Annotated in this window: 60 protein-coding genes and 1 pseudogene (2 of these 61 only partly in view); 33 read left to right on the forward strand and 28 right to left on the reverse strand. The window is 48.6% G+C overall.

Features of this window, described 5'->3' with window-relative positions; all coding sequences use genetic code 11:
• The 11 genes from VP504_RS20220 to torT form a co-directional block, all read right to left on the reverse strand.
• Positions 1-473 carry the start of an FG-GAP repeat protein gene (locus VP504_RS20220; protein ID WP_325895179.1) on the reverse strand. The gene continues 1,351 nt to the left of window position 1, outside the view, so only the first 473 of its 1,824 coding nucleotides appear in the window; it begins with the start codon at positions 471-473; its stop codon lies off the left edge, out of view.
• Positions 474-1,171: 698 nt separating this feature from the next.
• Positions 1,172-2,440 carry a 4-aminobutyrate--2-oxoglutarate transaminase gene (gene gabT / locus VP504_RS20225; RefSeq protein WP_325895180.1) on the reverse strand — a complete coding sequence of 423 codons (1,269 nt, stop codon included), beginning with the start codon at positions 2,438-2,440 and terminating at the stop codon, positions 1,172-1,174.
• A gap of 16 nt (positions 2,441-2,456) precedes the next feature.
• On the reverse strand, positions 2,457-3,899 hold the full coding sequence (locus VP504_RS20230; protein ID WP_325895181.1) for an NAD-dependent succinate-semialdehyde dehydrogenase: 1,443 nt from the start codon (positions 3,897-3,899) through the stop codon (positions 2,457-2,459).
• The gene (locus VP504_RS20235; protein WP_325895182.1) at positions 3,899-4,879 is read right to left on the reverse strand and encodes a biotin-dependent carboxyltransferase family protein; all 981 of its coding nucleotides are present in this window, start codon (positions 4,877-4,879) and stop codon (positions 3,899-3,901) included. The genes VP504_RS20230 and VP504_RS20235 overlap by 1 nt, the downstream gene beginning before the upstream one ends.
• On the reverse strand, positions 4,869-5,744 hold the full coding sequence (locus VP504_RS20240; RefSeq protein ID WP_325895183.1) for a 5-oxoprolinase subunit B family protein: 876 nt from the start codon (positions 5,742-5,744) through the stop codon (positions 4,869-4,871). Before VP504_RS20240 ends, VP504_RS20235 begins: the two co-directional genes overlap by 11 nt.
• 9 nt (positions 5,745-5,753) lie before the next feature.
• Entirely contained in the window at positions 5,754-7,166 is a 1,413-nt protein-coding gene (locus VP504_RS20245) for an acetyl-CoA carboxylase biotin carboxylase subunit (RefSeq protein ID WP_325895184.1), read from the reverse strand.
• A gap of 28 nt (positions 7,167-7,194) precedes the next feature.
• Entirely contained in the window at positions 7,195-7,434 is a 240-nt protein-coding gene (locus tag VP504_RS20250) for an acetyl-CoA carboxylase (RefSeq protein WP_062713147.1), read from the reverse strand.
• Between the two features lie 19 nt (positions 7,435-7,453).
• Positions 7,454-8,209, reverse strand: coding sequence for a 5-oxoprolinase subunit PxpA (gene pxpA / locus VP504_RS20255; protein ID WP_062713173.1), 756 nt, complete (start codon positions 8,207-8,209; stop codon positions 7,454-7,456).
• Between the two features lie 40 nt (positions 8,210-8,249).
• Entirely contained in the window at positions 8,250-9,302 is a 1,053-nt protein-coding gene (locus VP504_RS20260) for an ABC transporter permease (RefSeq protein WP_325895185.1), read from the reverse strand.
• Positions 9,292-10,812, reverse strand: coding sequence for a sugar ABC transporter ATP-binding protein (locus VP504_RS20265; RefSeq protein ID WP_325895186.1), 1,521 nt, complete (start codon positions 10,810-10,812; stop codon positions 9,292-9,294). Before VP504_RS20265 ends, VP504_RS20260 begins: the two co-directional genes overlap by 11 nt.
• Positions 10,812-11,900, reverse strand: coding sequence for a TMAO reductase system periplasmic protein TorT (gene torT / locus VP504_RS20270; RefSeq protein WP_325895187.1), 1,089 nt, complete (start codon positions 11,898-11,900; stop codon positions 10,812-10,814). Before torT ends, VP504_RS20265 begins: the two co-directional genes overlap by 1 nt.
• Before the next feature lie 299 nt (positions 11,901-12,199).
• On the opposite strand from torT, the gene VP504_RS20275 reads away from it, so the two are divergent.
• From VP504_RS20275 to VP504_RS20360, 18 genes are all read left to right on the forward strand, one after another.
• On the forward strand, positions 12,200-13,123 hold the full coding sequence (locus VP504_RS20275) for a LysR substrate-binding domain-containing protein (RefSeq protein WP_002540649.1): 924 nt from the start codon (positions 12,200-12,202) through the stop codon (positions 13,121-13,123).
• Positions 13,124-13,326: 203 nt separating this feature from the next.
• On the forward strand, positions 13,327-13,845 hold the full coding sequence (locus tag VP504_RS20280) for an Hcp family type VI secretion system effector (RefSeq protein WP_002540653.1): 519 nt from the start codon (positions 13,327-13,329) through the stop codon (positions 13,843-13,845).
• 86 nt (positions 13,846-13,931) lie between these two features.
• A complete protein-coding gene (gene tssI, locus VP504_RS20285; protein ID WP_002540654.1) occupies positions 13,932-15,938 on the forward strand; it encodes a type VI secretion system Vgr family protein in 2,007 nt (668 codons plus the stop codon).
• Positions 15,938-16,927: a DUF4123 domain-containing protein gene (locus VP504_RS20290; RefSeq protein ID WP_325895188.1), complete on the forward strand. Its 990-nt coding sequence runs from the start codon at positions 15,938-15,940 to the stop codon at positions 16,925-16,927. Before tssI ends, VP504_RS20290 begins: the two co-directional genes overlap by 1 nt.
• Positions 16,924-17,775 (forward strand): HNH endonuclease, encoded by an 852-nt coding sequence (locus tag VP504_RS20295; RefSeq protein WP_002540656.1) that lies wholly within the window; start codon positions 16,924-16,926, stop codon positions 17,773-17,775. Before VP504_RS20290 ends, VP504_RS20295 begins: the two co-directional genes overlap by 4 nt.
• 22 nt (positions 17,776-17,797) lie before the next feature.
• Complete coding sequence (locus VP504_RS20300) at positions 17,798-18,322, forward strand: SMI1/KNR4 family protein (protein ID WP_062713138.1); 525 nt, start codon at positions 17,798-17,800, stop codon at positions 18,320-18,322.
• A 38-nt stretch (positions 18,323-18,360) separates the two neighbouring features.
• Positions 18,361-18,939, forward strand: coding sequence for an SMI1/KNR4 family protein (locus VP504_RS20305; RefSeq protein ID WP_062713136.1), 579 nt, complete (start codon positions 18,361-18,363; stop codon positions 18,937-18,939).
• Positions 18,932-19,489: an SMI1/KNR4 family protein gene (locus VP504_RS20310; protein WP_232314488.1), complete on the forward strand. Its 558-nt coding sequence runs from the start codon at positions 18,932-18,934 to the stop codon at positions 19,487-19,489. The genes VP504_RS20305 and VP504_RS20310 overlap by 8 nt, the downstream gene beginning before the upstream one ends.
• Complete coding sequence (locus VP504_RS20315) at positions 19,486-20,160, forward strand: hypothetical protein (protein ID WP_325895189.1); 675 nt, start codon at positions 19,486-19,488, stop codon at positions 20,158-20,160. Before VP504_RS20310 ends, VP504_RS20315 begins: the two co-directional genes overlap by 4 nt.
• Before the next feature lie 9 nt (positions 20,161-20,169).
• Positions 20,170-20,469 (forward strand): PAAR domain-containing protein, encoded by a 300-nt coding sequence (locus tag VP504_RS20320; RefSeq protein ID WP_002540662.1) that lies wholly within the window; start codon positions 20,170-20,172, stop codon positions 20,467-20,469.
• 180 nt (positions 20,470-20,649) lie between these two features.
• Entirely contained in the window at positions 20,650-21,438 is a 789-nt protein-coding gene (locus VP504_RS20325) for an ABC transporter ATP-binding protein (protein ID WP_157515686.1), read from the forward strand.
• 26 nt (positions 21,439-21,464) lie between these two features.
• Positions 21,465-22,424, forward strand: coding sequence for an ABC transporter substrate-binding protein (locus VP504_RS20330; RefSeq protein ID WP_325895190.1), 960 nt, complete (start codon positions 21,465-21,467; stop codon positions 22,422-22,424).
• A 71-nt stretch (positions 22,425-22,495) separates the two neighbouring features.
• The gene (locus VP504_RS20335; RefSeq protein ID WP_325895455.1) at positions 22,496-23,452 is read left to right on the forward strand and encodes a FecCD family ABC transporter permease; all 957 of its coding nucleotides are present in this window, start codon (positions 22,496-22,498) and stop codon (positions 23,450-23,452) included.
• A gap of 195 nt (positions 23,453-23,647) precedes the next feature.
• Positions 23,648-24,352: a HupE/UreJ family protein gene (locus tag VP504_RS20340; RefSeq protein WP_442788931.1), complete on the forward strand. Its 705-nt coding sequence runs from the start codon at positions 23,648-23,650 to the stop codon at positions 24,350-24,352.
• A gap of 15 nt (positions 24,353-24,367) precedes the next feature.
• The gene (locus VP504_RS20345) at positions 24,368-24,982 is read left to right on the forward strand and encodes a hypothetical protein (RefSeq protein ID WP_062713127.1); all 615 of its coding nucleotides are present in this window, start codon (positions 24,368-24,370) and stop codon (positions 24,980-24,982) included.
• A gap of 96 nt (positions 24,983-25,078) precedes the next feature.
• Entirely contained in the window at positions 25,079-25,438 is a 360-nt protein-coding gene (locus VP504_RS20350; RefSeq protein ID WP_002540669.1) for a YciI family protein, read from the forward strand.
• Between the two features lie 3 nt (positions 25,439-25,441).
• Complete coding sequence (locus VP504_RS20355; protein ID WP_325895191.1) at positions 25,442-26,686, forward strand: RNA polymerase sigma factor; 1,245 nt, start codon at positions 25,442-25,444, stop codon at positions 26,684-26,686.
• Between the two features lie 106 nt (positions 26,687-26,792).
• Complete coding sequence (locus VP504_RS20360; RefSeq protein WP_325895192.1) at positions 26,793-27,176, forward strand: DUF2541 family protein; 384 nt, start codon at positions 26,793-26,795, stop codon at positions 27,174-27,176.
• Positions 27,177-27,247: 71 nt separating this feature from the next.
• Here VP504_RS20360 and VP504_RS20365 read toward each other — a convergent pair whose 3' ends face one another.
• The 4 genes from VP504_RS20365 to VP504_RS20380 all read right to left on the reverse strand — a co-directional run bounded on the left by VP504_RS20365 (position 27,248) and on the right by VP504_RS20380 (position 31,228).
• The gene (locus tag VP504_RS20365; RefSeq protein WP_062713115.1) at positions 27,248-28,111 is read right to left on the reverse strand and encodes an ABC transporter permease; all 864 of its coding nucleotides are present in this window, start codon (positions 28,109-28,111) and stop codon (positions 27,248-27,250) included.
• Positions 28,112-28,114: 3 nt separating this feature from the next.
• Entirely contained in the window at positions 28,115-28,975 is an 861-nt protein-coding gene (locus VP504_RS20370) for an ABC transporter permease (protein WP_325895193.1), read from the reverse strand.
• A gap of 8 nt (positions 28,976-28,983) precedes the next feature.
• Positions 28,984-30,090, reverse strand: a complete 1,107-nt coding sequence (locus VP504_RS20375) for an ABC transporter ATP-binding protein (protein WP_325895194.1) — start codon at positions 30,088-30,090, stop codon at positions 28,984-28,986.
• A 76-nt stretch (positions 30,091-30,166) separates the two neighbouring features.
• Positions 30,167-31,228: an extracellular solute-binding protein gene (locus VP504_RS20380; RefSeq protein WP_325895195.1), complete on the reverse strand. Its 1,062-nt coding sequence runs from the start codon at positions 31,226-31,228 to the stop codon at positions 30,167-30,169.
• 561 nt (positions 31,229-31,789) lie between these two features.
• On the opposite strand from VP504_RS20380, the gene VP504_RS20385 reads away from it, so the two are divergent.
• Positions 31,790-32,005, forward strand: a complete 216-nt coding sequence (locus tag VP504_RS20385; RefSeq protein ID WP_062713107.1) for a hypothetical protein — start codon at positions 31,790-31,792, stop codon at positions 32,003-32,005.
• 38 nt (positions 32,006-32,043) lie between these two features.
• On the opposite strand, the gene VP504_RS20390 is transcribed toward VP504_RS20385, so the two are convergent.
• Positions 32,044-33,366: an IS4 family transposase gene (locus VP504_RS20390; RefSeq protein ID WP_325895196.1), complete on the reverse strand. Its 1,323-nt coding sequence runs from the start codon at positions 33,364-33,366 to the stop codon at positions 32,044-32,046.
• Between the two features lie 172 nt (positions 33,367-33,538).
• Between VP504_RS20390 and VP504_RS20395 the strand changes: the two genes are divergently transcribed.
• The 6 genes from VP504_RS20395 to VP504_RS20420 all read left to right on the forward strand — a co-directional run bounded on the left by VP504_RS20395 (position 33,539) and on the right by VP504_RS20420 (position 36,884).
• On the forward strand, positions 33,539-33,709 hold the full coding sequence (locus VP504_RS20395; protein ID WP_325895197.1) for a hypothetical protein: 171 nt from the start codon (positions 33,539-33,541) through the stop codon (positions 33,707-33,709).
• Between the two features lie 250 nt (positions 33,710-33,959).
• The gene (locus VP504_RS20400) at positions 33,960-34,316 is read left to right on the forward strand and encodes a hypothetical protein (RefSeq protein ID WP_062713105.1); all 357 of its coding nucleotides are present in this window, start codon (positions 33,960-33,962) and stop codon (positions 34,314-34,316) included.
• A 26-nt stretch (positions 34,317-34,342) separates the two neighbouring features.
• Complete coding sequence (locus tag VP504_RS20405; protein ID WP_325895198.1) at positions 34,343-34,765, forward strand: GNAT family N-acetyltransferase; 423 nt, start codon at positions 34,343-34,345, stop codon at positions 34,763-34,765.
• A gap of 3 nt (positions 34,766-34,768) precedes the next feature.
• On the forward strand, positions 34,769-35,167 hold the full coding sequence (fos, locus tag VP504_RS20410) for a fosfomycin resistance glutathione transferase (RefSeq protein ID WP_325895199.1): 399 nt from the start codon (positions 34,769-34,771) through the stop codon (positions 35,165-35,167).
• A 343-nt stretch (positions 35,168-35,510) separates the two neighbouring features.
• Positions 35,511-36,029 (forward strand): transcription termination/antitermination NusG family protein, encoded by a 519-nt coding sequence (locus VP504_RS20415; RefSeq protein ID WP_325895200.1) that lies wholly within the window; start codon positions 35,511-35,513, stop codon positions 36,027-36,029.
• 381 nt (positions 36,030-36,410) lie between these two features.
• Positions 36,411-36,884, forward strand: coding sequence for a 2TM domain-containing protein (locus VP504_RS20420; RefSeq protein ID WP_325895201.1), 474 nt, complete (start codon positions 36,411-36,413; stop codon positions 36,882-36,884).
• A gap of 84 nt (positions 36,885-36,968) precedes the next feature.
• Here VP504_RS20420 and VP504_RS20425 read toward each other — a convergent pair whose 3' ends face one another.
• From VP504_RS20425 to murQ, 9 genes are all read right to left on the reverse strand, one after another.
• Complete coding sequence (locus VP504_RS20425; RefSeq protein ID WP_325895202.1) at positions 36,969-37,739, reverse strand: hypothetical protein; 771 nt, start codon at positions 37,737-37,739, stop codon at positions 36,969-36,971.
• Positions 37,727-38,263 (reverse strand): RNA polymerase sigma factor, encoded by a 537-nt coding sequence (locus VP504_RS20430; protein WP_325895203.1) that lies wholly within the window; start codon positions 38,261-38,263, stop codon positions 37,727-37,729. Before VP504_RS20430 ends, VP504_RS20425 begins: the two co-directional genes overlap by 13 nt.
• A gap of 8 nt (positions 38,264-38,271) precedes the next feature.
• Positions 38,272-38,976 (reverse strand): hypothetical protein, encoded by a 705-nt coding sequence (locus VP504_RS20435; protein WP_325895204.1) that lies wholly within the window; start codon positions 38,974-38,976, stop codon positions 38,272-38,274.
• Between the two features lie 83 nt (positions 38,977-39,059).
• A complete protein-coding gene (locus VP504_RS20440; protein WP_325895205.1) occupies positions 39,060-39,605 on the reverse strand; it encodes a nucleotidyltransferase family protein in 546 nt (181 codons plus the stop codon).
• Positions 39,606-39,721: 116 nt separating this feature from the next.
• Positions 39,722-40,795: an SGNH/GDSL hydrolase family protein gene (locus tag VP504_RS20445; protein ID WP_325895206.1), complete on the reverse strand. Its 1,074-nt coding sequence runs from the start codon at positions 40,793-40,795 to the stop codon at positions 39,722-39,724.
• Positions 40,796-41,165: 370 nt separating this feature from the next.
• Positions 41,166-41,396, reverse strand: a complete 231-nt coding sequence (locus VP504_RS20450; RefSeq protein ID WP_325895207.1) for a hypothetical protein — start codon at positions 41,394-41,396, stop codon at positions 41,166-41,168.
• Positions 41,397-41,927: 531 nt separating this feature from the next.
• A complete protein-coding gene (locus VP504_RS20455) occupies positions 41,928-43,136 on the reverse strand; it encodes an ammonium transporter (RefSeq protein ID WP_325895208.1) in 1,209 nt (402 codons plus the stop codon).
• Positions 43,137-43,540: 404 nt separating this feature from the next.
• A complete protein-coding gene (locus tag VP504_RS20460) occupies positions 43,541-43,777 on the reverse strand; it encodes a hypothetical protein (protein WP_002540711.1) in 237 nt (78 codons plus the stop codon).
• A gap of 241 nt (positions 43,778-44,018) precedes the next feature.
• Positions 44,019-44,918: an N-acetylmuramic acid 6-phosphate etherase gene (murQ, locus tag VP504_RS20465; protein WP_325895209.1), complete on the reverse strand. Its 900-nt coding sequence runs from the start codon at positions 44,916-44,918 to the stop codon at positions 44,019-44,021.
• A 178-nt stretch (positions 44,919-45,096) separates the two neighbouring features.
• Here murQ and VP504_RS20470 point away from each other — a divergent pair.
• The 6 genes and pseudogenes from VP504_RS20470 (at position 45,097) to VP504_RS20495 (ending at position 52,106) form a co-directional block, all read left to right on the forward strand.
• A pseudogene (locus VP504_RS20470) lies at positions 45,097-46,041 on the forward strand (methyltransferase domain-containing protein).
• A 403-nt stretch (positions 46,042-46,444) separates the two neighbouring features.
• Entirely contained in the window at positions 46,445-48,304 is a 1,860-nt protein-coding gene (locus VP504_RS20475) for a S8 family serine peptidase (protein WP_325895210.1), read from the forward strand.
• A 14-nt stretch (positions 48,305-48,318) separates the two neighbouring features.
• The gene (locus VP504_RS20480; protein ID WP_325895211.1) at positions 48,319-48,771 is read left to right on the forward strand and encodes a hypothetical protein; all 453 of its coding nucleotides are present in this window, start codon (positions 48,319-48,321) and stop codon (positions 48,769-48,771) included.
• 157 nt (positions 48,772-48,928) lie between these two features.
• Positions 48,929-49,918, forward strand: coding sequence for a glutathione S-transferase family protein (locus VP504_RS20485; RefSeq protein ID WP_325895212.1), 990 nt, complete (start codon positions 48,929-48,931; stop codon positions 49,916-49,918).
• 11 nt (positions 49,919-49,929) lie between these two features.
• Positions 49,930-50,907, forward strand: coding sequence for a glutathione S-transferase family protein (locus VP504_RS20490; RefSeq protein ID WP_325895213.1), 978 nt, complete (start codon positions 49,930-49,932; stop codon positions 50,905-50,907).
• A gap of 32 nt (positions 50,908-50,939) precedes the next feature.
• The gene (locus VP504_RS20495) at positions 50,940-52,106 is read left to right on the forward strand and encodes a questin oxidase family protein (RefSeq protein WP_325895214.1); all 1,167 of its coding nucleotides are present in this window, start codon (positions 50,940-50,942) and stop codon (positions 52,104-52,106) included.
• Between the two features lie 94 nt (positions 52,107-52,200).
• On the opposite strand, the gene VP504_RS20500 is transcribed toward VP504_RS20495, so the two are convergent.
• Both VP504_RS20500 and VP504_RS20505 read right to left on the reverse strand, forming a co-directional pair.
• Complete coding sequence (locus VP504_RS20500) at positions 52,201-52,596, reverse strand: DUF2750 domain-containing protein (protein WP_325895215.1); 396 nt, start codon at positions 52,594-52,596, stop codon at positions 52,201-52,203.
• A gap of 81 nt (positions 52,597-52,677) precedes the next feature.
• Positions 52,678-54,051, reverse strand: coding sequence for a PAS domain S-box protein (locus VP504_RS20505; protein WP_198159545.1), 1,374 nt, complete (start codon positions 54,049-54,051; stop codon positions 52,678-52,680).
• Between the two features lie 203 nt (positions 54,052-54,254).
• Between VP504_RS20505 and VP504_RS20510 the strand changes: the two genes are divergently transcribed.
• Together VP504_RS20510 and VP504_RS20515 are read left to right on the forward strand one after the other, a co-directional pair.
• The gene (locus VP504_RS20510) at positions 54,255-54,683 is read left to right on the forward strand and encodes a cupin domain-containing protein (protein WP_325895216.1); all 429 of its coding nucleotides are present in this window, start codon (positions 54,255-54,257) and stop codon (positions 54,681-54,683) included.
• Positions 54,684-54,731: 48 nt separating this feature from the next.
• Positions 54,732-56,252, forward strand: a complete 1,521-nt coding sequence (locus tag VP504_RS20515; RefSeq protein WP_325895217.1) for a hypothetical protein — start codon at positions 54,732-54,734, stop codon at positions 56,250-56,252.
• Between the two features lie 52 nt (positions 56,253-56,304).
• Here VP504_RS20515 and VP504_RS20520 read toward each other — a convergent pair whose 3' ends face one another.
• On the reverse strand, positions 56,305-56,940 hold the 3' portion of the coding sequence (locus VP504_RS20520) for an ABC transporter ATP-binding protein (protein WP_325895218.1). Its footprint extends 114 nt past the window's final position; only the last 636 of its 750 coding nucleotides appear in the window; its start codon lies beyond the right edge, outside the window; it ends in the stop codon at positions 56,305-56,307.

Genomic DNA, 56,940 nt, shown 5'->3' on the forward strand with positions numbered 1-56,940 from the left:
TAGTCACCTGCCCCGGTATTCGAGGCCTTGACATAGCTTATCATGGTGGCCAGATCTTGTGGCGTTAAGGCTTTCTCATTAGACGCCGTTGAGCCTCCACTGTTAGTGGCTAACACAAAAAAATCAGCCAGATGTTTTTTTAGTGGACCGCCCAAATTCAGAGTAAGAGACGCGCCAGACGTATTGCCCAGTGATTCGCAACTATTGGGGCGTGTTTCATCTTTTCTACACAAGGTATAGCCTGTCGCATCTTCGGAGCTATCCCAACTGAAGGTAACGGGATAATGACCGTTTTTGAGCTTACCCAAACTGGGTTGCGCTAAGTTCAGTGGCCCTGGTGGGGTAGTAGCTGAATTATTCGCATCCCTTTTTACAGAAGCGCCTGTCGTATTAGCATCCTCCTCCCCACATGCGGTGAGTCCGAGCGACAACACGGGCACCATCCAGATGGCTTTCTTAAATAAGTACATCATGTGTCCTCAAAAAACGACTTCAAATTACCTTGAGGTGTGTTGAATCCTTGAACTCAATCAACATGGTATGAAACCGGGCCAGCCCAAAAATTTCGTATCGAAAAATAAGTTAGTAGGGATAGAGGAAAATTCAATGACGAAAAATGTGATTCATTAATAAGACTGAGACGCTAGGGAAATCAAATTAATATTTAAAGCAGACAGTTGCCGAAATTTATCTAGCTAATGGAAAAGAAAGTTTCACATGTGAAACACACTTCTCATTCAAAGAATGCGGCACACTTCAAAATAATTCCCTTCGCTTTATTAATAATCCTATCAGCGCCATCAAGTACTGCCTTTTAAAAAAACGGTGCGGGCGAGTAGGGTGGTCATAGCAGACATTGAATAAAACCTGCATTTCGTAAGCTGATAAAGCAATCGATTTAGTGGGAGTTACCCACAGATTTTGTGTATAAAAAATGTGCAAAGCGCGAAGCGCCGTAACGCTAAAGCGTACGCACCGCATTTGAAACGTCACATAGGCCTTGCGGTAAAGTGTTGTTGATATGATTACGTGTGTTATCCCGGATTTGCTTTTCCTGTCAGGTTGACAAGGTCCAGAAAGCTCAACAGACAAAAGAGCGTGCACTTCAGGAGGGCCAATTGGGTGCTATTGAATCAGAAAGCCACCCCGCGGAGTGGCTCTCTGTTTTCCGTTAACGCAAAGAGAGTAGCGCCTTTCTCATGATGTCTATCGCTTCTTCAACGATGTGATTTTCCACGGTTAGCGGCGGCAGTAATCTAATCGCGTTGCCGAATTGCCCACAAGGCAGCAAGATAAGCCCTTTGTTACGACAGGCTTTCACAAAAGGTTGCACATGGCTGGGATCCGGCTTTCCGTCACAGACAAAGTCAAACGCGATCATGGCACCTTTGTGGCGGATGTGATCGATAGGTAGCGCTGGATTCAGCGCTTTCATCTCGGAAAAAGCTTGATGTAGACGGCTTCCTAAGGACTCGGCCCGGTCATTAAGGCATTTGGATTCCAATTCATCCAGCACAGCTAAAGCGGCAGCGCATCCTACTGGGCTGCCGCCATAGGTACCGCCAAGGCCGCCCGGCGTTGGGCTATCCATGATCTCGCGTTTGCCGATAATACCAGAAAGTGGATAGCCACCTGCCAGCGCTTTTGCCACTGTGATCAAATCTGGCTGCACATCGAAATGCTCGCTCGCGAGCGTTTTTCCTGTGCGGCCGAAGCCGGTCTGCACTTCATCGAAAATCAGCACGATGCCGTGTTCATCGCAAAGGGCACGAAGGTGCTCCATCAGCTCATTTGGCGCGGCATAAAAACCACCTTCACCCTGAACTGGTTCCAGCACAATGGCCGCAACGGAAGAGGGAGCAATGTCTGTTTTGAACAGTTTCTCCAGTTGTTGCAGCGAATAAGTGGTATCTATGCCCTGATAAGGCACGGGGAAAGGAATATGGTAGATGTCATTAGGGAACGGACCGAAGCCTTCTTTGTAAGGGGCAATTTTTCCAGTCATGCCCATGGTTAAAAGCGTGCGGCCGTGAAACCCACCGTGAAAGCCGATAACCCCACTTCGTTTGGTGTAATGACGGGCGATTTTCACCGCGTTTTCTAATGCCTCAGCACCTGTGGTCATTAAGATGGTTTTGGCATCTTCAATTGGGGCAATGGCGTTTAGCCTCTCAGCAAGTTCGATATAATTCTCATAGCCAGCAACCTGAAAGGCGGTATGGCTAAAATTCTTGATTTGCTCGGTGACTGCCTGTGTGACTGCGCGGTTATTGTGACCGGTATTGACCACTGCAATTCCTGCTGCGAAGTCGATATACCGCTTGTCTTCCACATCCCAAAATTCTGCATTTTTGGCGCGTTTTACAAACAGAGGGGTAGCCGAAGCCACGCCTCTGGGAACCGCCGTATTGCGGCGTTCCATCAGTGACTGGTTGTTCATTTTGAACCCTTATTTGTTAGGAGAGTCCGCCAAAGCAGACGTATTTGGTTTCGAGGTATTCTTCGATGCCTTGTCGCGATCCTTCCCGGCCTAAACCAGAGGCTTTCACACCGCCGAAAGGTGCGACTTCATTGGAAATCACGCCTTCGTTCACGCCGACCATGCCGTATTCCAACGCTTCACTGACACGCAGACAGCGCTGGATGTCCCGCGAATAGAAATAGGCAGCGAGGCCATATTCAGTGTCGTTGGCCATCGCAACGGCTTCCGCTTCATCTTCAAAACGGAAAAGGGGAGCGACGGGGCCAAAGGTCTCTTCAGAAGCAATCCGCATGGCTGGGGTAACGTCGGCCAATACGGTAGGTTGATAAAAGAGGCCACCCAGCGAATGGCTGGTTCCGCCGGTTAGCCGCCGTGCTCCCGAAACCAGTGCATCACGTATATGTGATTCGATTTTATCGAGCGCAGAGCGGTTGATGAGTGGGCCAATTTGGTTTCTTGGCTCAAGACCTGCGCCGACTTTAAGGTTGCTGACGGCATTGGCAAACTTTTCTGCAAAGGCGTCGTAGATGCCGGACTGCACCAAGATCCGATTTGCGCATACGCAGGTTTGTCCGGCATTTCGGAACTTGGAGGCCAAGGCACCTTCGACGGCAGCATCGATATCTGCATCATCGAAGACGATAAATGGTGCATTGCCACCGAGCTCCATCGACACACGCTTGACGGTATCGGCACATTGCTTGATCAGCGTTTTGCCAACTGCCGTTGATCCTGTAAAGGAAAGCTTGCGAACATCTGGACTGGCGCAGAGCACCTTACCCACCTCGGCGCCGTGGGAAGCAGTGACCACATTGATGACACCATCCGGTATACCAGCTTCCTGCGCCAATGATGCCAGTGCCAGCGCGGAAAGCGGTGTCGCTTCTGCCGGTTTAATAACGATGGTGCATCCCGCTGCAAGGGCGGGGGCGACTTTTCGTGTGATCATCGCAATGGGGAAATTCCATGGCGTGATAGCAGCACAGACACCAACTGGTTGCTTGATGGTTTGCAAACGTCTGTCGATCGCGGTTGTCGGGATAACATCACCATAAGTCCGTTTCCCCTCTTCCGCGAACCATTGGATGAATGACGCGCCATAGCCGACTTCACCAATAGACTCAGCCAATGGCTTTCCCGACTCCTGCGTAATGAGCGCTGCCAAATCGGATTGGTTATCCATGATGAGGTTAAACCAATCCATCAGCTTTTCTGACCGCTGCTTAGCCGTGGTTTTCCGCCAGGTACCAAAAGCCTTGTTGGCGGCATCAATCGCGGTTTGGGTTTCGTTTTCACCCATCTCTGGCACATGGGCGATGATGCTCGTGTAAGCAGGGTCGAAAATGGGATAGGTTTTCCCATTTTCACTGTCTACCCATTGGCCGCCAATGAGGGCTTTATCTCGAATCAAAGTCATCACGCGGCTCCGCTCTTTTCTATGTGCTGTTTGGCATGTTGCAACATCGCGTCATATTCCTTGCGGGCTTTCAGCGCATCTTCCAGCGAGACCTGCACAAACTGGGTTTGTGAATTGGGCTGCATCTGGCCGATAAGATCCATGTCTACCGACACCACAGTGCCAATCATGAAGTAGCCACCGCCTGAAACAGCATCTCGGTGCAGCACGATGGGTTCTTTCCCTGCTGGGACTTGAATCGAGCCATAGGGATAACAGCCGTCGACAATGTTTGAAGGGTCGGAGCCGGCGCCAAATGGCTGCTCGCGCTCGACAAACTCCAGTGGTGTGCCGTTCTTGAATCTATAGCCAATGCGGTCTGCCTCGGGTGCTACCTGCCAGGTGTCTTCGAAAAACTGTTTGCCGGATGCTTTGGTGATCCGGTGCCAGTAAAGGCCGGGAACCACCCTCAATTGGTTCACTCTCGGTCTGCGCAATACATCGAGCAAATGGCGTTCTGCAAAGGGGGTTGCATGATTGCCGATAGGCAGTTCATCCCCGGCTTGCAGCAATCGGCCCTCAAACCCGCCCAGCGCACCGAGCGTATAGGTCGAACGGCTTCCCAATACCTCAGGTACATCAATACCTCCAGCGATGGCGATATAAATTCGTGCGCCGGCTGTTAAGTGTGAGAAAGAAAGGGTCTGACCTGCTTTCACCGCAAAACTAGTCCAGCTTTCCTGCTCTTCCCCATCAACGATGGGTGTCATGTCCGCACCGGTGACGGCAACGGTGGTGTTTTGTTTGAACGTCAGTTTGGGCCCCATAAACACCGCTTCCAACACTGCCGCGTTTTCGTCGTTGCCAACCAGCCAGTTAGCACAGCGACACGCGAATCTGTCCATCGCGCCGGAGACCGGAATGCCCAGATGAAAATACCCTTTGCGACCCAAATCCTGCACCGAGGTGGCGAGCCCGGGGTGGATAACATTAATGCTCATACAGCGCCTCCTGCATTGCTGCGTTATATCCCGCCATGTCCTTTTCAAACTCAGACAGTGAGAATCGAACCGACTTAGTGCGAGGTTGATAAGTACCTTCTTCGACCTGTTTGACGATTTCGTGATACTCACTTTCTGAGATGGGCTTGAACTTCACGATGTCGCCCGGTTTGAAGAACACCAGAAAATCTTTCAGGTGTGCCGCGCTCTGCGCTGGGTCGTAAATAGGTACTGGGGTAACACCAAACATCTGATAGCCACCAGCACCCCGCACGGAGTAAATACAGGAGAAACAGCCGCCGTAGCCGACCGTCAACTTGGGTGTGTCGGTTCTGGGCCTGACGTATTTCGGTACTTGTATCTGTTTGTCGCGTTCAACCATTTGGAACATAAACGGTAGACCGGAAACGAACCCCACCATGGTGACAAACCAGGGGGCGTCGGAATGCGCCTGAATAAAGGCGTCAACAGAGTCATAGCCATTGATTCTGGCCGCGTAAGAGAGATCGGTGCCGTCTGGATCCTGATGGCGGTCACGAAACCGCATCAGGGTTTCATGGGTCCAGGGGTCTTGGTAGAAAACCGGCACCTCAACGATGCGGGTATCGATCTCTGCTTTTCCTGCGGCTTGCGCTTTTTCGATGTCCTGAATGGCGGCGAGCATGGTTTCGGGCGAACAAATGTCTGGGTTGTATTTCACCTGAAACGAGGCGTTTGCCGGGCAGATTTCTTCTACGCCGGGCAGGTTCGCATCACGGATGGCCTGGGTAATCGACAGGCTTTTGAAAAAGGCAGCGAGCGACATTTCTTCGCTGACTTCGACGAAAATATGCTCGTCGCCGCCGTATGAGTAGCGTGTTTTCATTGTCCTTCCTTAGCTTGCTTGTGGTAGCGAGCAATCCTTTTTGTTGTCGAGTTGGGCTTGTTCAGGCTTTGGGGTGTCGAGTGTCTCCAGCCATTGTTCAAGCCATGCCGTATGGAAATTACCGTTAATTACGTCAGGCGCTTCACACAGCTTTTGAAATAGCGGTTGTGTGGTTTTCACCCCTTCAATCGACAGTTCGTCCAGTGCCCTTGCCATGCGGTGAATCGCGCTTTCCCTATCCTCGTCCCAGACAATCAGCTTGCCGAGTAAGGAATCGTAATAAGGGGGAATGGCAAAGCCGGAGTAGATGAGCCCGTCAAAGCGCACACCGCTGCCCAATGGCGGGGTGAATGATGTGATGACGCCTGGGAAAGGGAGGAAACCGTTGAATGGGTCTTCTGCATTCAGGCGGATTTCAATGGCATGGCCGCGACGGCGAATGTCCTCCTGTGCGAAAGATAGGTGCTGACCCGACGCGATCTGAATCATTTCTCGAATCAGGTCAACACCCGTGATGGCTTCGGTGATCGGGTGTTCTACCTGAATACGGGTGTTCATCTCGATGAAATAGAAAGACTCAGATTCATCATCGTAGAGAAACTCAATGGTGCCCGCGCCCTTATAGTTGACGCTTTTTGCCAGAGACACCGCTGATTGACACATGGCTTCACGCACCAAATCCGGCAAAACGGCGCAGGGCGCTTCTTCCCAGACTTTCTGGCGGCGGCGTTGCAGCGAGCACTCGCGCTCAAACAGGTGAACCGCATTGAGGCCATCCGCAAGGATTTGTACTTCCACGTGTCGGGATTGGCGAATGAATTTTTCGAGATAAAGCGTACCATCACCAAACGCAGACTGCGCTTCAGAAGATGCCTGATGGTATTGGGTCAGGAACTCGCTTTCGTCTTCAATCACACGAATACCACGCCCACCTCCGCCCGCTGAAGCTTTGATCATTACCGGGAAGCCGATGAGTTTAGCCTGTTCAAGTGCCGCTTCCGGGTTATCAGAGGGTGCACTTCCCGGTACCACGGGTACACCGGCTGCCATCGCGGTTTCACGGGCGCGGGCTTTATCAGCCATCTTGGTCATGGTTTGGCCTGATGGGCCGACAAAGATAATGCCTGCTTTACGCACGTCATCTGAGAAGCTGGCGTTTTCAGAAAGAAAGCCGTAGCCAGGATGGATAGCATCCGCGCCAGACTGCTTTGCCGCCTGAATGACTTTATCACCGCATAGATAAGATTGGTTTGCCATCGGGGCACCGATACAAATGGCTTCATCAGCCAGTTTTACTGCAAGGGACTCTTTATCCGCCTCGCTGTAGATCTGCACGGTATGGATACCCATTTCCTTGGCCGCGCGGATAATGCGTACCGCTATCTCACCGCGATTGGCGATGAGTAATTTTTCGATTGTCATACTGACTCCTTGTGTGCATTCAGAGCGCTTACTTCAGGCGGACAATAGGTTGTCCTGCGTTGACCGGGCTTTCGTTCTCAATCAGAAAGTCGTCAATCACACCGGATGTTTCCGCTTTGACTTCATGGAAGGATTTCATCACTTCCACCAGTCCAATTACGTCACCCGGTTCGATAGCGTCTCCCGGCTCTTTGTATCGGGGCTGCTCGGGAGAAGCCGAGCGGTAAAAAATGCCAGGTAACGGGCAGATAATTTCTTTGTCAGACATGGTTCACTCCTTCGAACGTCTATTCTTTTTCGGCGGTGCAGACATCGCTTTGGCGGGAAAGGTGAGGCTGTAACACCGCATTGACTGCTTTGGCGATATCCACCGCATTCGGGGTATCTGAATGCACACAGATGGTCTGGGCGACGACTGGGATCTCTTGACCATTGTTAGCCGTGACCTTGCCGTGTTCGACAGCCTTCAAAACGCGCTTGGCGGCATGTACAGGATCAGTGGCGTCATGGGTTTGGGTGATCACCAGATGCCCATCTTGATCGTAGTCGAGATCGGTAAAAAACTCGGGGATGAAGCCCGCACCGTGTGCGCTGTAAATGGTTTCGTGGCAGGTGCCGGAAAGCCCGAACACTGGCACTTGGTAATGGTGTGCGATGCGGGCAATGGTTTCAGCAATGTTCGGATCGGATGCTGCCATACCGTAGAGCGCACCATGCGGTTTGAGGTGGTTCAGCGGCATGCCGAGCATATCGAGGAAGCCTTTCAGCGCACCGATCTGGTACACAATCATGTTGTGCAGCTCGCCTTGACTGAGATGCATTTTCCGGCGTCCAAATCCCTGCAAATCTGGTAGCGAAAAATGTGCACCGACTTTCACGCCGTATTGCTTGGCAAGCTCTACGGTACGTTTCATGTGATTGGGGTCAGAGGCATGAAACCCGCAGGCGACATTGGCTTCAGTGATGTAAGGCATGAGCGCTTCATCGTCACTGAGTTTGTAAATGCCAAAGCCTTCACCCATGTCGCTGTTGATGTTGATCATAGTGAGACCTTCCTTTTGAAATTTGTTTGCAGAGCACATATCAGTGGGCTCCCAGCTTGGCGCGCAATCGAATACGAACTTGGTCGACGATGACGGCAAATATCAGCAGCGCACCGATCACCACGGTTTGTAGGTAAGATTCCACGCGGGTCAGGTTCATGCCGTTTTGCACCAAACTGATAAACACTGCGCCCAAGACGACGTGTTCCACACGTCCGATCCCACCGCGAAGACTGACACCAGCGATGACGCAGGCTGCAATGGACTCAAGGGGCATGGCTGCACCTATGTTGGCCTCGCCAGTATCAAGACGGGCGGTGATCAGCATCCCTGCCATGGCAGCGAAGGACGCGCAGAGTAGGTATGCCAGAATCAGCGTTTTGTGGGTGTTGATCCCTGAGAGACGGGCGGCATTGATGTTTCCACCTACTGCATAGAAATAGCGGCCCAGACGGGTACGGTTGACGATGATCATCGCAAAAACCGTCATCAGTAAGGCAACCAGTATGGGGGTGGGTAAGCCAAAAATGTTGCCAAAGCCAAAGGTGTTGCCGAATTCCATCGGCATCCCATACACTGGCGATCCGCCTGTCATATAGAGGGCGATACCAAAACCAATGGAGGAGATGCCCAGCGTCATCACAAAGGGGGAAACCTGAAAATGCGCGACGCCGATGCCATTGATAAATCCGACGACCAAGCCAACGGCGACACCGGCTACTATCCCCACAAGAATGGCGAGATACACAGATTCCGGGAAAGCCGCATAGGTTGCTGCCATGGTGGTGGCCCCAACCACCGATGAGAGGGCGATAATGGTACCGACGGAGAGATCAAATCCCGCGGTGAGTAACACAAACATCTGTCCGATGGAGACCATCACCAGATACGAAGACTGGCGAAGTAGATTCAGAAGGTTGCGCGCGGTCAGGAAGTTCTCTGATGCCGACGCAAAGATGGTCACGGCGATCACTACCAGAATAGGCAGCACACCCACCTTCACAAATAGCCGTGTCACGCGGTCTGCAAACTTCCTTTTTGAAGCGCCCAGTTCGGCGCCTTGGGAACTGGCCTTCACTGGCTCACTGTTCATTTTCTTCATACTCCATTGATTCAAAAAAGTGGCAGAGCGCCTCTGTTTCAGTGATCTCTTCGCCCTCCAGGTGGGCGGCGATTTGTCCTTCTCGCATGACGTAGAGCCGGTGGGAGAGGTGCACGACCTCGTGCAGGTCGGAAGAAATGATGACGACCGCTGCCCCTTGCTCGCATAAACCGGCAATAAAGCGGTAGATCTCCGCGCGTGTCCCGACATCTACACCCACGGTAGGCTCGTCGAATACATACAGCGAGACTTCGCGGGTCAGGCATTTCGCCAGTAGCACTTTCTGTTGATTGCCGCCGCTAAACTGGCCAACATCGCGCTCGGTTTGCATTGGGTAGAGCTTGAGCCTTGTTGCTAGGTGGCGGGTTTGCTCGCGTTCGTAGGCTAGATTCAGCGCGCCATGACGATGGGAAAAAGAGGAAGAACCCAAAGAAGGCAAGCTGATGTTTTCCCGGCAACTGCGGTTGAGCACCAAGCCTTCGTCTTTGCGGTCACGGGAGTTATAAAAAAAGCCCCGTTCTAGCATCTCGCGGATGCTGAGTCCTGTGACATTTTCACCGTTAAACACCACGCAACCGGCAGTGACCTCCTCGACACCAAAACACGCTCTAAGCGCTTCGGATTTGCCGCAGCCAACCAACCCGGCAAAGCCAACAATTTCACCGGCTCTGATGTGGAAAGAGAGGTCTTCGACCAGTCGGTTGTCAGTGGTCAGTGATTGCACCTCTAACACCGTTTCGGTGGGTAAAAAGGGTATGTGCGGGTAGATGTTGTCGATTTCCCTACCTGTCATCATGGTGATGAGGTCTTGTTCTTCGACCGTTTCTACCTCGCGTGTGCCTATGTATTTACCATCCCGCAGCACCGTAATTCGGTCTGCAATCTGGCGGATTTCGCCCATGCGGTGAGAGATATAGATGATGCCGACATCCTGTGCTTTGAGCTGATCGATTAGTGAAAATAACTGATTGGTTTCCTGGTGCGTCAAGGATGCTGTCGGCTCATCAAGGATCAGCACAGACAACTCGCTACGCAGCGCTTTAGCAATCTCTACCATTTGCTTTTCAGCGCGCGAAAGCTCGCTGACAGGCAGGTTTGCATCAAGGGCAAACCCCATTTTATCGAGCAGCGCCTGCGCTTCGGTGTGCAGGGTGGCGTTATCCAGAAAGCGTCCGCTCAACGGCTCTTCACCCAGAAACAGGTTTTGGGCAATGGAGAGGGTGTCGACCAGAGAAAACTCCTGAAACACGGCGCTTATTCCTTTTCGCCTCGCGTCGTAAACGCTTTTAAAGCGCACGGTGTCTTCGAAAAAGCGCATCTCTCCGGCCGTTGGCTGGTTGGCACCGGAGATAATGGAAATCAGTGTCGATTTTCCCGCGCCATTCTCGCCGAACAACACGTGAACTTCGCCGGGCTCTAGGGTGAAATCCACCCCGTCGAGCGCTTTTACACCGGGATACTGTTTGTGTATCCCGTGTAGGCTGAGAATCGGTGCGTCCATCACTGCGGCTTCACTGTAAACGTCGGTTTAAAGTTCGCTGGTGCGAGGGAGCTGTTACGATCAAAGCTGTTGATGTTGGTGTCATCAATGACATAAAGCTGCGGTCCCACATGTTTGGTGTAGGGCTTGCCTTCGAGGATACGGATAGCCTGATCAATCGCGACACGGCCTTGGATAACCGCTGAATCGGTTGGCGCTGCAACGATAAGATTACGTTTGATCCCCTGATGAACACCGGGGGTGAAGTAGTAGGAAAGGACACCGATTTGGTCAGTGAGACCACGGGCACGAAGCAGGCTGGTGGCGGCTTCAGCGGTCACTGCTGTACCGACGATGTAATCCAGATCCGGATGTGCCTCGAGGGTATCTTCCACCAGTTTGAGCTGCACTTCCTTACCGGTATCGCCGTATTTGGTTTCTACTACGTCAATGTTTGACCCTTCTACGGCAGACTGAAAACCCTTGTTTCCGGCTTCAACCCAACCTGCACCCGGAGGTCCGGGGAACCAGCCAACTTTGACTTTATCTTTATCATTCTGGTGGCGCTCCGCCAGATACTGGCCAATCTTTGCGCCCATCTCGCCAAATGAGACCAGAGACTTCGCTGAGATATCTGGCGATGACATGCCGTTGACGATATCGATAACCGGCACACCGGATTGGGCGATATTCTTCACCAGATTATTGAGACCATCGTAAGAAATGGCGCCCACTATCACGGCGTCTGCACCGGAAGCCACACAGTCTTCAATCTGTGAAAGCTGAGTATTGAGGTTGGTGTAACCGCCTGCCTCCACCAACTGCATTTCGACACCGGCGCGTTTTGCTTCATCCACAACGCCGTAGTTCACTGCGGTCCAATAGGCATCTTTGAGGTGCGGGAAGGAGACGCAGATGTCCCACGCCTTGCTGGCCTTTTCAACGGGCTGATATTGCATCACGTCGCGGGCACTGCTCATGTCGAATGCTGTAGTCCAGACATCAACCGTGTACGGGTACCAGTTTTCGCTGTTTGCAGTGCTGCTTTGAGCCAGCGCCATTGCACCGACCAAGGTTAACCATGGGACAGCAGAAGGTTTGCCGTTCATGTTTCTTCTCCCTGTTACTTCAACCAATGTTTGCAATGGTCATGGCGAGAAACGCCGGATTTGACTATTGCTCGATGTGTTAATAACAGGTTAAATTTGCATCACTGGTATGTAAATTACAGAGTTTTGTCTAGTGTTATTAGAAAAACAGATAACAAAAAGTGCTGTGATATCACCTAATGAAACTGAGTTATTTTTTTGATATTTAATGATTAAATTGTTTTTTGGTGTCATTTTTCAAACCTGTCGACAGGTCTGGATATCAGAAGAATGGATACAAGACTTAAGGAAAACAGAACATGCTCCCAACCATGAAACAGATTCGCTATTTCATCGCGACGGCGGACTCCGGGCAGGTCTCTCAAGCGGCCAATGCCATGCACGTTTCCCAGTCAGCGATTACCACCGCCATTAAACAGTTGGAAGAGATGCTGAATGTGAATCTGTTTGTGCGTCAGCCTCATGGCATGTTACTGACTTATGAGGGGAACCAGTTTTACCAACATGCTACGCACATCGTGAAGGAGCTGGAAGAAGCCATGTTGCTTTCGCACCGCTCCGCCAATCAGGTTGAAGGCACAATTACCGTCGCCATGTCTTACACCGTGGCGGGATACTTTGTGCCACCCTACCTCACCCGGTTTCAGCGCAGCTACCCCAATGTGAACCTGAAGCTGGTGGAAGCCACCCGGGGGGATATCGAAGAAGGCGTGGTGTCAGGGGAATTTGATGTTGCCTTTATGCTGACATCCAACCTGATTAACCAGGAAGACATCAGCTTCCAAACCCTGTTGAGTTCGCAGCGTCGATTGTGGCTCAGCTCCAGTCATCCTCTGCTGGAAAACAAAATGGTGACCTTTCACGATGTCGCTCAATATCCCTACATTATGCTGACGGTCGATGAGGCAAGTAACACTGCCCTGCGCTACTGGAACCAAACGCCTTATCAGCCCAATACCATTTTCCGCACCTCTTCCGTGGAATCTGTGCGCAGTCTTGTCGCGAACGATTACGGCATCACTATTCTGTCAGACATGGTTTATCGCCCTTGGTCACTGGAAGGAAGGAGGGTAGAAGTGCGTCCACTCGCTGATCATGTGCCACCGATGGATGTGGGTTTGGTGTGGTCCCGAAAGCGTGAGCGTAGTGATGCAGTCACTGCATTCTGTGAATTTATGGAACTTTCAGTGACACCGGATAGTGGTTTTTCGCAACGGTACTGATCAGTTTCTAAGGATTAATCTGGTTTCACCTTTCAGGCCAAAAATTACCCAACGGGCAAGAATTGCGTAAATTTTGAGCGGTTTTTTGCCCGGGTATTTGGTTGAAATTCTCAAGTGTCTGTTTATCTGAAAAAACCTAATTGGCATATGTGTTGCTTGTGTGTATTGGTCGATACATACACTCGCTGCAGAAGGAATACGTAATGCCAACTCCATGCTATATCGCGATTGAAGGTCAAACCCAAGGCAATATCACTGCCGGTGCATTTACCGCCGATTCTGTCGGTAACATCTATGTTGAAGGTCATGAAGATGAAATGCTGGTTCAGGCATTTGATCACATCGTGACCGTTCCCACCGACCCACAAAGTGGTCAGCCGTCAGGTCAACGTGTCCACAAACCATTCAAGTTCACCGTGGCGCTGAATAAAGCGGTTCCCCTCATGTATAACGCGTTGTCATCGGGTGAAATGCTGCCGAAGATTGAACTCAAGTGGTACAGGACATCAGTAGAAGGTAAGCAGGAACACTTTTTCTCGACCATTTTGACAGACGGCACCATCATCGATATTGACTGCAATATGCCGCACTGTCAGGACTTAGAGAAAAAAGAGTTTACCCAGCTAGTGACTGTGTCCGTGGCTTACCGAAAAATCGATTGGGAACATACCGTCGCAGGCACATCAGGTGCCGACGACTGGAGAGCGCCAATCGAAGGGTAAAAAAACTGGGTAAGCGTCTACTCAGTTGATGCTTACCCGTTATCCATCGAACAGATACCGCACAAGCGTCTAGGGATGGTTTAACGATGGCGAACGCGACAGGGCTACAGTTCACTTTTCAGACCAGCAGTCTGGATCTTTCATTGTTTGGTGTTCTTGGCTTTTCCGTTGAGGAGGGGCTTTCGACGCCCTTCGTGGCAAAAGTTGAGCTGGTAAGCCGTGAAGCAGGCGTTTCGCCTGACCAACTGGTAGACAAAGACGGCTTACTTTGCGTATGGAAAGACGGTGTGCTGTACCGGCAATTCCATGGCATCGTCAGCCGTTTTACCCGCGGGGACACCGGTCATTCGCAAACCTACTACTTTCTGGAGCTGGTTCCTGCGCTGAAGCGGTTGAGCTTGCGCCAGAATAGCAGGATCTTCCAAAGTGCAGATGCCGTTCAAATCATCTCTACGCTGCTGGAGGAGATGGGCGTTGATGATTTCGCATTCTCACTGACACACACGCCCGCTACCCGCGAGTATTGTGTTCAATATCGAGAGTCTGATTTAGATTTTGTCGAACGCTTGGCAGCTGAAGAGGGCATGTTTTACTTCTTTGAGCAATCAGGCGGTAAGCATTCTCTGGTGTTTGCGGACGACAGCTCCGTACTATCTGCTATATCTACCCCACTGACTTACGAGCCAAACATTGGCGGCGTGGCTGAATATCCCTATATCCGTAGCTTCAAACCCTCCAGCGAAATGGGGGCGTCCAGTGCAACTCTCAAAGATTACAGTTTTAAAAAACCCGACTATGGGTTGGTGCACAGCCACACAGGGACAGATCTCAGCTTTCAGCGGGCGAGTTATGAACACTACGACTATCCCGGACGGTTTAAAGACGACGGTTCGGGGAAACCTTTCACTCAGTTCCGGCTTGAATCTCTGAGGCGCGAAAGTCTGTCCGCTTCTTTGCTAAGCAATATTCCCGCCATCTCACCGGGTCTGAAAATGACGGTTGAAGGGCCTGAAGAAGCGTCTGACGTCAACATGGAATGGCTTGGTGTCAGGGTTATTCATATAGGTACCCAGCCTCAGGCAGCACAGGAATCGGGGGGCGAAGGCCAAACGACCTACAACAACGAGGCTTTGGTGATTCCGGCAACCAGAACCTGGCGTCCGATGCCGAATATCAAACCCCGTGTTGATGGTCCTCAAATTGCGATTGTCGTGGGGCCAGCCAATGAAGAAATCTTCTGTGATGAACATGGGCGGGTCAAAGTCCAGTTTCCTTGGGACCGAGTGGGGGAATGGAACGAAAACTCCAGTTGCTGGGTGCGTGTGGCACAGGGTTGGGCAGGGGCGAGCTATGGCGCTGTGAGTGTACCGAGGATCGGTCACGAAGTGATTGTCAGTTTTCTAGAAGGAGACCCGGACCAGCCGATTGTAACGGGAAGAACCTATCACGCTGCCAACCTTGTTCCACAGTCATTGCCAGCACATAAAACACAGACTGTGTTGCGGACGCAAACCCACAAAGGTGATGGCTTTAACGAGCTGCGCTTCGAAGATGAGTCAGGCAAAGAAGAGATTTATGTCCATGCTCAGAAGGATGTTAATCGTGTTATCGAAAACAACGAAGGTGACATTGTTGGTAATGACAGGCAAAGGGACGTTAAGAATAACGAAACGGTAAAAATCGGTGATACCCAGAAGATCAGTGTCGGCAATGATCAACACATCAAGGTCAACCGCTTCTTGACTGAAACGGTCGGGATAGCCAGCACACTTACGGTGGGCGGTGCGTATCAAGTGACCGTCGGAGGGGCAAAAAATGAATCGGTCGCGTTGGTTAGCGCAGAGCAAGTTGGGACGATTAAATCCATTGTTGCGGGTAAATCGATTCACTCCAACACCAAGAAATACGTCGTTCAAGCGGAGAAAATCGTGCTCAGTACAAAGGGTGCCATGATTGAAATGGATGCATCCGGCATTTTGATTAAGGGCAATCAAGTCAAAATCAAAGGCAACGCAATTGATTTTTCGAGTGCGGGCGGTGGCGACAAAGAGGACAAGCCATTTAAAGAAAAATGCACCAAGGGGAAAGGGTAATGACAGTAACAGAAACCCTCAGTGCATCCTTACTCAAAGCCAAAAATCAAAGTGAAGAATGTCGCCTTTATGTCCTTCTCGACCCTTCACACAACGAGCAGCTCATCGCCGCGGTTCAGGGCATGTCGACGCGTCATCGTTGCCTGTTTGTCGGGGAAGATTTAGAAGAATTTCAGGAAGAATCTCCCTGGATAGCTGAAATTCTTCATGGAGAGCCGCTTTTTGACTGGCTACTCAAAGAAACCTTTGGCAAACAGCAGGCACTGTACTTTGTTAGCAATCAGGGGGTAGACAGCCTCTTCACCAAACTTCAAAGGGTCAAAGAGGTCGTCGAGCCGAGTGGGGAGTTGGTTTATTTCCGGTTTTACGATGCCAATACGCTGAACCGTTATTTACCTGTGTTTTCAGAAGGACAGCGACGTGAGTTTTTCAGCGCCATGAACAGTGTTTACGCTGAGGAAGGGGAAGAGGGCTTCTTCACGTACACGCTGAATGCGGACGCGACCATGAACTGGTCGGTATCTGGCAACATTGAAGATTCAGGCATTTACCCACTTCCGGGATTAAAAACCGAAGAACATGACCCGTCTCTACCTTGGTTTTTCACCGAGGAGCAGCTTCAGTATCCGTTGTTCGCCCATCGCGACGAACTGATCGATGACTTGATTGAATACCTGGAGTATGAAGAAGTCGAAACGGTGCGCTTCTATCCAAAAGGGTTTGTCCGAGCCATGGTTAATCAGGGCATAGAGCACTGTTTTACTTACAAAGTTCTGGACCTTATCCATATGCGGCTTTTCATTAACCTGATGTGGACGATCAACCCCCAGTTTCATCTACAACCCTCCATACATCAGGTGTTATCCCAATCATCCAGCACAGAAGAAAAGTTCGATACGCTGCTGTCTGATGACTTTGAGGAAGTCTGGATACGTGCTGGCGCAGAAAAATACAAGGATTGGTGGCCTGAGGGTGAGGGGGCGTCATGAGTAACGAATATACGCGTTTGTTGGAAGAAGCCAGAGACAAAAAGCTATGGGAAGAAGCGGGAGAGATTGCCAAAAACAACCCGCAGATCATCACAGATATCACAGGGATTTTTGACCCGACACCGGCAAGTGATGGGATTTCTGCTGTCATTTCGGCGGCAAAAGGGGACTGGCTCGGAGCCGGTTTGTCATTAGTTTCTATGATCCCTTATGCGGGGGATGCACTGGCAAAGCCTGCTAAGTTTGCCAAATATGGGAGCAAGGTTCAGGGACTGGTCGGGCTGATGTTTAAGAAGTTCGACAATGTCGCCTCGATGACCAAGTCTTATGAAAGCGTCTTGTCCGCTACACAGGTGATGAAAGCTAGGATGCAAGCGCTGAGAAAAGCCAGAGCTCAAATGATTGATGCGCGTAAAAGGGCCTTTAAGTGCAAAAAATGCGAGCAATTTAAGCGCAAACACAAAATGCCATCTAACCGAAAAGGAACTTGGAATCCACCCGGTGCCAATGACCCGAAAAGCCCGAATTTTGGCTCAGGGAAACTGACGTTTAACAAACCTGTGGACCTTCCAAACCCGCCTGGTGGTCAGGTTAAATCAATCGATTATCAGGATGGTTTTCCTGTATTTAAGGACAAGCACGTTCATGGCAGGGTGAGAGTTACTGATTTGAGCAACAACGTCGCAACTGACAGCGCATTGTTGAAGCAACAGGGGATCACGGCTCCCGGTAAAGATTGGACTCTACACCATTTTGAAGATGGTACGCTGGGTTATGTCCCTTCCAAGCTACACTCCAAAGCAAGCCACACAGGTAGCCGTTCAATCATGGACACGGATGCGTTCTAGCGACGAATTAATGAGGAAAGATATGCCGTCGAACATTGAGACACTAAGTCAGCAAATCGTTTGGAAGCCTATTGATGCTGAGGACGGGGAAACACCCGAGCTGTTTTGTTCGACTGAAGAACAAGTGCTAGCAGTGGAAGCATTTCTCAATACCAAGTTACCCCAAGATTACAGATGGTTCCTCAGAAATGTAGGGAGACGCTTGATTGAGGATCAGAGAATTGAAGTCAGAGTGAACGGTATATCGCTGGAATTTTTAGACTGGTTTCGGGATGCCGTTGATGTATTGACATTCACCATGATGGCAAGCGATGTCGATGATGATGGTGACGCCCGCATCCCACCGAATTTAGTGGTGATGGAAAGCTCCATTTCCCGAGACTTATTGTTGCTTGATGTCTCCGAGAACAACTACGGGAAAGTCTGGTACATGAATGGCTATCAAGGCGAAAAAGACTGGTCTGGACACAATTACGAAGGACTTGTGCTTTTGGCTGACTCATTCACCGAGCTGTTGGAAAAGATTGTCCAATATGAACCCAACTGAAATCAGCCAACCAACACCTGTTTCACAAGGAGACGCAAATGAACAAAGAGAAACTGTTGTCGTTTTGGAAGCAGGAAATAGTTAGCACGGAAGACCTGGGTGACCGTTTGTCTTCTCAAGAAGCAATATCGGATTTTGAGGCCAAGCATGGTGTTGTGTTACCAGAGGGGTTCAAATCTTTTCTGACAGAATACGGCGCGTGTAGTTTTAATGACCTTGAACAGAACTTTTGCGTTTATATGTTGGATGTAGGTGAACGCAGTGTGCCGGGTTTTGTGGCGCATAACTTCATTTACAACGTGGATGATATTGAAGATACGCTGTTTGAGTTGAACGAGGAACTGCCTGATTTCTGGGAAACGGATGCCGCGTTGATCCCACCCACCATGATCCCCATTGCTGACAGCTTGGCCGATGACAATGGCTACCTTCTGATGAACTTGGCGGAGAAACATTATGGCTCTTTGTGGCATTGGCGGTTTACCCAGAATGCATGGGGAGACAAGGGAAATGATTCCATCATCTTGATTGCCAATAGCTTCGAAGACTGGCTTGAAAGTCTGGTGACGTATGAAGAAGCCGAATTGATCGTGGCTCAGGGTGGGAGCAGTGTCTGATTCCAATCATGTGATTGAGCAGCTATGTAAAGATATTTCTTGGAGTCCAATAGCCGAAGAGTGTGAAACGAAAGACGTTTATTGTGCAATGGAGCAAGAGCTGGTCGCGCTTGAAACGTTTCTGAATCGTAAGCTACCGAAGGATTATCGATGGTTTATGAAAAGCTATGGGATGCGTAGCTTCGAAGATGAAAGAGTTCATCTCAAGTTGAGTGGAATTTCGCTATCTTTTCTCTCTGCATTCCTGGCTGCCGACTCAGCACTTGTTGTCACCCAAATGTACTCTGATGATGGTGAAGACAGAAGAATCCCGGATGAAAGTTTGATCATTGCGGATTCTATTTCCGGTGATTTTTTAGTGATGGATCTTTGTGACGAGCGATTTGGCTTTATCTACTTTCTCAGCAATCTGAAGCCATGGGGAGCTTTTGAAGACAGTGACTACCTTGTTTTAATTGCCGAGTCGCTGACAGATTTGCTGTTAAAGATTGTAGAGAATGACTCGGTTGAGGAGCCTGCTTTCAATATCCCTGACGAAATGATTCGATGAAACAGCTGGAAAAAATCGCCAAATGTTCAACAGCAATCATCGCGACAGAATATGGAAATCTTCCCGATGTTTTCCAGCGTCATTATTTTCAGCAACCGGCAGCGACACTGGCGGTTTCAAGTGAGATTTTGTTAGCAGGGCTTTCGAACAATACGAGTTACCGCCGTCTTTCGGGGCTACCTAAAAGGGCGGTGAGATTTACGGCTGATTGCATCATCGAGCCCCAAGATTACTTACCCAAATTAAGCGTAGTGAGTTGGAAAGATTGCGTTGGAATGGCAATGCTGCCCAAAGGGTTGCTTCACCCAGAAAGTCAAAATGAAGTGCTATCGTGCTGGCTGACAAACCTATCGGACCGAATGGCTCAGGTACTTCATGCGTATGTCGCAGACCAGGTAACACCGAGGCTGTATTTGTTTCCGTATCATGACTTTTCTGCGCGTTCTGAATACCGACTGGCAGTTTCCGGAGGGGCATTATTGGACGCTCGTTGTTATCGGCAACGGCAAGATTTTCAAGCCGGTTACCGAGAAGCGATAAAGAAGTGGTGGCTCGGCCTTGGGGATCATGTGGCGCAACTTGAACAACCTTTACTGATTGATGTTGTTTTGGATACATCGAGAGGGTTTGCGATCATTGATGTGAACCCAAACCTTCAATTATATCAATGAGGTATTGCTATGGGTAAACCTGTTTCTTTACTTGGCCATATGCACGTCTGCCCCAAGGTAGAACCCGGCCCAGTTCCTCATGTGGGAGGTCCAATCATCGATGCTGGCCAATCGCTAGTGAAGGTCAATGGTATTCCTGTCGCAGTGGTCGGAGGCAAGGCAATTTGCACCGGTGTAGGTATGCCTGATGACCTGAAGCAAGGCTCCTCTTTGGTGAAAATTAACGGAAAAGCCGTGGTGAGAATGGGAGACGGTTGCGCGCATGGTGGTCAGGTGGTGCAAGGATGGCCGACCATTACCATGAGCTAACCTGAAAGACTCTTTTCTCAACGTACTTTTGTGCGGCTTTGTTCCTTTCAACTTTTCTGGGAATGGGCGCTGCCATTCTCTCTTTTATGACGCTCGGAAAGACTCATTTTCCTGCCTATTGACAAGCCTACTTATATAAATGTTATGTTATAACATATCAATTTAATCCGCGGGCATCAGATGAAAGGAACTCATCAACCCATACTCTCATTGGCTGACTTCTGTGCTGATAGCCTCTCAGGTTGGCGCGCGGTGTCTGACGTGACGTTTTCTGTTTCCGCAAACGAATGCATCGCTGTTATCGGACCTAATGGCAGTGGGAAATCGAGTTTGCTTAAAGCCATCACAGGTGAATACCGGAAAGTGGCGGGTGAACTCTGGCTTGAAGGCTGCGCTGAAGAAAATCTGAATCGCTTATACCGGGCGAAAAGAGTGGCGGTGGTTGCCCAGCATGAACATGTCGACCCAAGGTTGAGTGTGAGTGAATATGTCGGTTTGGGTCGGGTGCCACATACCTTCTGCTGCACTGAAAAAGAGCATCAACGTGCCGTCAAACAAGCCATTCATGACACAGGTTTGTCTGCCAAAGAAAATCGCCTGTTCGGCTCTCTATCCGGGGGTGAAAAACAACGTGCCAGCATTGCCCGCGCATTTGCTCAGGAACCCAAGCTTTTGCTTCTGGATGAGCCTACCAATCACCTTGACCCATTGGCGCGTCTTGAGCTGCTCGACTTGATTAAACAGCGCGGCATCGCGTCGATTGCAGTGCTGCATGATTTACCTCTAGTCGCGCCTTTTGCGGACAAAGTAATTTTGATGTCCGGGCAGAAAATGGTGACCTGCGCGTCCCCCAACGAGGTGTTGCAGGACGCATTCATTACCCCCGTTTTTGGTCTTCGTGTATTTCCACTCAGCCATCCCCAAATCAACAACACGGTGCATCATTTTGAAGCCGCACCGTCCCATTAAGCCATGCCATTAATAGGAGCTGCACAATGAAGTGGTCAGTCGCATCGACGCTGTTCTTCCTTTTTCCCATCGCAATCGCTAATGCCAAAAGCACGGAATATCCGGTCACGGTAGATAACTGTGGGAGTCCACTGACAATTGAAAAGCGCCCGAATGCTGCTGTGTTTCACGACATCAACATGACGGAGATGGCTTTTGCACTTGGCTTGGAAGACAGCATGGTGGGTGTGACAGGCATTACAGGTTGGTACAAGATGTCTCCTTCTTTTGAAAAAACACTGGGCGACATTCCTGAACTGGCACCCAAGTATCCTTCGCTGGAAACCCTGATTGCGGCTAAAACCGACTTCTTCTTTGCCGGCTGGAACTACGGGATGAAAGTCGGTGGCGAAGTGACTCCGGAAACCCTCAAGCCTTATGGCATTGACACCCTTGTACTCTCGGAAAGCTGTATTCACACCAACAAGCTGGAGCAAGGCGCCAGCATGGCGTTGCTCTACGATGACATCGAAAAGCTGGGTGTGATTTTTGACAAGCAGGATGAAGCGACAGCTTTGGTGGAAGCCTGGCAAGCCAAAATGAAAACGGTCACTTCTCAAAGCAACGCAGAAAATAAAGCGCCTAAGGTCTTCCTGTTTGATTCCGGTGAAGACAAGCCATTCACCGCGGGTAAATTCGCGATGCCTAGCGCAATGATCAAAGCGGCGGGTGGGGAAAATGTCACTGATGGCATGGAAACCAGCTGGGCCAGAACGTCATGGGAACATGTCGCGACAGAAAACCCTGATGTGATTATCCTTTTAGATTATCAAACCGCCAGTGGCGCAGATTCATTGAAAACCTTCCTTGAACAACACCCTTTGATGAAACATACCAATGCGGTGAAAGATGGTCGCTATGTGAAGCTGCGTTATGAGCAGTTGACGCCGGGACCCGCCAATATTCAGGCAATTGAAAAGCTCGCTAAGGCTTTCTATCCGCAATAACCTAGAAAGCACCTAGATTGATTGCAGGAATCAACAAATATCGCGCAGCATGGCTACTGGGAATCAGTGCCATGCTGATTGCTTTTGTGCTGAGTTTGCAGTTTGGAACTGTACCGCTTTCCTTGGGACAAGTGCTTGAAGGCTTGATCTCGTTCAACGAAGACGATGCTAGCATAACAAGCCGTATCCTGATGGATTTGAGGTTACCCAGAGCCATACTCGCACTGATTGCAGGCGCTGGTTTAGCCTTGGTGGGTGCTTTGCTTCAAACTACCACACGCAATGATTTGGCGGATCCTTTCCTATTTGGCTTATCGTCTGGCGCGTCGGCCGGCGCGGTATTGGTGATTACCAAGATCGGTGATGCGCTTGGGATATGGTCTCTGCCTATTGCTGCATTTGCGGGGGGAATTGTCTCAGCCGCTGCGGTACTGATGCTCTTTTCCCTCCAGAAAAAGCAAGGTGACAACAACATTGTTCTGTGTGGGTTGGCCATCTCCTTTTTGTTTGGTGCTGTGACCAGCTTTCTTATCTACTCGGGTGACCAACGTGCTGCGAGCTCAATTTTGTTTTGGACGATGGGCGGACTGGGTTTAGCCCGTTGGGATAATCTGATTTTTGCTGCTGCGGGCTTGCTCTGCTTGGTGGTTCTGATTCTGATGCGATACCGGGAGTTGGATACTTTGCTTGTCAGCGAGCAAACATCCCACTCGCTGGGTATCAATGTTCACAGGCTGCAAAGTGAAGTATTCCTGTGTTGCGCTTTTTGTACGGCTTCGATTGTTGCACTCACCGGCGTGGTTGGGTTTGTGGGATTGATGGTGCCTCATCTGGTGCGCCCATTTTCGGGGATGACCCACAAGCGTGCGCTGCCTCTCATTGCGTTGTGGGGGGCGGTGATCTTAACCCTTGGCGATCTTGTCAGCCGCACCATTCTGGCACCACAGGAACTGCCAGTCGGCATTGTCACTGCGGCCTTGGGCGGTTTGTTTGTGCTCTATCTTGTCTGGAAGAAGCCAGCCCGTTGAAAGAATAGAGAGTGTGGTCAAGTTTTCCTCAATACTGTTGAGAGCGCAAAAACTGTAATGACGACGATCTCACTGTTTTGTTGTTTTCTTGACCATTTGGTAAATGAAGACGCTAAGCTTTTCGGTTTAAATAACATCCCGTTGAGGCAGCAAAGGACGTGTTGCTTTTTCCTGTAGAACAATTGCGGAAGGACTATGCGAAGAAAAACGCTCTCAACCATGCTCAGCACAGTTTTGCTGTTTTTGGTTGCTATCAGCAGCTCAGAGGCGTTTGCGCACGCCGTCGCGGAAGGCGACAAAGGTTACATTCAGGAAATCACAGGCACACATGTCATCGCTTTTATGTACCTTGGTGCAAAGCATATGGTGACAGGTTACGACCACATCCTCTTCCTGTTAGGCGTTATCTTCTTTCTCTACAGACCAAAGCACATAGCGCTTTATGTCAGCCTGTTTGCCTTGGGGCATTCAACCACAATGCTGCTGGGCGTCTATTTCAACATTGGTATCAACAGCTACATCATTGACGCCATTATTGGCTTGTCTGTGGTGTACAAAGCCATGGATAACCTCGGTGCTTTTCAGCGCTGGTTTGGCGTCCAGCCGAATACCAAACTTGCCACCTTGCTATTCGGCTTCTGTCACGGCTTTGGTTTGTCATCCAAAATCATTGATTACGATATCTCACCTGATGGACTGGTTCCCAACCTATTAGCTTTCAACATCGGCGTTGAACTTGGTCAACTCTTGGCTTTGGGCGCGATATTGATTCTGATGGGGTTCTGGCGTCGGCATACCCACTTCTATCGCCATGCATACTCCGCCAATGTTGTGATGATGAGCCTGGGTTTTATGCTGATCGGATATCAGTTAACGGGCTACGTTGTGGCGCAGCATTAAGAGAAGGAACTCAACATGTATAACTCCGATATGCCCACCCGCGCAGAATTACCCACGTCGAAACAGCTTATCCGCTCAACGCTGATTGCGCTTGTCATCGCGATCTTCTTGCTGGTGACAGTGATTTTGCCTGCGGAGTATGGCATTGACCCAACGGGTATTGGCCGGGTGTTAGGGCTTAAAGAGATGGGTGATATCAAAACGCAGTTAGCCCAAGAGGCAGCAGCAGATAAAGCCACCAATAGCTTAATTGTCACGTCAGATATCAAGGAAGTAGAAACACCTGCTATCACCGAGTTTCAGGGCGAAAAACCCGTCTGGAAAGATCGGGTGCTGTTGGCACTTAAACCCGGACAAGGGGCGGAAGTGAAGCTGATGATGAATAAGGGAGAGCAAGCGATATTTGAATGGAAAGCCAAAGGTGGAGCTGTGAATTTTGACGCACATGGCGATGGAAATGGTCATGCGGTCAGCTATGAAAAGGGTCGCGGGGCGATCGAAGATCAAGGTGTGTTAACGGCTGCATTCACGGGCAACCATGGCTGGTTTTTCCGTAATCGCAATGACCATACTGTGATGGTGATATTACGCACTAGCGGTGAGTATGCCGAAGTTAAGCGAATCTTTTGAGCAGCAGGAGACAAAATTTTTTCCCCATAGATGTCGAAAATTGCGGATTGGGATCGTCCTTGTAGCGAGAACCATCATTAAAGAAGGAATTTGGAAATGAAATACATGCTACTTCTGTACGCTGCACCGGATAAAGAGCCTCAATACGGGACGCCGGAATTCGATGAAATGATGGCCGCATTTGCCGCAACCAGTGAAGCCTATGAGAAAGATGGGGTGCTGGTGGGTGGTGAAGGGCTGCAAGATATCGAAACAGCGACGTCTTTACGGATAAAGTCCGGCAAGGTGGAAATTATGGATGGTCCTTTTGCGGAAACCCGTGAGCACTTAGGCGGCTATTACGTGCTGGACGTTGCGGATCTGGATGCAGCCTTGAAATATGCCGAGATGATACCTGTCGCCCACTTTGGCACCATTGAGGTGCGGCCTTTGTTGGTCTTTGATCAAGAGAGCTGACAGATGAAGAACGCCGCCCCCAAAGCTATCGCGGTAGGTCATCTCATTGATGAGGTATTACGCCGCGATCGGGGGCGGATTTTGTCTGGGTTGATTGCCAGACTCGGTGATTTCCAATTGGGCGAAGATGCGCTGCAGGAAGCGTCAATGTCTGCTCTCAAGCATTGGAGCCAAGAAGGCATTCCGCGCGATCCGGTTGCGTGGCTGATGAAAGTGGGGCTGAACAAAGGGATAGATCAAATCCGTTCCTCCCAACGCGAAGCTCAGAGAAAAAACGATCTCGATTTAGTCGCCCAAGACTCACAAGAACAAGCGGGTTTAGATGTTGCGGAAGTCTTCCCTGACGAACGCCTGCGATTGATTTTCACCTGTTGCCATCCTGCGCTTGAGGAAAAGTCCCGCGTTGCGTTGACGCTGCGTACTGTTTGCCATTTAACGACCCGAGAGATTGCAGCAGCCTTCCTCGATAACGAGCAGACAATGGGACAGCGCTTGTCCCGAGCCAAAGCGAAGATTCGATCCAAAGGCATCAGCTTTTCTGTTCCCGAAAAAGGGATATGGACGGACAGGCTGGACACAGTGCTGTCCACGATATACCTGATTTTCACCACTGGCTATGTCACAGAAGACAAGGGGCCGAGATACCTATGTGAAGAAGGCATTTTTCTGATGCGTATTTTGCACAACCTTTGTCCGAACGATCCGGAAATCGAGGGTGCGCTTGCCTTGATGCTACTTACCGATGCCCGGCGGATTGCAAGAATCGATGCCGAGGGGGCTTTGGTGCCAGTCGAAGAGCAAAACGAAACGCTTTGGTTAAGTGATGCAGTGACAGAGGCGAGAAGTATCCTTGAAAACGCCATCGAGCGTGGGCAATCTGGCCCTTTTCAAATCAAAGCCGCCATCACAGACTGTCACATGATGCGACCTAAACCAGACTGGCTGCAGATAGCCTTTCTCTACAGAGCGCTTTGGCACTTTGAACCCACCCCTGTTGTCGCGCTGAACTGGTCTGTGGCCATGGCTGAAACCGGTCAACCTGAACTCGCCTTACAAAAAATGGATGAGCTGAAACCCAAGCTCAAAAGCTATCAACCTTGGTACGCGGCTCGCGCCCATGTGCTGGAGAAGCTTGGCGAGTTCAACGGCGCTAATGAGGCATACCTGCAAGCGATTGAGACGGCCCCAAACGACGCTTCCCGGAAACTGCTGGAGCGAAAAGTACGGGCGTTGCGTCAATCCTGTTAGCCACACTCTCACTGTTGAAAAATTAACACTCCCCTGTCTTTTCATCTCCCGTTGGGCGCTACACTCCGCGTCCTTCGGCGACGGGCCGATATTGAGAGATTGAAAGATGAAAATGAAATCCTGGTTTTCTGTGGTTTGTCTGTCTTTGGGCTTATTGGGTGCGAGTGCAACAGTGCATGCAGACGACGACATCACGCTGGGTCGCACGATTGTGTTTGAAAACACTGATTACGGTGCACCCATTCCATTGCTGGTTTGTCGCCGTGTCGATGCTATTCAGGTAAAAGCTGACCGCGACATGTATTTGCGAAAGGTGGTGGCAACATTTAAAAACGGCGACACCAAAACGTTCCGTTTTTACCGAAATATCAAAGAAGATGACACCACGGACTGGCGCGAACTGCCGTACAAACGTTGTGTGAAGAAGCTGGAAGTTTTCGGTGAGTCGAAAAACTCATCGGCGGGTGTGAGAGTTTACGGACGCACCTAGTTGCCACACAAAACTGAAAACAGCAGCCATATACAGCTGCTGTTTTTGTTTTCAAAACCTTGTTGCTCCAGCTATTCAGTTTTTGCTGACTTCGATGAAAACCAGATGCTGGCGAGTGCCAAAAGACCCGAAGCGACCATCAAAAGCAATGACACTGCATTGATGACAGGCGTCGAGCCTTCGCGTAGGCGGTCGAACATGGCAATGGTTAGCGGTGCATCCGAGCCGACTAACATCAGTGTGGTGTTGAAGTTTTCAAAGGACATCAAAAAGGCAATGATCGCCGCCCCAATCAATGCGGGCTTTAAAAATGGCAGGGTGATAGTGACCACCGCTTCCATTTTGGTGGCGCCCAAATTCAAAGCGGCCTCTTCCAGGCTGATATCGAATTTCCGTAATCTCGCTGCAATCACCAAAGTACAGATGGTGGTGATGAACGCAAATTGGCCTAACACGACCAAGACTAACCCTGGCCGCATCCACTCAATATCCCACCCAATACTGTCTTCGATGCCATTGGCGATGGTGCTACTCATCAAAAGGATCGATACCCCTAAAATCACGCCAGGGATCACCAGCGGTAACAACAGCAACACATAGCAAAACCCTTTAAAGCGAAAGTCAAAGCGCTCAAACAGAAAGGCGTTGGTGGTAGCCAGAAAAAGTGAACAGACTGTCACGGCAATAGCGACAAACAAACTGACGCCAATACCGTCGGTCAGTTCCCTGTCGTTGAATATGCCTACCTTTGGCTCGCTGTCGCCAAAAAACCAGGAAAGGGTAAAGCCGTTCCAAGGCAGTGATGGAAACAGACTATCGTTAAATGCAAACACGGCGACAACAACAAGGGGCAACATCAGGAACACAAAAAATAGAGCAATATATCCCTGATAAATGCGTGAGAATGGCCGGTTGGTGGGCAATGAAGGAATCATGGTTCACCCCATGGTTTTCACGAAAGACTGACGGGTTATTTTTAGCCCGCCCCACACCATCATTGAAGAGAGTGCGAGCAGCAAAATGCCGAACGCTGAACCCTGCTCCCAGTTAAACCGGGTGATGAACTGGGTGAAGATCTGTTCGGTAAACCACAGGCTGTCTTTGCCGCCAAGAAGCGTTGGTGTCAGGTAGTTACCCAGCGTCAGCATAAAGACCACAATGCAGCCCGCGACAATGCCGCTCATCGCATGGGGGATCACCACTTCGCGCAGCACATCCCAACTGCTGCCGCCAAGGTCATAAGCCGCTTCTATCAGACTGTTATCCAGGCTGTCGAGCGTGGTAATAAGCGGCACTACCATAAAGAGCATGGAAGTATAAACCAAGCCCAGCATGATGGTGGCGTCATTGTAAAGGAGCTCGACTGGCTGGTCTGCAAGCCCGAGATATTGAAGCAAACCGCTGACAAGACCAGACTCGCGAAGCAGGATCATCCAACCATAGGAACGCACCAGTTCACTCACCCAGAAAGGTAGGAGGCAGGCAACAAACAGTAGGCTTTTGGTTTTACCCTGACACACTTTGGCGATGTAAAATGCCACAGGAAAGGCAATCAGCAGTGTCAGTGCGGTGGCCAACAGCGACATGATGGCGGTGCGGGCAAAGGTTCGCCAATACAAAGGTTCGGTAAAGAAGGTAGCGTAGTTATCCATGCTCAGGATTTTTCCGCCACCTACTACACGATCGTGAATCGAGATATTGAACATCTGCACGTGAGGCAAAATGATTAGCAGTGTCAGCCAAAGTAAGAATGGCGTCAGCAGCAGGTAGAGAGCCAGGCGGTTTCCACGTTCTATCATGCGCCCTCCTAACTCTGGACGGGCAGACAGCGTGAAACGGCTGCTTGCCAGTGAATGAACAGCGGATCGCCGGGGCGGATAGTGCGAAAGCTTTCTGTTTGTGGCAACTGCACCGAAAAAAGATTTTGGTTTGAGGCACTTTCTACCACCAATTGGCTGCGTGAGCCGTCAAACAGGATTTCTTTTACCTGCACACCAAACCCGTTCTCCGCCTGTGGTGGTTTTTGATCGGGCAGCGCGATGCTGATGGCTTCCGGGCGGACGAAGACGTCTATTTTATCGCCCACCTTCATCGTTTGGTTGGTGTTGGCCATCAAGCGTTCACCATATTGGCCCGTGATGGTGACAGTCTGCCCGTTAACGTCTGCAACCGTGCCTGAGCGGTGATTGTTTTCACCCACAAACTTGGCGACAAAGGCGGTGGCTGGGGAGTAATAAAGATCCTGTGGCGAACCGAGTTGTTCGAAGCGACCGTTATTCATCACGGCGACCTGGTCGGACATCACCAGTGCTTCCGACTGGTCGTGTGTGATATACACAAAGGTGGTGCCGAATTCCTGCTGAAGGTGTTTGAGCTCCACTTTCATCTGCTCACGGAGTTTGAGATCCAGAGCGCCTAAAGGCTCATCAAGCAACAGTACGTCTGGGTTGAGTACCAGACAGCGCGCAATGGCGATACGTTGTTTTTGTCCGCCGGATAATTGGGATATTTGCTTGGGCCCACTGCCAGAAAGCCCGACTCTGGCGAGCACTTCATCAACCTTGCGGTCTATTTCATTCTTCGGTGTTTTTCGGCGGCGAAGACCATAACCAATGTTTTCAGCTACCGTCATGGTGGGAAACAGCGCCAGATGCTGGAACACCATGTTCACTGGACGACGGTTGGGAGCAATGTCGTTAACACGGCTACCCTTGATGATGATGTCACCCGACGTCGGCTGCTCAAAACCGGCCAGCATTCTCAGCAGGGTGGTTTTTCCGCAGCCAGATGGGCCAAGGATAGAAAAGAAACTGCCTTTGGGTACGGTGACATCAATGTTATCCACTGCCGTGAAGCTGCCAAAGGACTTTTTGAGGGAGTGGCATTCCAGATCGGGAATCGGGTTTTCTGACATATAAACAGCGCCTGTGAAATTGAAAATGAAGAGAAACGGCCTGCATGATGCAGACCGTCTAGGTACAGTCTGGCGATCAGTTCGCTGCTTTCACGCGATCCAGCACCAGACCTTCCATTTCTTCCAGACCAGCAGGAACGGTTGGATACCATTTGATATTGTCGATATCAGCCTGAGGGAAGCTCGCCTGGAACTGGGCTTTCGCCGTATCATTTACGAAATTGTCGGCACCTTTAGAAGCAGTGAAATTACCTGCAGATTCGGTGATTTTGGCGGCAATTTCCGGCTGATTAACGAAGTTAATCCATTTGTAAGCAGCATCGACAGCTTTTGACTTTCTAGGAATCGCGAAGGTATCAATCCAACCCAGTGCACCTGATTCAGGCGCCACAAATGTGATGTCGGCATTGTCGCGGTTCACCTTCCAGCCGCCCGCATCCCAGGCCATCGCGCCCACAACTTCTCCGGATCTGACAAGGTTCAGCAGCTCATCACCACCTGACCAATAGGCTTTCACGTTCGGTTTGCACTCGATCAGTTTTGCCTGCACTTTATCGAGAATCGCCTGATACTTGGCAGGATCGCTGTAGGCAGCAAATGGGTCTTCACCCATTGCGAATGCAAAGCCGATAAGGGTTGGGCGTTTCAGGCGGTAGGAAACCTTACCCTTGTAGGCATTATTACAGAGGTCCGTATAATCTTTGATGCCCGAAGCACTCTTGGTATCGACAACCAGACCGCTGGTGCCCCAGATGTGAGGAACGCCATATACCGCGCCTTCCAGTCCGGTATTGTTTTTGGTCGCTTCCAGCATGGAAGGGATTAGCAGACTGGTGTCAATTTTTGACAGATCGATTGGTTGGTAAATATTGAAGTCGCGCTGCGCACCTGTGATGCGATCCTGACTGGGTTGGACGAGATCAAAGCCTGCGCCTCGGGTAGCGCGGAGTTTTGAAATCATGTCCTCGTTGTTGGACTTGGTGACTTTAACGTCAATACCGGTTTCTTTCTGGAATTGGTCAATGACTTCCTGTGGTGCATAACCACCCCAAGTGAGTAAGCGGAGTGTTTCAGCGTTGGCAGTTTGAGCCAGCAGAAGGGTGCTGGCAGCCATGATAGTCAGTTTCATGCTGTTCATCTTATTTCCCTTTTGTCCTGTTTCCGTTTTATTTGTTGTTTGGGTAGATAGCCTAAAAAACCAAGCAAATCTAGATAGCTTAGGTTCTGGTGTAGTCTCCCACTACACCTGCTCGCAAGACCGGTACAGTGGGACTTCGCACCGAACGTTACGAGTGATTTGTTATAAATTTATTGCATAAAAATAAAGATAGCGTGACACAAAGTTCGGAAAATGACGCACTTAGGATATTTTCGGTCCTGAAAAGATCCAGAGATATGCACCTGCGTGATATGACTGCCTGCTTCAAAAATAGCGAGTCCAAAACGTCCATTTCGACAGAAATCTCCGAGAAGACGGCTTGATCGATTGCATGACAGGCTGTAAAAGTCTTACGTGGATGTGACTGGAAATTTACGGTGAATCGAAGAATTCCTTGTCATGTATTCGCACTTACGGAATAACTTAGTGGTACATCGAAGTTATGTGATGTCCTAATTTTGATTCAATTATTCGTCACATTTGCCTGCTAGCCTCGGAATTGGGTTTACGGAAAAACCTGAACGACGAGAGGTATGCAGTATGAAGCTGGTGAATGTACTTAGCGGCGATATCGTCAGAGAATCAGACAGTCTGGAAGAGCTCAAAGCCCTAGGGGTTAGCATCGCATTACGCGACGGTGCCAAAGCGACCCATTGGAGCTTTGAAGACGCTTCCAACCACCGTATATCGGGCAAACGGGCGCTCAGCCTGAGAGATGAAGAAGGCGCGATATATCGTATCTTCCTCCCCAAATAGAATGTTAAAAGGCAGCGTATACGCTTAATGCATGTGAATTAAGCTGAATGACGCTTTCTAGAAGGCCTAGTCGCATAGCGACTGGGCCTTTTCTTTACTGCTCTGGGATATGTCCTCTCCCGCCTCTCTGGAAGCACAAAGCTCTCTGCCATATCGAGGATATATCTGAGTACTTCTGGGTATCTGCCCGGCGCGACAGCCGGAAGCATCTGCAACTGACTCACCAAAAATATCGATGCCTGCTTAAAGCCTATTTGGTATGGCATCACCGTATTCAAGGAATACGCCATCTGGCACATCATAAAACGCAACAGGTTATAGGCGAGCAGCATTCCCCAAAGCTCCTGTTTCACTAACGCCGGCGTTTTACTTCTTAGCGTCAGGCTATTTTGAAGCATGTACTGTTTCATCTCTCGGTAGCCTAATTCGATTTCCCAGCGATGACTGTAGAGCTCTGCGATATCTGCACCTATATAACGCTTAGGATCGGTCATGGAAGTCAGCAGTTTGACTTCTTTCCCTTTTATCTTGGTGGTAATGAGTCTGGCTTCCAGTGTATCCGGCGCATCTACCCACTTCTTTTTCGCTTGGGCAGTCAGGGAGAGTTCAACCAGCTCCTGACCGCGTCCCAGTTTTCTTAACGTCTTATATTGCGCCCCTTTACGCAGGGGAATTAGCCAGTGTCTTTCCTCTCCTTGGCTTTGCCAACGATGGAGAAGTCCCAATGCATAGAAGCCTTTGTCAAACAGGGTAAGGCTATTGTCTTGGGCTTTGTCGATAAGCTGAGCGGTGAGGTCAATCTCACTGACCGAGACGGAGTCAAAGGCGGCACTGTTGAGCAGATGGCTCGTCAATTCCATGTGGCAGACCATGCGAACTTGAGGATAGTCTGACGTCGTTGTTTTATTACCTGTTCGACTAAACGCCTTATCATTGTCAGTCGTATCAGGTGTTCGCCAAACCACACCATCGACGGCATGCAAAGTGAGTCCGTACCAATCGGGATGCGGGGTTTTCTCATGCCACAATTGCTGAGTTTGGTTGAACACTGCTTCTACGGGTTCATGTCCTAGTTTCTTACGGGCATGAATCACCGCGCTCGGCGCAACAAAAGGCTTCTTACCCGGAAGTAATATATCGAGCTGAGAGACCACCTTGCTCATCGATAGATGCCGATAAAGAGACATTCCCACCACGCTCCACACCATCAGTTCCATGGGGAGTCGACGCTTACGAATCGTGGCGACGCCCGTGTCTTCAAGACATTGATTAATCAGTGTGGGGCAAAGGAGATCTGATAGCCCATTGAGTTGGTCAGCAGAGAATTGGTGTATTCGGTCGAGCGCTTGCCTTAAGAACATAAAGAAATCCGAGTGCAGAGAAACACTCGGATTTTGACAGCCTATAAGGATCGTTCAACCGATCATTTATTGCTTAACTGATCGGCATTAAGCGTATGACGCTGCCTTTTTTGTGCCTGATTGGTCGTCAAGCAAAGCCCAATAATATCCACATATTCAAAGAGTAAGGAAAGTGAACTGGCAAGCTGAATTCTCGGCGAGATTCACAAATTACCTTTCATTTCTGGCATATGATGAAGTCATCCAAGGTCGACATGAGGAGTGTATGGAAGCTGTTGTAGGTTTGATTATCCCGACTGGTGTTGACGACTTTATTATGCGAAAAGCGGGTCTCCACGGCTGACTGGGAAACCAAACAATCACAGAAACGTGAATAAAATAAACATCGCTTTTTGGTTTATTCGCTTTTACCTCTTTACCTCGTAATCAAAGGCCACCTGCAAAGGTGGCCTTTTCTCATTTTGACTCACACTTCGTAACAACAAATTGGGTGAGGCTGACGCACGGCATTCAGACTCGCGCTCCTCTTCTGATATTATCGGACAAATGGAAAGCGTGTGCTTTCGACAAGATGTTTTTGGGAGAATCTCTGAATGGATCTGAAAGGTCTGGAAAAATACCTGGCGCTGAACCACATCGACTTTAAATCAGCGACTGATAACGATGGATTGCTAATCAATCTTGGTTTTTTGGTGGGGCGCGTGCATGTGCGTTACGAAGAAGACAGCAAGACTTTTGATTTTAATGACAAGCCCCGCTGGGTTATCCAAATCGTACTAATGGCTTTGATGCTGTATTTTCTGGCGACCAACTTTACTATCTACTCCCAGCTTCAGCTTTATACCTGTATTGCTGTTACTATCGCGATGTTCGGTATCTTTGGCTACAAAGAATCCCGCATCAAAAAGCTGAAAAATGCGATAAAGGAAGATTCACAACCAATCAGCTAGCACTGAATTGAGCTCAGGGAGAAGTGATGGAATATCATGTTGTTGCCAACCCAACAGAGCAGGACATCATGGACGTGCGTGGCGGGCTTCGGGCGTTCAATGACCCTTTCGTCGAGCATCTGAATGAAATGCAAATGGCGGTCTTTGTTGTTGATGAAAGCGGCCAAAGGCGTGGTGGTATTGTCTCGCGCTTCTGGGGTAACTGGATGCACATCCTGTTCCTCTGGATTGATCCTGCGCTGAAAGGGGAGGGTATCGGCAAAACCCTGATGCAGAAGATGGAAGCGGAAGCAGTCGGCAAAGGGTGTAAATCTGCCATGGTCGATACCTTCAGTTTTCAGGCAAGACCATTTTACGAGTCATTGGGTTACCGTAATCAAATGACACTGGATGCTTTTCCGGGTGACGAACATCAGCTCCACTTCCTCACTAAAAAATTGGTAGATTGAGTCATGTTAAAGGGACTCAACCACATTACGCTTGCGGTGTCTGATTTAGAACGCTCACTTGCTTTCTATCTTGATATTCTGGGTTTTCAAGGTCATGTCAGATGGGATGGTGGTGCTTACCTTTCTTTGGGATCTCTTTGGCTTTGCCTCTCTATTGATGAGCCCTGTGATAAAAGTGATTACTCACATATTGCGTTAGATATTGAAGATAAAGACTTTATTTCGTTCGCTATGTCCGTGCGTGAGAAAGGTGTGAATGAGTGGAAAGAGAACCGTAGTGAAGGAAATTCGCTTTACCTCCTGGACCCAGATGGTCACAAGCTGGAAATTCATGCAGGAAGCCTTCAAAGTCGACTCGATAGCCTAAGGAAGAAACCTTACTTGGAGCAGAAGTGGTTATAGCGCTGAGCCATAAAGCTTGGGTGCAACTTTAGCGGTTTCTCACCGATGTGTGAGCCATACCATAATGCGTTTCTGTAACTAGAAGTCACTTCACGCTACCGTCCATTCTTGCTTCCTTGCAGCCTATTAAAACGATATCATTCGAGTATCAACTCTATATGTTTTCGGTGTGCTTTTCTAAGCGTTGGGTTTTGTTGGTAACCCAAGGTTTCGCGTTGGCTACCATTCTAATAATCAATTTCCATTTCATCGCGATTACCGCTTCAAATGTACTTGAGTCGATTGTTTTTCACGTCTGAATGTTTATCGGCGTGGCTTGTATTTTTTACTGGAGAGATTCGAATTGCATTACTATAGATGGTATGCAGTTTATACCCATTTCAACGAGGAAAACCTTCTCCGCGATTATCTGCTTTCACAAGGGTATGAAGCCTATTTACCTGAGCGCAGGTTCTGGGAAACAGTTGGTAATAAGCGAAGAATCGCTTACGAGCCATTGTTTAAATGCCACCTGTTCGTGCGCACGACACAGGCAGGTCTGCAGAAAGTGAAGCAGGCACCGGGCTTTTCGCATTTGGTGCGCCATGGCAAATACGTGGCGACGATTCCTGAATCGCATATTGTTAAGATCAAAACGATTCTCTACTACTACGAAGATGCGACATCTATCTCCAATAATGATGTGGATGGCGTGACGGTTGGTGTCGTCAGTGGTCACTTAACAGGTATGACTGGTATTCTCCTTCATGGTGAAGGGGAAAGGCCCATCGCGATGGAAATCGATCATCTTGGCTATTCCATCAACGTAAGAGTACCGATGGAAACCATCTTCCAAACCAAAGTGCCTTCGCTTATCTCATAGATCACTGCGAACACCTTGATAAAGGGCAAGCCAATGGCTTGCCCTTGCTACTTGTATGCCCCTGTCCTCATTTCAGAAGCCCTGCTTTCGGCGCAGATTGGTTTATATTTTAGACCTCTGAAGGTATCGAAAATGTAGCCAAACCGTTTGGTGAAGCGTGGGTGTCGGTGATTGAAACTGACGGGAGTGTGTTTTTTTCGTCTTATTATCATTCTAGCGGGTGTTTGTCGCATAGAAGACGTCTGGATTTGATAAATAACAGAATCACGCTAACCTTTTGTTTTTAAAGTAGTGTCATGTGTGTGTCGGGTGCGTGACGTTCCTGACAACAGGGAAAATTGGGTAACTTCTGAAGTGTCCACAGCAAAAAGGAAAAACAAGATGATTGTCAGGAAATTACGATTACAGCGTGGCTGGTCGCAAGAGCAACTTTCTGAAATGAGTGGCCTGAGTGTCCGCACTATTCAGAGAATTGAACGTGGCGACAAACCGGGTTTGGAATCGTTGAAGTCTCTGGCGGCTGTCTTTGAAATCCAAGTTTCTGACCTTCAAAAAGAACCGGAGCCCGATATGAGAGAAGAAGTGAAATACACTTCTGAAGAAGAGCGTGTGATAAACCAGATAAGGGAAATTAAAGGGTTCTATTCCCATCTGATGACTTATGTGTTGGTGATTGGGCTACTGTTTGTGATTAATTTCCTGACCAGTCCAGATTACATTTGGGCATGGTGGCCAGCGATGGGTTGGGGGATAGGTATCACGGTTCATGCACTCAACTCTTTTGAAGTCCTGAATTTCTTTGGCCCTGAGTGGGAAAAGAAACAAATAGAAAAGCGGCTCGGTCGTAAGCTTTAACTCAAATGAATACGTCATGAGGCCAGCTTATTGCTGGCCTCTTTAGTTTAAAACCGACGCTTAGGTAACCAATTTGTTGGCTTGTCAAATGGCGTTCCAGTTACTCAATTCTACGCATCGACCGCGATAAAGCACCTGACTGCGGGGTGTTTCGCCAATGGTGACGATCAGCTCTGAGCTATTTTTCAACTGTTGCCATTCTGCTGGAGATAGAAAACGTGTGTCATTGATGTTCCTCAGCGTGTCTATTCGGATGATATTTCCTGTTGCTTTATCACGCATCCAAACAGTGGCGGTTTCAGGCGGTAACTCGGATTCACGCAGGTTGCGCTGAAGGCGCAGTGTTGACTTGGCCCCTCCTAACCCTAAATATGCGACGATAGCAAAAAGGTTGTGCTCTTGTTCGGAAGACATTAAAGCAAAATAGTTTGCAGGTTGAACAATAATAGGCCCTTTCTTTGGTGCCTCCGGTGGCATGATATTCGGACTTATCAGTACACCAATAACCAGCGAGAAAGCCAGTGACAAGGGCATGGTGATGGCTTTCCACCAAGGTGCTTTAGCTTCGACCTTCGAACCCTCGCTTTGCGGGTCAACAGCAGTAACAATATTATGCCAAACCCGTTCCGGTGGTTTGGTATATTCCCACTCAACATTCGCATCGATAGAAGGTGTGAACGCAGCGAAGTGCTGCTGCCAATGTTCGATGTACTCCCACCAACTCGGGTCTTGGTTCATCAGTGACTCAAGGCGGCGCTGAACTCTTGGTGTGAGCGTTCCAATGACATACTCTGCGGCAAGCTTGTCGCGCAGTTCTGCGGATTGGTAGCGCTTGGCAACGTTTAATGCAGGCATCGTTTAAGCTCCATCAGTCCGCGTCGAATCCATGATTTTACTGTTCCCAGTGGTGAGTTCACGTGTTCGACAATCTCTTCGTGGCTCAGGCCGTGTTCGTACGCAAGGACGATGACACAGCGCTTTTCAGGTGTGAGGGCTTGCAGGCAATAACTCAGTTTCTGATGCTCTGGGTGTGCGTTGTTTTCAAGCATCTCCAAACCTCTCTCGGCCTCTGATATGGGGTCAGAGACCGATTCTTCCTTTGAATATCGCGCCTTTCTTAGCTCATCAATGGCGAGGTTTCGCATACTCTGGCAAAGCCAGGCCCAAGGATAGTCTATGGGGTAGTTGTGCTGCCTGAACCAGAGCTTCAGAAAACCCTCCTGCAACAAATCAGCTGCCAGCCCTTCGTCTTTGACGATAGAAACCAGTAAATGATACAAGCGCGAGCCTGTGAGCGAATAGAGCGCTTCAAAAGCGCTCCTGTCTTTTAGGGCAATGCGGGAGAGTAACTCGCCGACTTCCTTGGTATCGAGTCTCAAAAATCACCTCATAGCGGCACCATGTGCCAGATGTCCTTCACGCCGTCTCCTGTCGTTTGGCCTGGCGCAGTATCTTTAATCCATCGGTAAAGCGGCATACCTTTGTATGTCCACTGAACGTTCCCATCCTTGCGCTTTGTTACTCCAAAATCACCGGACAATTTCAGGGATGCCATGTTCTGTGTGTTCACCAAAGCAGGTGGCCAATAAGCGGCGCAGTCCCCATAGCAATTGGAGATACCCTTTTCATCTTTATCAAACGTATAGAGGGTAAAATTGTCGCTATCCACCAGATAGCGGCGTTTATCATCGTTATATAGCCGGACTGTCACATCATCGGCACGCGCTAGTGGCCAAACGCCTGCGATACCCGCCCCTTCGATATCGCCAGCCTTAATGTCTTTAAACCAGCGATAAAGCGGTGCGCCCCGATACGCCCATTGTTCGCTGCCATCATCACGGTTGATGATGCTAAACCCCGGCTGACTGCCATAGAGTGTGTTTGTCGCCGGATTAACAGAAAGTGGCGGCCATTTAGCTGCGCAGCCACCGTTGCAGACTGACTTACCGGTAGTATCTTTACTGAAGGTATAAAGTGTGCGTCCGTTTGGATCGACAAAAACTTCACCAACAGCAGTGTTGACAGTGTTGTCTGCGGCGATAGCCAGCGTTGGAAACGCTAGCATGACGCCGACAAGCATAGGTTTGTACATGGGATTTCCTTCTCTTTATTTTTGACATCATTAGACAGCGCTGTCAGAGAAAGAGACGGGATAGTGCGTGGTTTGGATGCAGATTATTCAAAACTTTTTTTCACGGCTAATTTAGGCCAGTGCGAGAGCCAGTTTTTAGACTGAATGCGCTGCTGGAAGATGGCGGCGTCGCGTTTGGGGTTAGGCGTGATTTTTAATGCAAATAGGGATTCAAACCCGAATGGGGAGATACACTCGAGCGAGTTGTCATTAACGAGTCTGATTGCCACGGCGGTTTCTATTTCTGGCCAGAAACTCATGGCATCTAAGATGTCCATATAAGGCTCATCATCGTTTCTCAGGTGCATATGGGCTTGGTTGCGAACTTGCCAATTCAGTGAGGGCAATATCGTATTTAAGTGCAATTCATACCTCAGGTGAGCGCTTACGTCGGTTTCATCATCTTTGAAATAAATCACATCCACATCATTAAGTGGTGTAGCGGTTTCTTTGTTGTGTAAGCGGTCCCAAACAAGGTTTCGGACAAAACCAGCAGCGATATAACACTGAGGCAATTTTAGACTGCGTGTGGCATAGAGCGCCTGCATGCGCAACGGGTCGCCCTGAACCCATTCAATGATGGTCTGCATCTTCAGGTTGTTTGGGTATATAGAAAATAGCTGATGAATGAATGTTACCACTGAAGTTTGAGAAGAACGCCTGCCGCCGAGAAAATCGGGGGCAGGCGAACGTTTGCAAAGAGGCATTACAGAAGCTTGTTGGCCTGAATAAAGTCAGAAAGCTTGTTGGCAATGTCCTTGTGTTCTTCAGAAGTAGGATGCCAGATACATCCTTCAAGTGGAGAGACAAAAGTATGGCTATAAATACCTTCGTAACCTTGGGCATTCAGCCTTTGAATCGCTTCGCTGGTTGCTGGAATAATGTAGTCATAAGGGTAGGCTGGCCGAGGCATTAAGATAACATTTACGCCACTGTAGCGCTGGCGAAGTTCACCGACAAATTCAACCATACGGTCTGTCCAGTCTCTTTTCACTGCCTCAATATCCACCCAAGGTTCATGAGGCTGAGGATCGGTGCTGAAATCATTGGTGCCTACTTCTACAACAATAAGGTTTGGATGTGTGTCTTCGAAATCATGGGTGAGCCCAAAGACCGCACTGGCCTTGTCAGCGTAATAGGTAAGATCATGATGAGGCTGGTTACCACTCCAGTTTCTGATCAGCCCCAAGCCTGAAAATGAAACCTGTGTAATGCTGGCATTCAATACTTCGCCGGTTTGATAGGGGAAAGCGAGGCGGGCATTTGAAGACGCATACACCTCCCCCCAGGTACATTCACGCTTATTTGATTCACTGCCGAAGCCTGCACTGATTGAATCCCCGATAAATAGAATATGGGGTTGTGTCTCCCAAATGCCTTGCAGGCTGCCATCGTGATCAAAAGAGATAACCTGGGTGAGTGAATCATAGTTTTCGGTTCGCTTAACGATTTCCACTTGTACTTTTTTTGGATCATCATTTTCTAATAATGTAAACGATTGTGGTTTATTTCCGCGAGCGGTAATAAGTTTTTTGGTCAGCTTTCCATCAATTAAAACATCAAAATGATCGCCATTTCCAATTAGGGTAACGCTTAGTGTGTGACCGCTAAATTGGGTTTTAACTGATGTCCCTGGCCAATTGAGTTGCACTATGCCTTCAGAATAATATTTGATAGTGCGACCTTCATAATTGAGCGTATGGTGAGTTGCAGGTACAGATTGTGCGACAGCATTTACAGCAATTAGCAATAAAGAAATACATCCGAGTTGTTTAAGCATTTTTTTGTCCCATTTGGATTTTGAGAATAGACCTTCTTCAATAAGTAGATGACTCACTTCCCGACTTTGAAAGTGCGAAGGTAGTGATAAGAAAGATTAAATATCTCCAGCTGATAGAATGAAAAGCCAATGATGGAATTTGCGATAGTAAATGCTTGAAAACTTGTACAGAGTAGGGTTTGTAAAGCTGATAAGTCAGTCAGAATACATAGCCACTTGAAGTGCTTCTAAGAGTGAAGAAAAACAAATGGAGCCCATTATGGGCTCCATATATTTATCTGTTAGCAGCGCGGTTCTGTTCTATATCGCCCGCAGGTGTTGATAGGTTTTTCGCATGCTTTAGAGTATTATTGAATAACAGCGAACGGACTTAATTCAACCACACATCGCATATGGCATCAGTCCACGAGTTTCTTAATTTTGTGCTGACTTCATTATCATGAAGTAAGACTTCTATAAAATCGACGTCGCACCTATCACGATATTTTTCGAAGATTTCACGGGTTACACTTTGCGCTTCATTTCTAAGCGCATCGCTGATCGAATCTCCCACTCGTAGTTGTCCCAATACATCTACTGCTTGCATATATTCTAAATCCATGTTCCCTCCCCTTTAGGGAAATATTCCAATAGTGTCAGCTTGCCAAATTTGTCAAAGTTACATTCAAAAGACATATGTCTATTAAATAATAATTGTTGTATTTATAGTTTGCGCATATTAATAGGTTCGTCAATAAAAAATGTCACATATATATTGTATATGTATTATTAATGAGAATTATTGAATATATGCATATATACCCAAACAACCTGAAGATGCAGGATTCAACTCGCCCGAGGGGAGGCCCTCAATGCGCCCACTTCTTCGTTAAATCCCACGGAAATTGAACGACTATTCCTCGTGGAATTTGCCTCGAATTGAACGCATTGATGACCTCTGAATGCGAGCATCTTCAGGTCGTTTGGGTATAGGAAATGTTTATGGGGTTTGGTAGATAGGTTTGGAGTGTAGATGAGAATTGATATGTGATTTTTAGTCTCGATACTATAAAAGAATATATTGTAAGCCCCTAATTTTAAAGAAAAGCCCCGCTTGATTATGAGGGGCTTTATCGCAGCATTGATGGTTAAATTAGTCTTCCGACGTTGCTCCGATTTTGTGAATAGCTAAGTCAGCGCCATTATATTCGTCTTCTTCGCTTAAGCGAATACCTGCTGCTTTTTCAACTAGAGTATAAACAATCCAACCACCGATAAATGCGACAACGACACCTGCAGCTGTACCGATGATTTGAGCTATAAGGCTAACACCACCAAGGCCACCAAGGGCTTCTGAGCCGAAGATGCCTGCTGCGATACCACCCCAAACACCACATACGCCGTGAAGTGGCCATACACCCAGCACGTCATCAATTTTGAAACGGTTTTGGATAAGGGTGAACAGCCATACAAACAACACGCCCGCTACACCTCCAGTGATTAAGGCACCGATCGGGTGCATCAAATCAGAACCGGCACAAACGGCTACAAGGCCTGCCAATGGACCATTGTGTAGGAAACCAGGGTCATTCTTACCTGCAATGAGGGAGGTGATGATACCGCCGACCATTGCCATTAGGGTGTTTACTGCGACAAGACCACTGATACCGTCCATGGTTTGTGCAGACATCACGTTAAAGCCGAACCAACCCACGGTCAGAATCCATGCGCCAAGTGCCAGGAACGGAATGTTGGAAGGTGCAAAAGCAATTAGCTTATCGCCGCGGTAACGGCCTTTACGAACGCCAAGAATCATAATGGCAGCCAGTGCAATCCATCCGCCAACAGCGTGAACCACGACTGAACCAGCGAAATCATGGAAAGGGGCGCCAAAGGTTGCTTCTAGCCAACCCTGAAAACCAAAGTTACCGTTCCAGATTAGCCCCTCGAAAAATGGATAAACAAAAGCGACGATGGCTGCGGCAGCAATCAACATGGGATAGAACTTGGCACGTTCGGCAACACCGCCGGATATGATGGCTGGAATCGCGGCGGCAAAGGTCATTAAGAAGAAGAACTTCACTAACTCATAGCCGTTACCCTCGGATAGGACGCTGGCGCTGCTGAAAAAATTAACGTCGTAAGCGACCCAGTAGCCAATAAAGAAATAGGCGAGCGCTGAGAAGCCGAAGTCGGACATGATTTTGACCAAGGCGTTGACTTGGTTGCGGTGACGGACTGTACCGACTTCCAGAAAGGCAAAACCTGCGTGCATTGCCAATACCATAATGGCACCGATCAGAATAAAGAGCGTGTTCGCGCTTTCTGACAGCGTTTGAATCGCGCTACTAATATTTTCCACGTTGTAAATCCTCTACTTCCTTGAGATTGAATTTCCTGTGGATGGGGATAGCACAAAGCGTGCCTGAATGATCTAAATAAGTGCACGAAAGCGCCACAAGTGTGCAAATATGGATTAAAACAATGATATTTATATAGAAAATCATGCACCACTCAAGATGTCTATTGATATTGGAAGCGGGGATATTCAAGAGAAGGGATGTTTGATGCGCTTAAACGGGGCATGTTTGCACTATCTTTGTGCGAAAGTTAATGAAGCGTAAACGAAATGACTGACGCCGTGCTCTTTATTGTTCCTTTTTGATGGATGTGAAACCACAACTACAAAAGAACGCCACGATCACAACGCCAGCCAAACTGGCGGAATCCTACATCTTCAGGTTGTTTGGGCGTAAGATCAGCCGCTTATCTTTGCTCTAGCCATACATCACAGATGGCATCGGTCCAACTGTTTCGTAATTGCGCGCTGACCATGGAATGATCTAGCAGTGAAAAGATAGCGTCGATATCGCACTTATCTTTGTGCTTATCGAAGACTGCTCTAGCTACCTCACCGGCCTCGTCCCTGAGTGCTTCACTGATTGAGTTTCCTACCCGTAATTGGCCCAAAACATCAACCGCTTTAATGTAATCTAAATCCATTTTCCCTCCTAGCCAGAGAATTCAGTTTGATAGTTTACAAAGAAGAGTGTCAAATACCCTTCAATGCCTAAATTATCAGGCATTTTGGGTTTATTTGTGTATGCGTTTTGAGACTTATGCACTGTGTGTCTTTGAAGGCATTTTTGGAGAGAGGCGGCTCCTTGGTACCGAAGCAGCGAAGACACATCATCGTTAACTTGGGTATAGAGCAGCATAAAAATGCTGTTGACGGTTATCTGGCTTATGTCTTAAGCGCTTGACGAATAAAGCCGTTGTGCTTCTCGAGCCGTGCTGTTGCTTCTTTGGCATCAATACCTGCCAGAATCATTAAAATTGCTGTTTTACAGTGGCGGTTAGATGCTCGAAGTGCGACTTCCGCTTCATCAGCACCTGCGCCTGTCGCTTCGACGACGATGTTGACCTGACGCTGCACCAACTTGGCATTGGTTGCTTCAACGTCCACCATCAGGTTGCCATACACTTTGCCGCTGCGGATCATCGCTCCTGTTGTCAGCATGTTCAGCACCAGTTTTTGCGCCGTTCCTGCTTTCATTCTTGATGAGCCGGTAACAATTTCGGGCCCTACAACAGGAATGACGGAGATATCTGCTTGATCTGCCATCGCGCATAAAGGGTTACAAACAATTGCGGCTACGGTTGCGCCGACAGATTTGGCGTACCGCATTCCACCTAGCACATAAGGCGTGCGGCCGCTGGCTGCAATCCCCACCACTACGTCTTTAGCGGTCAGCTTCAAATCCACCAGATCCTGTTTGCCCAGCTCGACATTGTCCTCGGCGTTCTCAACTGCTTTCAAGATGGCCTGATGTCCCCCAGCTATTAAACCGACCACAAGTTCAGGCTTGGTGCCGTAAGTTGGTGGACATTCACTTGCATCCAGAATACCCAAACGACCTGATGTGCCTGCCCCCATATAGATAAGGCGACCGCCCTTTACGAACGCCTCCGTGATGGCGTCAACAGCTTGGGCAATTTGCGGGAGTTGTTGTTTAACCGCGAGCGCCACTTTTTGATCTTCCTGATTGATCACTTCGAGCATTTCCAGCGTGGAAAGTTTGTCGATTTCTGCGCTTGCAGCGTTACGGCTTTCTGTGACCATTCGGGTGAGATCTATTTTCATCAGTAGTGTACTCATTTATTAGCGGATTTTTGTGAGACCAGTATTCCTGAAGCGCAGGGATAAACTCAAGAAAAAAGGCATTTTTCCCATACTTGAACCGGGCCCCAATGCGCTCTCTTCTTCGTTAAATTACAAGGAAATAGAATGACTATTCCTTCTTTATCTGCGGTAGAGCGTTATGCATTGTAAATTCTTCGATCAGCACGAGTGCCGTTCATGCGAACTGAAGGGGGCTCCTTACACCCAGCAAGTTGCAGATAAAGATAACGCGCTGCCGCAACAAAGCGAAGATGGTGGTGCTAGGGGCTGTTGACCTTTGGTGGTTAAATTTTGTTCTAGCTATAAGCGTTTTAGGCGCGGCGAGGTGTGTGCCGCCTAGTCATTCTAAGCAAATACACCTCAACAAAGCATAAACGCTTAGAGTACGGGACGCGCAGTCGAACCCTTCGGGCAGCGTTTGTGGGGAATTTCTGCTGCGTTTCCGAAAGTCCGTGTCGTGTCGGTGAACCTGCAACCTGTTCACATGGCGCGTCTTGAAGGCGATGAAGAAATTTTCCTCACAGAGGATGAGCACCTTATTGAGCAATTCAATGACGTACCGTTGGCCGTGCGCCCGAAAAGCTTTTTCCAGACCAACCCGGAAGTTGCTGTGAAACTATATGCGACAGCCCGTGAGTGGGTGAATGAACAGCAACCAAAACATATGTGGGATTTATTCTGTGGTGTAGGTGGCTTTGCCTTGAATTGTGCATCGGTGACTGAGTTTGTAACGGGTATTGAGATTGAACCCGAAGCCATTGCCAGTGCGAGGCGCTCTGCTGGCCAAATGGGGATAACGAACCTCACATTTGATGCCCTGGATTCCGCGAAATTCTCTTTGTTGCAAGATAGTGCACCTGATTTGGTGTTGGTGAACCCACCACGCCGAGGCTTAGGTAAAGAACTAGTCGAAAAATTGGCAGAGCTTGCGCCTCAATACATTATCTACTCCAGTTGTAACCCGCAAACACTGAAAAATGACATTGACGATTTAAAAAAATATTTTTTAAAAAGATTGCAGTGGTTTGATATGTTCCCTCATACAGAACATACTGAAGTCATGGTATTAATGGAAAGGAAATAAGAGGGCGAGGCCCCTATTATTTCCTTTCCTATCAGATAAACTCTCTTTATCACCTTCAAATAAATATTACCTCAAACGTCTTTTTCTATCTCAATGAAACCGATATGTATAAATATCTATGCATTTTATGTGGAGTTATATCCATTGCGGTTCTCAGGTTAGAATCTTAGTATCCAGATAAGTTCAGCCTTTATAGGCTTGATTTAGCACTGTAACGAAAACTGTTGGAAACCAACCCTATGCGTAATTAGTTATCATTTACTAACATTTGTTATTTTTTCTGGATATAATTATGCGATCTACATCACTATCATAGCATTCCTTCATTCCTCTCAATAATATATTAATAAAAACGAGCGTTGATTAATTGCTCAATCTTGTTATCTATTTTTTGGGAATAATAATGAATAAAAAACGGATTATTGCGCTAACAATTGGCTCTGCCATAGCTTATTCAGGGGCAGCATCTGCAACTGACAGGTTTTATGAAAACCGCTGGTTAATTCCGGGAGATCCTCTTCTAGAACATCAGTGGAATTTATTAAACAATGGTCAGGCTGCATTTTCTGCAAATGGTGGTCGCACAGGATACGATCTTAACCCTTGGCAAACACACCTTTTTGGTTATCAGGGACAGGGCGTGACAGTCGCCGTTGTTGATGACGGATTGGAAATCGCCCACCCTGATTTGGCGGCAAATGTTAAACCTGGTTCATGGGATCTCGTCAACAAAGACAACGACCCGACACCTTGGGACCCTGATGCTTCGCATGGTACCTCAGTGGCAGGAATTATTGCTGCCGTGGGTAACAACAATGAAGGTATTCGCGGCGTGGCCCCACGAGCTGGACTCAAAGGCTTTAATTATCTTGAAGAGCAATCACTGGAAAGCTGGCTGATTGCACACGGGGCGGATTCGCGTTCGGCAGATGCGCGTGTCTTCAACCAAAGTTATGGTAGCAACGTACTGTTCAGCCGACCATTTGATCTGGATAACGATCTGTCTCTAGCTACACAGGACGCGGTTTACCAAGAACAAAGCACTACGGCGCATCAAGGGCGAGGTGCACTCTATGTGAAGTCAGCAGGTAATGGATTTGGCCGCACTTCTATCATGCTGGGAGAGAAAATCTACCGCATATTGCCGAAAGATTACGATACTGCAGACGCACCAAACCAAGGGCTGCCTTGGCAAAACAGTAACCTTTCCCACAATAACGCAAACTACTGGAACATGACCGTCAGTGCCCTGAATGCTGATGGTCTGCTTGCTTCCTACTCTTCTGTTGGTGCGAACGTGTTCTTGACGTCACCAGCGGGTGAATTCGGTCGTGACAAGCCTGCGCATGTCACGACTGACCTGACTGGCTGTGATCGTGGTTATAACACCACCGAGAAAGCTGACAGAAACGGCCTTCACGGTGGTACAGCTGAAGATCCGAACTGTAATTACAACGGCGTGATGAACGGAACGTCTTCGGCAGCGCCCAATGCTTCAGGTGCTGCTGCGTTGATAATGACCGTCCGCCCAGATCTGTCGCAACGTGATATTCGCCACATCCTCGCGAAAACCGCCACAAAAGTGGATAAAGCACATGTAGACACAGTGATCAATTATGTTTCTCAAACTGGTGAAAACAAAGCTGTGGTAGGTCTGGAAGGTTGGTCCAAAAATGCCGCTGGATATGAGTACAGCCCTTACTATGGTTTTGGTCTGATTGATGTCGACAAAGCGATGTTTGAAGCGCGCCTTTATCAGGCATTACCTCCAATGAAACTGACCGAGTGGAAATCTGAGACGACAGACGTTGTTGTACCGGATGCGGGTAACGAAGCGGTAGGCAATGGCATCGTGATTGATGATAACCTCACTGTGGAATCTGTGCAGGTCAAAATCGACATTGATCACGAACGTACCAGTGATCTCTTGATCGAGCTAGTTTCCCCTTCAGGGACCAGCAGTGTTTTGATGTCACCAAGTAACAGCATGGTTGGACGTTCACTGCTTCAGGGTGTTGGTCAGCAGGTCGGTGAAGAAAGCCGTGGTTACCGCGATCACTTGATGCTGAGTCACAAGTTCTACGGCGAGCCTGCCTCGGGTGAATGGCGAATTCGGGTTACCGATGTGAGTAATGAATTTGATTACTGGATCTTGCGTAACCGTAAGAATGAAGCCGAGGAATATTACTTCCCTCGCAGGAACAACAGCGTTGACGGTGTGTTGAATCACTGGTCTATCCGTGTCATCGGTCATCAAGGTTAAGGGAGAGAATAACGATGAAACTCAAAGCAATTTTGCTTAGCACTGTGCTGATTTCTGCTCCTGCTTTGGCGGCAGGTGACCCGGGAGAACTGGCTGTTTTAGCACCTCAGGGTGAAGCGGTTGTGATCAATGGGAAAACCTTCTACAAGAATACCCCAAAAGCGTTTTTACTTTTCCGTCTCTTCGGCTCTGAAGAAGCACCAAAGGTATATGCCGGGGAAATACTGACGGATGCAACGGGCTTGGTGACCCATAAGACCAGCGGACTCATTCTGGTTAAGGCTGACAAAGCCGCAGCAGAATCTTTGGCGAAAGTGAATAATCTTTCACTGATTTCAAATGCAGGTGGCGTTGTGGTACTGAAAGCAGCATCTGGCGCTGAGTTGACAGAACTTGTATCTAACCTTGAAGATCAAGGCTTGAAGGCACAGCTCGAAGTATTCAGCGAAACGAAAAAGCCAGAATAACATTCACCATCATTTCCAAGGCCTCGAAAGGGGCCTTTTCTATTTTTCAATTGTTCTAGTTTGAAGAACAATCATTTCAATATTCTGCTGTTTTTCCTCAGTTAAATAACACCTATTGTTAGCCCATCAGCAAATTACACAGCTTGGAGGCACGGCAATGGGCTTATTGGTAGATGGTGTTTGGCGCACCAATTGGTATGACACCAGCAAAACAAACGGACGCTTTACCCGAAAAGCGCCGAGCTTTCGAAACTGGATAACGAAAGATGGTTCGGCGGGGCCTTCGGGCGAAGGCGGCTTTAAAGCAGAGCCGGGTCGCTATCACCTCTATGTTTCACTGGCTTGCCCTTGGGCGCATCGCACCCTGATTTTCAGAAAGCTGAAAGGGCTGGAAGCCATGATTTCGATTTCGGTGGTCAATGGCTTTATGGGCGATGATGGATGGACCTTCCTGCCGGGTAACGATGTGGTCGAGGACGCGATTAATGACGCGACTTATTTGCACCAGGTATACACCACCGCGCTACCGGATTACACCGGACGCGTCACGGTGCCAGTGCTTTGGGATAAGAAGACCGGAACCATAGTGAGCAATGAGTCTTCAGAAATCATTCGTATGTTCAACAGTGCGTTTGATGATGTCGGTGCGCTTGCGGGTGATTACTACCCAGAAGCACTGCGGGAAGCGATTGATGAGATGAACGATTTTGTCTACCCGAACATTAATAACGGTGTGTATCAAGCTGGGTTTGCGACCACGCAGGAGGCTTACGATGAAGCAGTGGAAGACGTATTCAGTGCGCTGGACAAACTGGAAGCGCATTTGGCGACCAATCGCTACCTCGTGGGCGGGCAGCTTACTGAAGCAGACTGGCGTTTGTTCACCACACTTATCCGATTCGATGCTGTTTATGTCGGACACTTCAAGTGCAGCCGTCGCCGGATCAGTGAATACCCAAACCTGTCAGGCTACCTTCGTGAGCTTTACCAGTTCGCGGGTGTCGCAGAGACAGTAAATATCGACCATATCAAGGCGCACTATTACGCCAGCCATGAAACGGTCAACCCAACCCGCATTGTGCCGATTGGCCCGGCGTTGGATTTCGATGTACGGCACGGACGTGAAAACGTCGGCACTGCGCAGTAAGGAGGTTAGAGATGGGCAAGTTAATTGAAGGCCGTTGGCTCACCGATGACCAACTGCGTGAGTGGGAAGAAAAACAGTATTCAGAAGCAAACGGACGTTTCGTTCGCGGCGTTGCCAAGTTTCGCAATTGGGTCACCGCAACGGGAGAAGCCGGGCCAAGTGGTGAAGCTGGTTTTAAAGCCGAAGCAGGACGTTATCACTTGTTTGCAGCACTGAACTGTCCTTGGGCGCATCGTACCCTGATTTACCGCAAGGTCAAAGGACTGGAAGACGTGGTGGGTTTGTCGCTGGTGGCACCACTTCGCACCGAGCAAGGTTGGGTGTTCGATAACACCGAGGAACGCTTTACCGACAATTTGCTTGGGCTTGAAGCCATGCACCAGCTTTATGTGAAGTCGAATCCCGATTTAACCGGCAGAGTTACTGTTCCCGTGCTTTGGGATAAAAAGACCCAAACCATTGTGAGCAATGAATCGTCGGAAATTATCCGCATGTTCAACAGTGCGTTTAACGAGATTAACGGTGATACGCAGGACTTCTATCCGGAAGCGTTGGCTAAAGAGATTGATGACACCAACGACTGGATTTTCAACACGGTCAACAATGGCGTGTACAAATCCGGGTTTGCCAGAACGCAGGATGCGTATGACGAGGCAGTGACTGCGTTATTTGCATCACTTGAAGAGATTGAAGGGCGCCTTGGCAAACAAGCGTTCTTGCTGGGTGATGCCATTACCGAAGCCGACTGGCGATTGCTACCGACATTGGTGCGCTTTGATGTGGGTTACTTCACCGCCTTCAAGTGCAACCTGAAAGCACTGCGGGATTACCCAAATATCTCAGCGTATTTGAAAACACTGGTAAAGCAGCCGGGTGTGAAAGACACCATAGATTTGGATGTATATCGCCGAGGCTATAACTCGAAAAGCCCACTTAGAAATCCGCAAGGCATTGTGCCCGTTGCGCCATACGTGAGCTTTCTGGATTAAACAAAAAGCAATCAACGCAAGGAGGATCCATTATGTTGTTCTCAACCAAAAATAAAGAAAGACGCTTTCACGCGGCAACAGAAATGTCTGCGTTGGTCAATGACGAAATGCAGCGCGACAGCGCATTCCACCCGAACCTTGGTGGCGTCACCCAAGGTGGTATGTCGAACCATTACCCAATGACGATTATGTCGCTGCAGGGGTTAGGTGCGACCGATGATGAAATCAAAGCATTCCGCAGTAGTTGGCCACGTTACCGTGCGCGTATCGAAGAAGACCTTAACCTGCGCGATACCGGTGTCGTGACCGAAGAGAATTGGACGGAATACCTGGGGAAAGCGGAATACCTTGCCGATTTCCAACGCCTTTTCTTCGAAGGGCAGGAAGCAGCGAACGACCAAACGGCGTATCTGATGGGCGTACTTGAGAAACTGCAATACGCGCTGCCAATGGGTCTGTTTCACCCGGTGATCCGTTTGAGCTTTGCCATTATGCATGGCGACAAAGGGCTGATTGCAGATGCCTTAGCGTACTGGGCGATCCGCTTTGAAGATATGTACAAGCGCATGTTGCCGCCGCGCATTGATATGTCTGCACAGTCTATTACTGCAGAAGCGCAATGGCTGAAAGTGCATGCTGCCAAACCTGAAATCACCCGTTTCGGTGGTAGCTTGCAAATTTGCGAGATGCTCTGCTCAGATACCGTGCTTCATGATATTTCGGTAGCAGATGAGTTCTTTATTACTGAAGAAAACATCGAGCTTAAGATGCGCGAAATTGGCGACAGGGCGATTGGTTTGTACCTGTATGAACCTGCATTGACTACGCTTCATGCCGTCACGAGCTTTCAGGCGTTGGCAGACATCACCAAGCGTGTACTGGCAGAAGGGAATGGTTATCGTCCTTTGCTGGCTGAACTATGGCAACGCTATTGGATATGGTTAACCGGTCTATACATCGAGAAGGGTTATCCGAAAGCCCTGCCGACATTGGATAAAGATACGCTGGCATACGTGAATGCTATCGACTGGGCAGACATTGCCAGCGGAATCCGCAAAGTGCCGGAAGTGCATGCCATTAAGATGGTATTCAGCTGCAAATGGCTGTTTGAAGAACTGGATGCAAATCCGTTATTTAAAGCTTCAGCCATCAATGTATTGGCGGATCACACCCATGTGAAGCCAGTGAAATTGAGCTGATAAATTTGCAGGTCTGCAAAAATAGAGGTGTAAATAAAAGAGCGGGCATTGCCCGCTCTTCTTAATGTCACTGTCAGACAAAGGTCAACAGACCCTAACGCTTTTGCTTTTTCGCCTGATTGGTCAGATCGAAGTCAAATTCATCAGGGAACAGCACCACACCTTCCAGATCGGTATTTGGGAAGGCAACGATGGAAAGTTCATCGTCCAGAAGACCGTTAGTCCAGCGGCTGTGCCATTTGTTGAGGCCAATTGGCTCAGGTTTACAGTGTTCCCACTCACCGGTTGCCCATTCTTGTGCGAACTCTTCATTTGGCCACACTGGTACACAATCTTCGTCTTCGGTGTTGAGCATCACACAGCCGTGCTCATCAGTCAGGATCCAGATTTCGCGGTTTTCGACCACTTCCTTCACCATATATTTGTAACGTTGGTCTACGTCGAATTTCAGGATTTCAGCAATGCGTTCCTGAGTCAGCGTCTTTGCCATTTTGATTTCCACCGGGCAATAAGATAAGAGTGGCATTATCGCAAGATGTGAGTGTAAAAGCGATCATACCATGACTGGTCTTTATTCGTGGGCGACTAAGCCCGTTTCAAAAAACACAACAGTAATATATTGGTCAGCTTCATGGCGTAAGGACGACAAATAGATAGAGAACTGCTTTTCCCCCGACTTTTCCGAACCGGTAATATTAAATTTCGGCGTTTCGTTACTGGAGATGCAAGCCATAATTTCGCTGGTCGTTTCTTCAGAAAAAAGGGTGTTAAGGTGCCTGAGATCGGAAAGCTTCTTCCCAGACTGTATTTTGGAAAACTGATTAGCTTTAATGATTTTTTCATTCTTAATTAACAAGATGCCATATTCATTTTCACTCAAAAATAAACGGGTGTAGATGTCGTCTTCTAGATGTTTTCGCTCCTCTATATCTATCTTCGTGACATCCTGATTTATTTCAAATGCGCCGAGAAAATCGTTATGGCTGTTATAAATGGGTGCGGCATAGGAAATGATCTTTTTGAAGTTGCCATCGAGAGATTTAATGGTGATGACTTTAGGGTCTATGGCCTGCTTATTCTCTATTGCCATTGAAAGTGGGCGCTCAGAAGCTTTGAGTAAATGGCCATCTTCGGTGCTCCAACTTTGTGTCGTCTGGTAGTGCTCTAGTTTGGCAAAGGTGGAGCCTCCCCAAATGCGTTCGGCTTCTGGGTTGGTGAGATTAATGACGCCTTTTTCATCTGTTCCCCAAAACCCTACCGGGATAGATTCCAGAATACGTCTCAGCAGTAGTTCTTTCTTCTCAAGCGCTTTTTCTGCCTCTTTCCTTTCCGTGATTTCAGAGCATATACCAATGACTTTTGTCGGCCTATTTGAAGAGTCGAAGTATAGCTTTGCCTTTGAATTAAACCATTTAACTATGCCTTCTGATGTAACTGAAGAGAAATCCCAGGAGTGTGGTTCATCTGCACCAAACACATGTAAAAGCTCTTCAAGGGCCATGTCAGCATAGGGAAGCATACAATTGGGGAGGTTATTATCCTCGACACCAAAAAAATCAGCAGCATTGGAAGAGCACTCAACTGAACCTGTCAGAACATTCCATTCCCAAGTAATAATATCTGCCATTTCATGGGCTTGCCTCATTCGCGCTTCACTTTCCATGATCTGGTTCAGGTACTCTCTACGCATGTCTTTGGCATTGGATTCGTCGTGCGAGATTTGCTGGACGCTTTCTACGGCTTCATCACCGTATCGCAACCATATCCAATTGACTTTCAGATGGTCAGCAAGGCTTCTTAGATTGCCATATTCAATTTGTCCGCCTTTGGTCCAGCGGTTCACCGAAGGGATAGAGGTGCCGATAGCCGCTGCAACTTCAGCCTGAGTTTTATTTTGTTGTTTAAGCAAGGATTTTAAACGCTCGCCGAAGTTGTTTTTTTCCATATTCGTCCTCAAGCGGCATCTAGAAGATTAGGAGAATGAAATATTAGCATGAAGTATCGGAAATTAAGGGGTAATTTCTTATTAGGTAATTTATTACTTGACGAGTAATTTTTTTAATTATATAGGTTATTGTACGGTTTAAATGGCAATAAATTATGAAATAAAAGGCATATTAAAGTGCATGTTTAATACTGGAGAATATTATGAAAATAAGAGTAATCATGACGTTATGTCTGACTGCTGTCGCTGCAAATGTTCAAGCTCATGGAGTAAAGGTCCCGTCTGATAGCAAGAGCCTTCAAATATTCAAAGATGTGCTCTCAATGCAAATAGCGTCAATGAATGAGCCTGGCGTGAACGCCTATTTTGAAGATATTGTCGGTTCTGCTGATCCCAATGCGCCTATTGCCTGCGGTATCTTCAAAATTGAAAAGGGTAACCCTCTTGTTTACACCTATGGTTATGACGACAGCAAAGTGATCCTGGATGGACACATCTATTTTTCTGATGGTAACCAGAAGGTTAAAGGAGAAGTGGGTGACGTATTGTTCTTCCCGAAAGGCTCAACAATCACTTTCTCGACGGATGATTCAGGACTGGCTTATGCCTGCGGACAAAGGAAACTGTTCTAGAGACGATGGTAACTATCACTAGAAATAGGACTTTAGGGAGAGAAGGACATGAAGTTATCCCTAGCACAACCAGCCTTTGCTGCCGCCGCTTACCTTTCGTACGGAGCCGCAGCACTGGCAGTTGAGAACTTAACAGATCTGACCCATAACGACCCGTTTTTTTACACCAGTGATCAAAATATTAAGGCGGACAACAACGTCAAAGTTTTACTTGGCATAGGGCGTCCAAACCGAACACATTCTCAGATCCCCCATCTTCCCGTCTACATGGGATACATGAATACCAATTCGACCTATCGGTTTGTGAATATTGCCGAACAGGTATTTACCATGATTGGTGAGGGCAAGCATGGTCTTTGGCGTGTGCAGGAAAATGGGAACGTCAGGCTGTACCGGCGGCGCAACGCCGAGGGGATTCAGCCCGGAAGTGATTTATATGCGGAAGAGGCCGTTAAGAAAATCGGTAATGAATACGGCTACTACTTGGAGGATGAAAGCTGGTCTGGGTACAAATACCCTGATGAAAAACTGAGCGAAAGCGGTAATCTCAATTACATCGATGTTCCCATTACCCACCCCATCTTCAAGGGCAAATACGCCAACCATGAGCCAATCGACCTCTCAAACTGGTATTGCACCATGTCTGGTAACGACTTCCCCTATGCCAAGAAAGCAATGGATTTTGCCTTTAGTCAGGATGCAGCGAACCAAATAGGTCCTCTTGGTAAAAGAGCGGGGCTTGATGTAAAGGAAAACTACCTCAACGTGCTCAGACTCGATCATTTTCCCGATGCCAAGTCCTGGGTGAATGTTGGGCAGGAAGGAAAAGATACGTCTTTTGTTGAGTGGAAAGCGATTGATACCTCAAAAACTCATGTGGAGTACTACCTGGTTGAGCGTACTTTCTTCAACAAGCCTTACCTTTTTTTGACGGCCGTTTACGATAATCTCAATAACGCAGATCACCAGTATGTCAGGCCTGATGGTGCGTATTACGCGTCCTTAACTGATACAGGCAAGCTAAAAACTGAAGTGACCATGGCGCCAAGGTTTAACTTACTTGGCGGGAGTGAAGGAGAGGCTATTGGTTTGCCAATCTATGGTGTTCACCATCCTAACCGGGCTGTATTTGGTGGGGGTGGGGCATGTCCGCTTAAAGGTGGAGATTGGGGACGTTACCCTGATACGGCTGGTGGTGCGGGTTGGCCCACGCAATATGAGGAAGTGACACCGCTCTGTGATGCTGTGCTTCTCGACATCAAGTTTTACACCAATCTTGATGGACGTTCCTGGAACGACCCGAACAAATATCTGGCCAATGCAGGATTTGGGACAGAAACCGTGACCTATAAGATGCAGCCCGGTGAATACGGTGTTTTCACGGACGACTACCACACCTCGAAAGGCATTAAAAACCCTGACAGTCAGCAAGTGCCGGAGAAGTTAGAACTCACCTATCCGGCGGTCTCTGAGCCTGTTGGCTACAATGAACCTCCTGCGGGAAATGTGATGCTGGGAATGATCCCCAGTGAACAGAGTACTTGTCGGCCAGTACTCGCCAAAAACTGAGCGACACCCTTTTGCGAAGGTAAGAGCGGGTAGGTGATTGATGCCCGCTTTTTTATGCCCCAGCGTCCAGCACTCCTGAAAGTATCTGGGGATGCACTGAGAACAGGTTTGCAACAATGTCATCAATGCGTTTTCTGCCGTCGTCTCTGCCAAGCCAGCGTCCACTGGGCTGGTCGATTTCCATTCTATGAATGACTGTCGTCGGAGGTCGGCTTAGAAACCAGACTTCATCTGCAAGAGAAACGGCCTCTCGAAGATCGTGTGTAACAAACATCATGGTCGACTGCTGGTGTTGCCAAAGGTCGATAAGTTGTTTCCTGAGTAGCTCGGCAGTTGGGACGTCTAGTGAGGTGAAAGGTTCATCCAGCAGCAAAAGATCAGGGTGATACACAAAAGCCCGTGCAATACTGACACGTCGTTGCATACCGCCGGAAAGTTGGGAAGGGTAGGTATCCAGTTTGTCGATAATACACATTGCATCAAGAGTCTCTTGGATGGCGGGGTTGTCTTTCCCGCATATCAACGCCAGATTTTCTTTAGCGGTGAGCCAGGGCATAAGCCTTGGGGTTTGGAAGATATAACCCACCTTTGGCTCATCCCCTGAGACGCCGGAAAAGATGATCTCGCCTTTGCCTGATGATTCCAGTCCCGCAATCATGTTGAGCAAGGTGGATTTTCCACAGCCGGA

Origin of the sequence: Grimontia sp. NTOU-MAR1, assembly GCF_035758505.1 — a bacterium.
GTDB lineage: Bacteria > Pseudomonadota > Gammaproteobacteria > Enterobacterales > Vibrionaceae > Enterovibrio > Enterovibrio marinus.

What these genes read in the sequence shown, in the direction of transcription:
- gabT (WP_325895180.1), bottom strand. Translation starts at nt 2,440, where the DNA reads ATGAACAACCAGTCACTGATGGAACGCCGCAATACGGCGGTTCCCAGA.
- VP504_RS20230 (WP_325895181.1), bottom strand. Translation starts at nt 3,899, where the DNA reads ATGACTTTGATTCGAGATAAAGCCCTCATTGGCGGCCAATGGGTAGAC.
- VP504_RS20235 (WP_325895182.1), bottom strand. Translation starts at nt 4,879, where the DNA reads ATGAGCATTAATGTTATCCACCCCGGGCTCGCCACCTCGGTGCAGGAT.
- VP504_RS20240 (WP_325895183.1), bottom strand. Translation starts at nt 5,744, where the DNA reads ATGAAAACACGCTACTCATACGGCGGCGACGAGCATATTTTCGTCGAA.
- VP504_RS20245 (WP_325895184.1), bottom strand. Translation starts at nt 7,166, where the DNA reads ATGACAATCGAAAAATTACTCATCGCCAATCGCGGTGAGATAGCGGTA.
- VP504_RS20250 (WP_062713147.1), bottom strand. Translation starts at nt 7,434, where the DNA reads ATGTCTGACAAAGAAATTATCTGCCCGTTACCTGGCATTTTTTACCGC.
- pxpA (WP_062713173.1), bottom strand. Translation starts at nt 8,209, where the DNA reads ATGATCAACATCAACAGCGACATGGGTGAAGGCTTTGGCATTTACAAA.
- VP504_RS20260 (WP_325895185.1), bottom strand. Translation starts at nt 9,302, where the DNA reads ATGAACAGTGAGCCAGTGAAGGCCAGTTCCCAAGGCGCCGAACTGGGC.
- VP504_RS20265 (WP_325895186.1), bottom strand. Translation starts at nt 10,812, where the DNA reads ATGGACGCACCGATTCTCAGCCTACACGGGATACACAAACAGTATCCC.
- torT (WP_325895187.1), bottom strand. Translation starts at nt 11,900, where the DNA reads ATGAACGGCAAACCTTCTGCTGTCCCATGGTTAACCTTGGTCGGTGCA.
- VP504_RS20275 (WP_002540649.1), top strand. Translation starts at nt 12,200, where the DNA reads ATGCTCCCAACCATGAAACAGATTCGCTATTTCATCGCGACGGCGGAC.
- VP504_RS20280 (WP_002540653.1), top strand. Translation starts at nt 13,327, where the DNA reads ATGCCAACTCCATGCTATATCGCGATTGAAGGTCAAACCCAAGGCAAT.
- tssI (WP_002540654.1), top strand. Translation starts at nt 13,932, where the DNA reads ATGGCGAACGCGACAGGGCTACAGTTCACTTTTCAGACCAGCAGTCTG.
- VP504_RS20290 (WP_325895188.1), top strand. Translation starts at nt 15,938, where the DNA reads ATGACAGTAACAGAAACCCTCAGTGCATCCTTACTCAAAGCCAAAAAT.
- VP504_RS20295 (WP_002540656.1), top strand. Translation starts at nt 16,924, where the DNA reads ATGAGTAACGAATATACGCGTTTGTTGGAAGAAGCCAGAGACAAAAAG.
- VP504_RS20300 (WP_062713138.1), top strand. Translation starts at nt 17,798, where the DNA reads ATGCCGTCGAACATTGAGACACTAAGTCAGCAAATCGTTTGGAAGCCT.
- VP504_RS20305 (WP_062713136.1), top strand. Translation starts at nt 18,361, where the DNA reads ATGAACAAAGAGAAACTGTTGTCGTTTTGGAAGCAGGAAATAGTTAGC.
- VP504_RS20315 (WP_325895189.1), top strand. Translation starts at nt 19,486, where the DNA reads ATGAAACAGCTGGAAAAAATCGCCAAATGTTCAACAGCAATCATCGCG.
- VP504_RS20320 (WP_002540662.1), top strand. Translation starts at nt 20,170, where the DNA reads ATGGGTAAACCTGTTTCTTTACTTGGCCATATGCACGTCTGCCCCAAG.
- VP504_RS20325 (WP_157515686.1), top strand. Translation starts at nt 20,650, where the DNA reads ATGAAAGGAACTCATCAACCCATACTCTCATTGGCTGACTTCTGTGCT.
- VP504_RS20330 (WP_325895190.1), top strand. Translation starts at nt 21,465, where the DNA reads ATGAAGTGGTCAGTCGCATCGACGCTGTTCTTCCTTTTTCCCATCGCA.
- VP504_RS20335 (WP_325895455.1), top strand. Translation starts at nt 22,496, where the DNA reads ATGCTGATTGCTTTTGTGCTGAGTTTGCAGTTTGGAACTGTACCGCTT.
- VP504_RS20340 (WP_442788931.1), top strand. Translation starts at nt 23,648, where the DNA reads ATGCGAAGAAAAACGCTCTCAACCATGCTCAGCACAGTTTTGCTGTTT.
- VP504_RS20345 (WP_062713127.1), top strand. Translation starts at nt 24,368, where the DNA reads ATGTATAACTCCGATATGCCCACCCGCGCAGAATTACCCACGTCGAAA.
- VP504_RS20350 (WP_002540669.1), top strand. Translation starts at nt 25,079, where the DNA reads ATGAAATACATGCTACTTCTGTACGCTGCACCGGATAAAGAGCCTCAA.
- VP504_RS20355 (WP_325895191.1), top strand. Translation starts at nt 25,442, where the DNA reads ATGAAGAACGCCGCCCCCAAAGCTATCGCGGTAGGTCATCTCATTGAT.
- VP504_RS20360 (WP_325895192.1), top strand. Translation starts at nt 26,793, where the DNA reads ATGAAAATGAAATCCTGGTTTTCTGTGGTTTGTCTGTCTTTGGGCTTA.
- VP504_RS20365 (WP_062713115.1), bottom strand. Translation starts at nt 28,111, where the DNA reads ATGATTCCTTCATTGCCCACCAACCGGCCATTCTCACGCATTTATCAG.
- VP504_RS20370 (WP_325895193.1), bottom strand. Translation starts at nt 28,975, where the DNA reads ATGATAGAACGTGGAAACCGCCTGGCTCTCTACCTGCTGCTGACGCCA.
- VP504_RS20375 (WP_325895194.1), bottom strand. Translation starts at nt 30,090, where the DNA reads ATGTCAGAAAACCCGATTCCCGATCTGGAATGCCACTCCCTCAAAAAG.
- VP504_RS20380 (WP_325895195.1), bottom strand. Translation starts at nt 31,228, where the DNA reads ATGAACAGCATGAAACTGACTATCATGGCTGCCAGCACCCTTCTGCTG.
- VP504_RS20385 (WP_062713107.1), top strand. Translation starts at nt 31,790, where the DNA reads ATGAAGCTGGTGAATGTACTTAGCGGCGATATCGTCAGAGAATCAGAC.
- VP504_RS20390 (WP_325895196.1), bottom strand. Translation starts at nt 33,366, where the DNA reads ATGTTCTTAAGGCAAGCGCTCGACCGAATACACCAATTCTCTGCTGAC.
- VP504_RS20400 (WP_062713105.1), top strand. Translation starts at nt 33,960, where the DNA reads ATGGATCTGAAAGGTCTGGAAAAATACCTGGCGCTGAACCACATCGAC.
- VP504_RS20405 (WP_325895198.1), top strand. Translation starts at nt 34,343, where the DNA reads ATGGAATATCATGTTGTTGCCAACCCAACAGAGCAGGACATCATGGAC.
- fos (WP_325895199.1), top strand. Translation starts at nt 34,769, where the DNA reads ATGTTAAAGGGACTCAACCACATTACGCTTGCGGTGTCTGATTTAGAA.
- VP504_RS20420 (WP_325895201.1), top strand. Translation starts at nt 36,411, where the DNA reads ATGATTGTCAGGAAATTACGATTACAGCGTGGCTGGTCGCAAGAGCAA.
- VP504_RS20425 (WP_325895202.1), bottom strand. Translation starts at nt 37,739, where the DNA reads ATGCCTGCATTAAACGTTGCCAAGCGCTACCAATCCGCAGAACTGCGC.
- VP504_RS20435 (WP_325895204.1), bottom strand. Translation starts at nt 38,976, where the DNA reads ATGTACAAACCTATGCTTGTCGGCGTCATGCTAGCGTTTCCAACGCTG.
- VP504_RS20440 (WP_325895205.1), bottom strand. Translation starts at nt 39,605, where the DNA reads ATGCAGACCATCATTGAATGGGTTCAGGGCGACCCGTTGCGCATGCAG.
- VP504_RS20445 (WP_325895206.1), bottom strand. Translation starts at nt 40,795, where the DNA reads ATGCTTAAACAACTCGGATGTATTTCTTTATTGCTAATTGCTGTAAAT.
- VP504_RS20450 (WP_325895207.1), bottom strand. Translation starts at nt 41,396, where the DNA reads ATGGATTTAGAATATATGCAAGCAGTAGATGTATTGGGACAACTACGA.
- VP504_RS20460 (WP_002540711.1), bottom strand. Translation starts at nt 43,777, where the DNA reads ATGGATTTAGATTACATTAAAGCGGTTGATGTTTTGGGCCAATTACGG.
- murQ (WP_325895209.1), bottom strand. Translation starts at nt 44,918, where the DNA reads ATGAAAATAGATCTCACCCGAATGGTCACAGAAAGCCGTAACGCTGCA.
- VP504_RS20475 (WP_325895210.1), top strand. Translation starts at nt 46,445, where the DNA reads ATGAATAAAAAACGGATTATTGCGCTAACAATTGGCTCTGCCATAGCT.
- VP504_RS20480 (WP_325895211.1), top strand. Translation starts at nt 48,319, where the DNA reads ATGAAACTCAAAGCAATTTTGCTTAGCACTGTGCTGATTTCTGCTCCT.
- VP504_RS20485 (WP_325895212.1), top strand. Translation starts at nt 48,929, where the DNA reads ATGGGCTTATTGGTAGATGGTGTTTGGCGCACCAATTGGTATGACACC.
- VP504_RS20490 (WP_325895213.1), top strand. Translation starts at nt 49,930, where the DNA reads ATGGGCAAGTTAATTGAAGGCCGTTGGCTCACCGATGACCAACTGCGT.
- VP504_RS20495 (WP_325895214.1), top strand. Translation starts at nt 50,940, where the DNA reads ATGTTGTTCTCAACCAAAAATAAAGAAAGACGCTTTCACGCGGCAACA.
- VP504_RS20500 (WP_325895215.1), bottom strand. Translation starts at nt 52,596, where the DNA reads ATGGCAAAGACGCTGACTCAGGAACGCATTGCTGAAATCCTGAAATTC.
- VP504_RS20505 (WP_198159545.1), bottom strand. Translation starts at nt 54,051, where the DNA reads ATGGAAAAAAACAACTTCGGCGAGCGTTTAAAATCCTTGCTTAAACAA.
- VP504_RS20510 (WP_325895216.1), top strand. Translation starts at nt 54,255, where the DNA reads ATGAAAATAAGAGTAATCATGACGTTATGTCTGACTGCTGTCGCTGCA.
- VP504_RS20515 (WP_325895217.1), top strand. Translation starts at nt 54,732, where the DNA reads ATGAAGTTATCCCTAGCACAACCAGCCTTTGCTGCCGCCGCTTACCTT.